Raw genomic sequence first — 57,671 nt, 5'->3', positions numbered from 1 at the left:
GTGGAACCCCGATTCTCATGCGGCCATCGTGGCGCACATCGGTGCCGGTTACCACGACCGTGGACGGCGATTCACCCCGTGCGGGCACGGGATTCGCGCACCCGGAACGGTTCGGGCGGACCGGCCGTTCAGAACGTCAGCGGCACACCGGCGGTGGGGATCCGGAGTTGCCCGGTGCGCCCGCCGTAGCCGAAGACGCGCGCGAGGTGCTCCAGGGTCTCGGAGAAATGCGCCCACCCCTCGGCGTGCACGGGGATGATCACCGCGTCGCCGAGCGCCTCGGCGGCCTGCAGCGCGGTCCGGGCGTTGAGGGTGACGTCGGTGTCGTCGAACCGGCCCACGTTGGCGGCGCCGACGTGCAGCACCGCGACATCGATGGATCCGATGCGCTCGACGATGCGTCGTACGTACGCCACCGACGCGTTGTCGCCGGAGAGGTAGACCGTGGGCAGCCCGTCCGCCCGCAGCACGAAACCCGTGACGGTACCGGAGAATTCCTCGGCGCCCTCGGGGCCGTGCAGCGCCGGAACCGCGGTGACGGTCACCTCGGCGATCCGGACTGTCTCCCATTCCTCCAGTCCCCGAACATCTTTCAGTCGTCCCGCGGCCTCCGGGGTGGACAGGGCGGTGCCGGCCGTGGTGAGGAACTCGCGGCCCGAGACATCCAAATTGTCGGCGTGCTGATCGTGGGACAGCAGCACCACGTCCACCGGCCCGACCTGTTCGGCCGGGATCGCCGGGCCGCTCAGTTTGTGCAGGGTGATCGGGCCCGGATAGTCGCGCGGCGCGTCGAAGGTCGGGTCGCTGAGCCAGGTGAGGCCGCCGTAGCGGATGCGGACCGTCGGGCCGCCGATGTGCAGCAGTTCGAACGCGGTGGTGGAGGTGTCGGTCATGTTGTCGATCCTGGTCGGCGGCCGGGAGTGCCGACAGTGGCCCGAAGGCCGCTGTCCGATAATATCGGGCCATGATCTCCGATCGCCCGCACGAGGTGGCCGTGCTCGCCTTCGAGGGCATCAGCCCGTTCCACCTGTCGGTGCCCGGCCTGGTGTTCGGCGGGATCGGCACCAGCGCCCAGCCGCAGTCCCGCTACCGGCTGCGCACCTGTGTCGAACGTCCCGGAATCCTGCGCACCCCCGGCGATTTCGACATCAGTGTGCGGCACGGGCTCGAGGCCATCGAGGCCGCCGACACCGTGGTGATCCCCAGCTGGAGCCCGGGAACCGAACTGTCCCAGCCGATTCGGGCGGCACTGTGCCGGGCGCACGAGCGCGGCGCGCGGCTGGTCGGACTGTGCCTGGGCGCCTGGGCGATCGCCGCCTCCGGGCTGGCCGACGGCCGGGAGGTCACCACCCACTGGTCGGCGGCCGCCGAGCTGGCTCGCGCGCACCCGGCGGTCCGGGTCCGCGCCGACCGGCTGTGGACCGACCTGGGCGACATCATGACCTCCGCCGGCGTCGCCGCGGCCCTGGACGGCTGCCTGCACCTGGTGCGATCCGACCACGGCAGCCGGGTCGCCGCCGACCTGGCCCGCACTCTGGTGCTCGCCCCGCATCGCGGCGGTTCGCAGGCGCAGTACATCCCGATCGCGGTCCCCGACGCCGCCGACGACGATCCGATCGAACACGCGATGCTCTGGGCCCGAACACGTCTCGACGATCGGATCGACCTCGACACCTGGGCACGCGTGGCATTGATGTCACGCCGCACCTTCACCCGCCACTTCCGCGCCCGCACCGGTTCCAGCCCCCAGCAGTGGCTGCTGCACCAGCGCATCGACCACGCCCGCCTGCTACTGGAATCCACCGACGACACCATGGATCGGATCGCCACCGACACCGGTTTCGGCACCGCCGTGAACCTCCGCCACCATTTCCACCGCACCCTCGGCCTGGCTCCGGCCGATCATCGGCGTCTCTTCCGGGCCGGGACGTGATCGGGGCCGGATCGTCGCCGGGACATGATCGGGGCCGGATCGCCGTGGTGCGTGACATCAAACGCGTCAACCGGTTTCGCCTATGGGCCGGTTGCGAGGAGTGTGGACGGATCGGTTGCCGAGGGATCCGGACTCCCGCCTCACCCTCGGCCTGTCCCGGCCGACTGTCGGCGGTTGTTGCGTGCCGGACATGATGGTCGGGCCGATCGACTGCCGAGGGCGATTCGGACTTCCGCTCAACGCTCGGCGTGTCTCGGCCGACTGTCGGCGGTTGTTGCATGCCGGGACATGATGGTTGGGCCGATCGACTGCCGAGGGCGATTCGGACTTCCGCTCAACGCTCGGCGTGTCTCGGCCAACTGTCGGCGGTTGTTGCATGCCGGGACATGATGGTTGGGCCGATCGGCTGCTGCCGAGGGCGATCCGGCCGCCGCCGAGTCGATCACCGCAGTATGCGGGGCCGCTTCCGGGCGCGGATTCGGCAACCGGAGTCTGGGCACTGGTGATCAGGTCACGGATCGCGGCGAGCGCCATGGTGCCGGTGGTCACCGGAGCCGGTCGCCAAGGTGGAGACGGCGGCGACCGCCACGGTGCCGGTGATCACCCGCGCCTGTTGCCACGGCGGAGACCGGCGAGGCCGTGGGTCGCGCGCCCCGACCTGTCCCGCGGCGTACCGGTCCGCTCGCCGGTAGTTTCGACAGCTTGCGTGCGGTGAGCAGGGTGAGAATGGGACGTTCGGCCGGGCGAGAAGTAGCAAGCGTCGCGAGGTGCCGATCAGGGGTGCGTTACTGTCGGCCGGTGCGAACGGGGATGGTGACGGCGGCCGGAGTGGGGCTCGGGTTCGTGCTGGACCGGGTCCTCGGCGATCCCCGGCGGGGACATCCGGTGGCCGGATTCGGGACCGTCGCGGCGCGGCTGGAGCCGCTGGTCTATCGGGATCGGCGCGCGGCGGGGGTGATCTACGAGGCAGTGCTGGTCGGCGGTGCGGTGGTCGCCGGTCGCGCCGTGCGGCGGCGGTGCCGGTCCGCGGGCGCCGGGATTCTCGTAACGGCGGCGGCGACCTGGGCGGTTCTCGGCGGCACGACCTTGGTGCGGACCGGACAGGAAATGGCGGATCTGCTCGAGGCGGGGGACATCGCCGGGGCGCGGGCTTTGCTGCCCTCGCTGTGCGGGCGCGATCCCGAACTGCTCGACGCCGACGGATTGGCCAGGGCCGCACTGGAATCCATCGCCGAGAACACCTCCGACGCCACGGTAGCGCCGCTGTTCTGGGGAGCCGTCGCCGGAGTGCCGGGGCTGGTGGGTTATCGGGCGATCAACACCCTGGACGCGATGGTCGGCTACCGCAACGATCGATACCACCGATTCGGTTGGGCAGCAGCACGTCTCGACGATCTGGTGAATCTGGTCCCGGCCCGGCTGACCGGGGTGCTGACCGTCGCGCTGGCGGGGGAACGCCGGGGCGACGCGGTGCGGGCCTGGCGGCGGGACGCCGGCCGGCATCCCAGCCCGAACGCGGGAGTCGCCGAGGCGAGTATGGCCGGGGCACTCGGTGTTCGACTCGGTGGCCGCACCGAATATCGGCACGGTGTGGAGATGCGTCCCACCCTCGGCGACGGACCCGCCCCCGGGGTCGGCGATCTGCGCCGGGCCGTGCGACTGTCCGAGGCCGTCCAACTCGCCGCGGCGGTCGTGGCGGTCGCACTCGCCGGGCTGCGAGGCCGCCGCCGCGCGCTGGTCTAGACGCGGTGCCGCCTGCATAGGTCGAGTGCGGGGCCCTGTGGGCTGCGTGGGGGTGCCGAGTCGCCACCTGCTGGTCCGAGGTACTGAGCGCCGTGGGCAGACTGGCGTGGTGGGCCGCCGACGTGGCTAGTCCGAGGTACAGGGACGCGGCCGTGAGCCTGGCCGGGGCACTGGACGCCGACCGTGAGTTGGGCGGCGTGCCGGGCGCTGTCGTGCGCCGGGTGAGTGCCGGGTGAGTGCCGGCTCGCTGGCGTGTGTCGGCCGGGGTGAGGGGCCGCCGCTGTGTATCAGCCGGATGCGGGCCGACGCGCGTATTCGCCGGGCACCGACCGGTGGGCGAAAATCTTTATGGTGCTATGGGTTTCGTGGTGAACAGGGCTTCGATGTCGGCGGCGGAGCCGGGGTCGGCGAGGATCAGCACTTCGTCGCCGCTGCGTAGCCTCGTGTCGGGGGTGACGACGACCAGTAGGCCGCGGCGGATGATCACGCTGATCCACAGGTCGGTGAACGGCAGGCCGGACACCGTTGTACCGTCGGCGGGTGATCCTGAGGCGACGGTGAATCGGTGCAGGCTGTCGGGTTCCTCCTCGAAGCGGGCGTTCATCGTCCAGGGGCGTGGATTGACGGTCTCCAGGGGCAGGCGCAACCGGCGGGCCACGGCGGGCACCGTGCCGCCCTGCACGACCACCGAGAACGCGACCACGACGAAGATGATCTCGTAGGCGCGGCGGGCGTCCGGTACGCCGGCGTTGAGGATGAAGGTGCCCAGCAGGATCGGGACCGCGCCCTTCAGGCCGGTCCACAGGACGAAGATCCGTTCGCCGCGGGTCAATCGGATCCGCAGGGTCGTCAGTCCGACCAGTAGTGGCCGGATCACCAGGGCCATCAGGATCGCGAGTCCCAGGCCGATCGGCAGCGCCTCGCCCTCCATCACCCCGTGCGGACCGGTCACCTGGATGGTCAACCCCAGCATCACGAAGGCCACGATCTCGCCGAGGCTCGCGAGCGCCGAATGGAATCGCTCGATCTCGGCGCGGAAGGGCGCCCGCTGGTCGCCGATGACGATGCCCGCCACCAGCACCGCCAGGAATCCCGAGCCGTGGACCAGGGTGGTGGCCGCGTAGATCGCGGGCACGCACACCAGCACCCGCAATGAATACAGTCCGGCCGCCGGCAACGGCACCGTTCGCATGAACCAGAGCAGCGCCCGGCCGCCGACCACACCGGTGACCGCGCCGACCAGCAGCTGGAGCGTGAACTCCCCGGCCACGGAACCGATTGCGTCCCAGTGGAATCGGCTCGTCTCCAGCAACACCACCAGCAGGGCGATGCCTACCGGGTCGTTGGCCCCGGACTCGCCCTGCAACAGGGTTCCGGCGCGCCCGCCGATCTGCCGCCGGCCCAGTACCGAGAACACCACCGCCGGATCGGTCGGCGACAGGGCGGTGCCCAGCAGCAGCGCGATCCGCCAGTCCAGGCCGAAGATCAGATGCGCGGCCAGCGTCAGCGCTCCCGCGGTGACCAGCGTCCCCACCACCCCGAGCCAGGTGATCGCGGCGGCGTTCGCCCGGAACCGGCGCCAGCCGATCTGCATGCCGCCGTCGAACAGGATCACCAGCAGCGCAATCGTGACCACTTGCTGCACCAGGGTCATCGGGATGCGGCCCAGCGCGGGCCAGATATCGGACGCGGCGGCCGCGCCGCCGAGGAACAGCGCGGGCGCGGGGACGGGCAGCCAGTCCCCGAGCCGGCTCGACAACACGCCGGCCAGCCCGGCCAGCGAGATGATCAGCAGGGCCGCGGCGAACGGGGACACGTCGGTCACCGCTGCTCCTCGCGGTTCGATTCACCTTGCAGTGCAATGGGATTCGGGCGGTTCACCGCTGACACGGGATGTCCTTTCGGCACGATCGACAGTGACTCGTCGACCAGACTTCCCGACACACCGCGTCCAACCCTAGCGGTTCGTCGACACCGGCAACCACGCGGCTTACTCGGCCGGCCGGTCGAAGTGGGTGTTCCGCCGGGGGGATCCGCGCTCGCTTCGGGCGCGGGCGGTCCGGGACCTCGGAAGCCGCCCGGCGGCAAGAGTCCCGAGGGCCGCGCGAGTTCCACCCGGCATGGTGAGCCGGTGCCGTCGGGTGCGGGTAGCGCGGCCGGGGAGGGCAGGTGTCGATTCGCCGAAGCGCCCCGCTCGGGTCGCCGGATCGGGCCGGTCAGTGACGGGTGCCGCCGTAGCGGTCGGCGAGTCGCTCGGTGTTGGATTTCGGCGGTGCCGCGGGGATCGTCACCGGATCGGCCGAGTTCGCCGGTGCTGCGGGAGCAGGTGCGGCGGCCGGGGCGGTGCCGCGCTCCCGGCGGCGCTCGCGGATCTCGGCGTACACGAAATAGCCCAGGCCGAGGGGGGCCATCACGCCGAAGGCGATCCATTGCAGGCCGTAGGACAGGTACGGCCCGGCGTCCAGTTGCGGGAGCGGTTCGGGGGTGAAGGCGCCCGGCTGGCCCTCGGACAGTTGCAGGTAACCGCCGCGATCGCCGGTCGGCACGGTGGTGAGCGCGGTACCCAGCACGGTCGACTCCTGGGCCGTGTCGATCGAGTACACCTGGCGATAACCGTCCTGGGTCATCGGTTCCTTGCCGGGGATGACGCCCTCGGACTTGCGGACCCGGCCCTCGATCCGCTGCGGACCGGCCGGTGGTTCGGCGATCGGCGGGAGATGGGTGCCGTCGGCGGCGCCGACCAGGCCGCGGTCGACCAGTAGTTCCCGGCCGTCGGCCAGCCGGAACGCGGCGAGCACCCCGTAGGCGGGCTTGTCGTCGAGCCGTTGCAGCCGCTCGAGCACCGTCGACCCGGGCACATAGCTGCCGGTGGCCACGACCCGCCGCCACTCGGTGTCCTTCGCGTCCGGTGTGGTGAGCAGGCCGGTGATATCGACGGGTGTCGCGTTCACCGAGGCGGCGATCAGGTCGTTGCGATGCGAGGTGCGGATGTTCTTGCCCAGCTGCCAGGGCGCGAGCACGGTGAAGCACAGGTATGCGAACGCGACCACGACGGCGGCGAAGATCACCCAGCTGGGTCGCAGCAGGAAGGTCAGGCGGCGGATCAGGCTCATCGGCGCTCGCCGAGCTGATCGCGGACCCAGCCGAGCAGTCCGGGTAGCGCGGCCTCGATCTGCTCCCGGACCAGTTCGAAGTCGGCGGCGTCGCCGTAGTACGGGTCCGGGACGTCGGGGCCGTCGGCGTCCGGATCGAAGGAACGCAGCAGTCGCCGGCGCGGCGCGGGTACCCCGAGCCGGGCCAGCTCGCGTTCGTGGGACGTGTCCAGCGCGATCAGCAGGTCGGCGGCCAGGTGATCGGCGTCGATCGCGGCGGCGACGTGCCCGGCGGAATGGCCGTACCGGCGCAGCAGCGCGGTGGTGCGACGGTCGGCGTCGTCGCCGGCATGCCAGCCGGTCGTACCCGCACTGGTCACCCGCACGCGGTCGGCGAGGCCGTCCTGTTCCACCGCCGTGGCGAAGATCTTCTCGGCCATCGGCGATCGACAGATGTTTCCCGTGCAGATGAAGGTCACATGCAACTCGCCCACAACAGCCATTCTGTCGGGTGGGTCCGCGCGGCGGGCACGTAGGGTGTGCTCTGTGCCCGATACCACTACAGACCGTCGTACAGCCCGAGTGCCGGGCTGGGGGTGTGGCGTCGATTCGCGGATGCGGTGCGGGTGAGGTGCGAGATGGTGGACGGTGACGGCGTGCCGTATGACTCGGCGTGGCCGGTGGACCGGGAGCGGCTGCGGCATCACGGCGATGTCGACGCGCAGCCCGGCATGCTGGATTTCGCGGTGAACGTCCAGGGCAGCGGCCCGCCCGCGTGGTTGCGTGACCGGTTGGCGGCGCGGCTGGGGGAACTCGGCCGGTATCCGTCGGCCGCCGAGGAGCAGGCGGCGCGGGCGGCGGTCGCGGCACGGCACGGGCGCGCGTCCGACGAGGTTCTGCTGCTGGCCGGCGCCGCCGAGGGCTTCGCGATGCTGCCGCGACTGGGGTCTGCCGGGGCCGCGGTGTTGCAGCCGTCGTTCACCGAGCCAGAATTCGTCCTGCGGGAGGCCGGGGTGCCGGTGACCCGGGTGCTGCTGCCGCCGCCCTACACCCTGGATCCGGCGCTGGTGCCGATGTCGGCGGACCTGGTGGTGCTGGGCAACCCGACCAATCCGACCTCGGTGCTGCATCCGGCCGAGCGGATTCTGGCGCTGCGCCGGCCGGGCCGGATCCTGGTGGTGGACGAGGCGTTCATCGATGCCGTGCCGGGTGAGACGGAATCGCTTGCTACGCAATCGCTTCCGGACGTACTGATCCTCCGCAGCCTCACCAAGACCTGGGCGCTGGCCGGGCTGCGCTGCGGATACCTGCTCGGCGCACCGGATCTGCTGGCCCGGCTGAACCACGGCCGCCCGCACTGGCCGCTGGGCGCGCTGCAACTGGAGGCGATCGCGGCCACCGCCGAACCGGCTGCCGTCGCCGAATCACGTTCTCGCGCTGAACGTCTCGCGGTGCACCGGCTCGCGATGAGCGCCCGGTTGCGGTCGGCCGGTGTGCACGTCCACGAACCCGCCGCCGGCCCGTTCCTGCTGATCCACGTCCCCGATGCCGAACTGCTGCGGAAACGACTGGCGGACAAGGGGATCGCGGTCCGCCGCGGTGACACCTTCCCCGGGCTCGGCCCCGGCCACCTCCGGCTCGCCGTACGCCCACCGGCCGCCGTCGACCGGCTGATCGCCGCCATCCACGACGTCGGGCTGTGAGACGCGGCATACCCGGACCGGATCAATGGTGGCGCGGTTGTGAGGTGCGCCCGTACCGGTCCGGAAATCGCCGGGGTCTTCGGTAGTGTCGGATATCCGGCAAGCGATGGCGCCGAGGACCGGCCGGGCGCGGCGCCCGGCGTGGCGGCTCCCGGTGCGGACGGTGAGGAGGCGCGGTGACGCGGGGCGATGCGGGTGTGACGGTGCGGGATCTGGTCGCTGTGCTGGATGCGGCCTACCCGCCCCGGCTGGCCGAGTCGTGGGATTCGGTGGGGCTGGTGTGTGGCGATCCGGGCGACGCGATCACCCGTGTGCTGTTCGCGGTGGATGCCACCGCCGCGGTGGTCGACGAGGCGATCGCTTGGGGCGCACAGGCTCTCGTGGTTCACCACCCGCTGCTGCTGCGCGGTGTCGACACCGTGGCCGCCGACACCCCGAAGGGGGCGCTGGTGCATCGGTTGATCCGGCACGGCTGCGCGCTGTTCACCGCGCACACCAACGCCGACTCCGCGGATCCCGGTGTGTCCGACGCCCTCGCGGCTGCGCTCGGTATCACGGTCTCCGGGCCGTTGGAGACCAAAACCGCTGCGGCCGTGGATGAATGGGTGGTGTATCCCTCGCCGGAGGAGGATGCCGCGGTGCGCGCCGCGCTGTCGGCGGCCGGTGCCACCGCCGGCGGGGCCGGGCACGCGTGCGGGCATGCCGAATCCGGCGAAGGCGGAGCGGCGGGCGAATCGGCCGTACCGGGCCGCATCGAGGTGGTGGCGCCGACCTCGGCCCGTGGTGCGCTGCTGGCGGCCCTGCGGACGACGCATCCGGCGGGGGATCCCGACTTCCGGGTCACCGAGCGTGCCGCGCTGCCGACCTCGCGAGGGCTGGGCCGGATGGGCACGCTGCCGAGCCCGGAGACGTTGCGCGCCTTCACTGCCCGGGTGCGGGCCGGGCTGCCCGGGACCGCGTGGGGAGTACGGGCCGCCGGTGACCCGGATCGGATCGTGCACACCGTCGCGGTATGTGGCGGTGCCGGAGATTCGTTGCTGCGCACCGTGTCCCGTCTCGGCGTCGACGTCTACGTGACCGCCGATCTGCGCCATCATCCCGCCGACGAGCACCTGCGGGCCGGCGGCCCGGCGCTCGTCGACGCCGCGCACTGGGCCACCGAATTTCCCTGGTGCGCACAGGCCGCCGCCGTCGTCCGCACCGAACTTCCCTCGGTGACGACCCGCGTCTCGGCCCTGCGGACCGATCCCTGGACGCTCGGCGCCGCCGACGAGTGAGAATCATTGCGGCCCAGCCGATCGGTGGCCCCGCCGGCCGCGCCGTAGTCCGCCGGGTCGATCTGGCGTTGTGCGAGCAGAGTCGGCGTAACGCGAGTCGTCTCAGCGCGAGACTTCACTCGAGCCCTGCTGATTCGCCGACCAGGGCGCGGAGTGCGAATTCGGCGAGAGGGCCCGGTCCACGATCTGCCGTCGTGTGATCGGCCGGTGCCGGTGCGCCGACTCCGGCGGCTCCTCACCCGGCGATGACGATCGGCTCGTGCGTCACCGGGAAGTTCATCGAGTTGGCGAGGAAGCAGCGGTGGTGGGCCTCGGTGTGGAGGGTGCGGGCGGCGTCGATCCGGGACGCGTCGGTGACGGTGACGTGGGGGTGCAGGGTGACCTGGAGGAAACGGTGGTCGTCCATGACGCCGGTGGCGGCGTCCTGATAGTCGGTCACCACGATGCCGGTGTCGGCGCACAGGTGGAGGTACCAGAGCATGTGGCATTCGACGAGGGCGGCGACCAGGAGTTGTTCCGGGTTCCAGCGGGTGGGGTCGCCGCGGAACTGGGGGTCGGCGCTGCCGGGGATCGACGGGCGGCCGGGGACGCGGGCCTCATGGTTGCGGGAGTAGGAGCGGTAGTCGGTCGTCGCGCCGCTCCAGACCACGTCGACGGCGTAGTGATGTTCACCCATACGGACAGCCTCGCACGCCGGTGCCCGCGGCCGCCTGCTCGTTTTCGCGGGCCGCACCGCCGGAAAGCGGCGGGCTCGAGCGGAATGCGCGGAGGGCGGAGTACCGTTGACACTCCGGTCCCGGCTGCCCCGAGGGGTGCCGTGCACCACCGAACCGTCCATAGTGTCGAGGAGTAAGTTCCGCGTTGAATGTCGAATCATCGATCCAGGCCAAACTGCTCGACCTCGCCGGAGTCGACGCCGAACTGACCCGCATCGAGCATCGCCGCAAGGTACTGCCCGAGGCGCAGGAGGTGCGGCGGCTGGAGACGGAACGCTCCACCCGCAAGGATGCGGCGGTGAAGGTGGAGATCCTGATCGACGACCTCGACCGCGACATCCGCAAGCTGGAGAGCGAGATCGACGGCGTGCGCAAACGCGAGGAACGCGACCGCGGGATGCTCGACAGCGGCAGCGTCGGCGCCAAGCAGCTGTCCGAACTACAGCACGAGCTGACCAGTCTGCAGCGCCGCCGATCGGTGCTCGAGGACGATCTGCTCGAGGTGATGGAGCAGCGGGAGGCCGCCGTCGCCGACCACCAGCACGCCGGCGCCAACCTGACCAAGGCCGAGTCCGATCTGGCCGATGCCGCGCGCCTGCGCGATCAGGCGGTGGCGGATCTCGACGTCGCCGCCCAGCGGTGCGCGGGCGACCGGGAGAAACTGATCGACGTGTTCCCGGCCGAGCTGCTCACCGTCTACGACAAGCAGCGGGCCCAGCACGGTGTCGGGGCCGCACTGCTCCAGGCCCGCCGGTGCGGCGCCTGCCGCATCGAATTGGACCGCGGTGAGATCGCGCGGATCGCGAAGACCGAACCGCAGGTCGTCGTGCGCTGCCCGGAGTGCGGGGCGGTGCTGGTCCGCACCCCACAGTCCGGGCTGTGAGCCGCCGGCCGCGCGGGGAGAGCCGATGACGAATGTGATCGTGGAGGCCGACGGTGGCTCCCGCGGCAATCCGGGGCCGGCCGGTTACGGCGCGGTGGTGTGGGATTCCGATCACGACCGGGTGCTGGCCGAGCGCAAGGAGTCGATCGGCGTCGCGACCAACAATGTCGCCGAATATCGGGGCCTGATCGCGGGTCTGGCGGCCGCCGCCGAACTCGGCGCCCGCGAGGTCGACGTGCGGATGGACTCCAAACTGGTCGTCGAGCAGATGTCCGGACGCTGGAAGGTCAAGCACACGGCCATGATTCCGCTCGCGGAGCGGGCCCGGCGGCTGGTGGCGGGTTTCGACATCGTCCGGTTCGAATGGATTCCGCGCGAACGCAACTCGCACGCCGACCGGCTGGCCAACGAGGCGATGGACGACGCGCCGCTGGTGGCGGCCGTCCGCTCGGCCGAAAGCACTGCGGCGCCGACGGTTTCGGACGATCCGGCGGATTCCGGGAGCGGCACCGTGCGCGCCGCGGTGGCCGCCTCGGGTGGTCCCGGCTGGTCCGGGGTGGTCGGCCGGCCGACCCGGCTTCTGCTGCTCCGGCACGGTCAGACCGAATTGTCGGTGGAGCGACGGTATTCCGGGCGCGGCAATCCGCCGCTGACCGCGCTCGGCCGGGAGCAGGCCGCGCGCGCGGCGAAACATCTGGCCGGCAAGGGGGATATCGCCGCGGTGGTGAGTTCGCCACTGGGCCGGGCACGGGAGACCGCCGAGGCCGCGGCGGGGGCGCTGGATCTACCGGTGCGGGTGCTCGGCGGATTGACCGAGACCGATTTCGGCGAGTGGGAGGGGCTCACGTTCGCCGAAGCGGCGCAACGGGATCCGCAGCTGCACGCGGCCTGGCTGGGCGACGCGTCGCTGCCGCCGCCCGGGGGCGAGAGTTTCGACCGGGTACGGGAGCGGGTGGAGGCGGTACGCCGGGATCTGGTCGCGCTGTATCCCGAGCGGAACGTGCTGGTGGTCAGCCATGTCACGCCGATCAAGACGCTGCTGCAACTGGCGCTGGGAGTCGGTCCGTCCCTGCTGTACCGGCTGCATCTGGATCTCGCCTCGCTGTCGATCGCCGAGTTCTATCCGGACGGCGGCTCGTCGGTGCGGCTGGTGAACGAGACCTCGTACCTGTAACGACGCGAGACGGGCCGGCTCCGGAGCTCGCGTTCCGGAACCGGCCCGAAAGTGGCGCCGCCCATGCTGTCTCGTGCCGGAGCGGTACCGCTGGAAACCCCGACGCGGGTGTGCGGACGCTCTTACTGCAGCGCCAGCATCGTGCCGTTGAGCTTGTCGAGCGGCCCGTAGACCGTGAATACCACACGGCCACTGGGGTATTGCGCGGACATATCGGCCGCCGAATCCAGCGCCTCACCGAAGGAGGACGCTGACGGATGCGGCAGGCCCGCCAGAACCTGTCCGAAATGAGTCTGGTGCACCCACTGGGTATCCCCCGGGGTGAGGTCGACCTGCACCCCGCCGGGCACCGGGGTGAATGCCACCGCGCCGGCCGAGCCGGCTCCCAGCGCGGTCGAAATCGAAGCGGCACCGGCGATCAGCGCGCCGATGGCCAGTGCGCGAACTACTCGCATATAGATGAACCCTGCTTTCCACGTCCGTTGACTGACACCCACAGTTCGCCGCCACCCCACGGCACAACTTTCCAACGCGAACACTCTATGACGCCGATCACGTCTCAGGCCAGTTCAGCACGGATATTCGGAAGAGACACGCGATGACCGGCGACCATATGGTGGGTCTGCGGCGTTTCGCAGGCCACGCTGCTACTGTGGCGCAGGTCAAGCCGCCAGTCGAGGTAGGAAGGAAGTTCAGCACCGTATGTCGTCGATTGTTTACGATCAACTGTTGCCGTTGCTCGGCCCGGAGCAGGCCGCCTATTGGGCGCAGATGCTCGTCATCAGCCCGGCCGGTTAGTCCACGACGGCGCCGCCGGATCCGGTGTCGCCGTTCATGTTCGCCGATCCGCCGTCCCCGGGGGCACGGCGCCGGTCGATTCTTCGCCGTCCGCTCGGTCGTCGGTTCCGGTCTCCGCCGGAATCGTGGCATCCGAGCCGATCGGCACCGATCCGGCGCCGCCGGGGGCGGATTGCGCGGTTGCCGCGGCGGGGTGTTCGGGGCTTCCCGGTGCGGAGCGTTGCGGATTTCCCGGCGTGGAGCGTTCCAGAAATCGCAACAGCTCCACCGGAAACGGCAGTACCAAGGTCGAATTCTTCTCCGCCGCAACCTCTACCACGGTTTGCAGCAGCCGCAGTTCCAGCGCGGCCGGCGCCGCCGACATTCGGGTGCCCGCCTCGGCCAGCATGTGAGAGGCCTGCAGTTCCCCCTCGGCGGTGATGATGCGGGCGCGCCGCTCCCGCTCGGCCTCCGCCTGACGCGACATGGACCGCTTCATCGATTCCGGCAGGGCCACATCCTTGATCTCCACCCGATCGATGTGCACACCCCACCCGAGCGCCGGACTGTCGATCATGACCTTGAGGCCCTTGTTGAGCTCCTCGCGATTGGACAGCAGGTTGTCCAGATCGCTCTTGCCGATGATCGACCGCAGCGAGGTCTGCGCCACCTGCGCGACCGCGAATATGTAGTCCTGCACCTCGACCACGGCTTGCACCGGATCGACGACCCGGAAATACACCACCGCGTCCACGCGCACGGTCACGTTGTCCCGGGTGATGCCCTCCTGTGCGGGCACCGGCAGGGTGACGATCCGCATCGGCACCTTGCGCATCCGGTCGACCATCGGAATCAGCAGGCGCAGACCGGGTTCCCGGACCGCGCGCACCCGGCCGAACCGGAACACCAGGCCTCGCTCGAACTGTTGCACGACCCGCACACCCGTGCTCGTCACCACGACGCCCGCCGCGACGACCATTGCGACGACGGTCGTGATCAATGCCGGAATATCCATATCCCCGCGCCACCTGAGCTTTCGCGCCGAGCATGCGCCGGGCCTGCCCGGCACCATCGATGATGGCACCGCGGCATGGGCGCCGCCACAGCCGTGATCCGGCCGGGCGATGAAGATTTGGGGACGAGTCGGTCTGTAAGCCGGATCCTGTCCCCGGCGAGTGCCGGGGGGCGACCATCCATCTGGGTGCACCGTCGCCGGGCACCTCGAGCGGCCCACCCGCAGGCTCGGGCGAGCAGCCCTCGAACGCCTGCGCAGTCGCACTCACGAGGAGTGCGACCTTCGACCTTGCTCCGGGCGGGGTTTACCGAGCCGCCCCGGTCACCCGGGGCGCTGGTGCGCTCTTACCGCACCGTTTCACCCTTACCGGCGCCCGGACCTGACGGACCGGGCACCGGCGGTCTGTTTTCTGTGGCACTGTCCCGCGGGTCACCCCGGGTTGCCGTTAACAACCGCCCTGCTCTGCGGAGTCCGGACTTTCCTCGGCGCGAGGCAGCGGCACCAGCGTGCCCGTTCCTCTCGCCGCAGTCGCCCGACCGACTCGTCTGCGGACACATTATGCCCGTCCCGTTTCACAGCGGATGCGCGGCCCCCGGGTGTGGGAATACCGCCTCCCCGGAATGAATGGAACCTGTTCGGCAGGCGGGGGTGCGACCCGTTACCGTTAGTGGTCATGGAGCGTGTCGAGGTGGGGTTCCCGTCGGGAAGCGATCAATGTGCAGCGTGGCTCTATCTTCCGGACGGCCCGCCGAAGCCGCGGCCCCTGGTGATCATGGGACACGGTCTGGGCGCTGATCGGGAAATGGGATTGGACCGGTACGCGCGGCGGTTCGCCCTCGCCGGAATGGGCGTGCTGGTTTTCGATTACCGCGGATTCGGGGCCAGCGGGGGCGGCTCGCGCCAGGTGATCCATATCCGGCGGCAGCGGGACGACTGGCGGGCCGCCATCGCCTACGCCCGTACCCTCAAGGGTTTCGACGCGACGCGAATCGCGCTGTGGGGCACCTCTTTCGGTGGGGGCCATGTGCTGTCGATCGCGCACGAGGACGATTATCTGGCGGCGGTGGTGGCGCAGTGCCCGTTCACCAGCGGCCGGGCGTCGGCGCGGGCGAAGGGGCCGATCGGGTTCGTCAAGACGGGCACGGTGGCGCTGACCGATGTGCTGTTCGGCCCGATCCGCCGCAAGCCGATCCGGGTGCGGCTGGCCGGTCGCCGGCATTCCGCCGCCCTGATGAGCGCCGCGGACGTGCCCGAGGGTTTCGGCCTGCTCGCCGAGGAGAGCAGCAAGTACCAGCCGAAGGTCGGCGCCCGGATCGCCCTGGCCACCATGTTCGATTCGCCGTGGCGGCGCACGAAGAACATCAAGGTGCCGGTGCTGTACTCGGTGTGCGACAACGATTCGCTGGTGCCGGTGGGCCCGGTGCTCGCGGCCGCCGCCCGCACCAAACACGCTGTGGTGAAGCGGTATCCGATCGGCCACTTCGACATCTATTTCGACGACTGGTTCGAGAAGGCGGTCTACGACCAGACCGATTTCCTGGTCTCGGTGCTGCGCCCGTGATCCCACCACGGGTACCGTGGAATCGGTTGCGGGCGAAGCGCTCGCCTCGGTGATGGCCCCGGTGCGCCGCGAAGCGCCGTTCGCATGACTCTGATCGAACCACGCGGGAAGGTCCTTCCCGCACCGCGATGAGCGGGGTGCGGGCGCGGACGCCCGCCGAGATCCATCGGCAGCGCCGCCCTCGCGGGCACGGCTGCTGGAACCATCTGATCGCCGCGCCGCTCTGGCCGAAACACGGCGTCAACCTCGGGACCCTGTTACGCAGCTGCGATGCGGTGGGCGCCTGCCTGGCGGTGCCGCGGCGGCCCTGGGTGCCCGAGGCGCTGGCTCAGGGCAACACGCTGCGGCACCCGTCCTGTGTGCACTGGATCGACGGCCGGGTCGACCGCTGGCTGGATCGGCAGCGCGGCGGCGGTTCGGCGATCGTCGGAGTGGAGTTGACCGACGAGTCGATCCGGCTCGGTGACCTGCCCACCGCGCGGCGGCGGACCGTGGTGGTGCTGGGCAACGAGGGCTCCGGCATCCCGGCGGAGGGACTGGACCGTCTCGATGTGGCGGTGGAGATCCCGATGGTGGGCTCGGGGCACAGCCTCAACGTCGCCGTCGCCGGCTCGCTGGTGTTGTACAAGCTGGCCGGACTGTGCTGAGGCCTATTTCTTCCCGGGCCGCCGGGACCTCTTGTGCCGCCCGGACTTCTTGTGTCGTTCGGACTTCTTGTGCCGTTCGGACTTCTTGTGCCGTTGGGTCTTCCGGAGCGCCTTGCTGCCGTACTCGTGCTTCAGGAACGCGGCCGCGGCCGGGTACTCGTCGAGGGCCTTCTGTGCGGCGTCGGCCTCGATCTCCGCGAGTTCGTCGTAGCCCGAGGTGTCGGCGCCGCGGGCGGCCGCCACGACGGCGCGGGACCGGATGGCCTCTTGGGCCTCGACCGCGTCGCGGTGGTCGCCGAGCACCGTCTGGAGGTGTTTGGCGCGATCGGCCAATTCCTCGGCGGGACCGTCGAGTACGCGGACCGCGGCCTCGGCGCAGTACCGCAATCGCTTGGCGCCCTTGCGGATCTCGTGCAGATGTTCGATGCGCTCGTCGCCGGTGAGCTCGGTGCCGGTGCGGGCCAGTCGTTGCAGGCGATGGAAATCGTCGCGCAGCACTCCCGAGAAGACGGTGCCCGCCTCGTCCTTCAGGTGCCGGCGGCGCAGCGGCGGGCGGTCGTGCCAGTCGGCGAGCCGGCCGTGCAGCGCCGCATAGCGGTCACCGTCGAGGGCGGCCAGCACTTCCTGATGCGCGGCAGCGTATTTCGCGCGCTCGTCGGTGACCAGGCGTTCGGCGGCGTCGCGGTGCTCGGGCGGCTGCTCCTCGAGCAGGGTCGCGAACCGGTCGGCGCGCACCTCGGCGTCGCGGGCGACGCCGAGCAATCCTGCCAGCCAATGCAATTCGGTGCGCATATCGTCGACGAGGCCACGCCGCAGCACCTTCCGATACGAACGCAGCACACTGCGCAGCCGGCGGGTGGCGACGCGCATCTGGTGCACCGAATCGGGGATGTCCTCGCGCACTTCGGGTTCGGCGGTCAACAGGCGGTCGATGTCGTCGTCGAGGGCGGCGATCAGCGCGGGCCCGGCCTTCGTGTTCATCAGCCCTCCCGGAACTTGTCGGTCGCTTCGATCAGATGATGGGTGATGCCCGGTTCGGCGGCGGCGTGCCCGGCGTCGGCGACCAGGTGCAGCTGGGAATTCGGCCAGGCCCGGTTCAGATCCCACGCGCTGACCGCCGGGCACACCACGTCGTAGCGGCCCTGCACGATCACCCCGGGGATATGCGCCATCCGGCCGACGTCGCGCAGCAGCGCACCCTCGTCGAAGAAGGCGCCGTGCACGAAGTAGTGGTTCTCGATCCGCGCGAACGCCAGCGCGAACCGCGGATCGGCCGATTCGGTGACCCGATCCGGTGCGGGCAGTAGCGAACTCGTCGCACCCTCCCAGGTCGACCACGCCACGGCGGCCGCCGTGGCGACCTCCGGATCGGGGGAGTGCAGCAGCCGGTGATAGGCGCTCACGAGGTCGCCTCCGCGCTCCGCCTCCGGCACCGGCGCCAGGAACTTCTCCCATTCGTCCGGGTAGACGTAGCCCGCGCTGCCGTTGTAGTACCAGTCGATCTCCTTGCGGCGCAGCAGGAAGATGCCGCGCAACACCAGTTCGGTGACCCGCTCGGGATGGGTCTGCGCGTAGGCCAGCGCCAGCGTCGACCCCCAGGATCCGCCGAACACCTGCCAGGCCGGCACCTCGAGGAATTCGCGCAGCCGCTCGATATCGGCCACGAGATGCCAGGTGGTGTTGGTCTCCAGGCTCGCGCCGTCGGCGACGTGCGGAACGGACTGCCCGCAACCCCGCTGGTCGAACAGCACGATCCGATACGCCTCCGGATCGAAGAACTGCCGGTGGAACGGTGACGTGCCGCCGCCGGGCCCGCCGTGCAGGAACACCGCGGGCTTACCGTCCGGGTTACCGCTCTCCTCCCAGTACAGCCGCTGCCCGTCCCCGACGTCGAGCAGTCCGCTGCGACGAGGTTCCAGGGGCGGGTACAGGAGCCGCATCAGAATGCGATCCCCGAGGCGAGGTCGGTCAGCTCCAGGGCCTGCAAGGCCTGGGTCCGGACATCCGGGCAGTTCTTGGTCATGAGCCGGTCGATGACCGCCTTGTCGCCGAGCACCTGCATGTTGATCCCGCCGTTGCGGAAGGACCAATCGTGCACCTCGATGTTGAGCGCGACCCGGCTCAGCGTCGGCCCCTGCACCCGCCAGTCGGACAGCTGCGGCTTGATGTCGTCGCACAACTGCTTCCCGACCGCGTCGGTGACCTGCACCTGACCCGGCCCGACCGGCGCGGCCGACCCGCTGGCATGCACGGAGGTGGAGGACGAGGTGGGCCCGCTGGACCCGGCCGGTGTCGGCGACCCACTGGTCCCGCACCCGGCGACCAGCACCGCCGCCGCTCCCGCAACCGCCACCGTCACGCCGGTCGCCCACCGCCTGTACACCATCAACCGTCCTCCGCTCATGATCCTGTCCGATCCGAGTCTGCCACCGATTGCCCGGTATGTGCCCCTGGACGGTGCGTCGCGAACGTAGGGGAGGGCGCGCGCACAACCCCCGTGCGGCGCCTGCCGCACGCCGCAATCCGTTACGGATTACCCGGCGATCACTTCGTCGACCGACGTGGCCGTGAACATGCGCCGCGCGAACTCGCGCAGCTCTGCAGAACTTGCGGCTCGTACCACCTGACGCACGCGATCGGATACTGCCCCGAACCGGAAAGACAGCTGTTCCAGCACGATCTCGGCCTGCCCTTTCACCAAGAACTCGTTCTCGGGCTGCGCGCGCAACTCCTCCATCAATTCGGCGCGAATCCCCTCAAAGTAAGCCACGGTAGTCTCCTTCGCGTTTGGCCCGACCCGGGCGAACAGACCGACCACCGCCTCCGCTTGCGACAGCTCGGCCCGGAAGTACGCATCGTGTGGGTTGCTCAGATTTTCCCCCATACCCGGCAAACTACCGGCGCGATCGATTCTGTGCCACAACTTCTCGCAGATTTCGGCGTGAAACCTTTGTGCTGCAATCATTTACGGCGTGTCGCGCGTCGTGTCGAGCGGTTTGGCGCTCTCGAGACCGTCAGCGCTCGAAACCGTTGCGCAACTGCGTCAGTAGGTCGTCGACGAAGTGGGCAAGGGGTGCGGCGGGGCTGCCAGGGGTGAGGTCGAGGGTGCGCCAGGGATGCAGGGCGGTGAGCGGGGCCAGGCGTTCGGCGAGCGCGATTTCGGTGGGGGTGACGGGGCCGAGGGTGCGCCAGGCGTCGAAGTAGGTCTCGCGGTTCGGGTCGTGGAGGGTGCGCATCGACAGGAAGGGATGGGTGAGGACCGCGTCACCCCAGTCGAAGAACCTTGTGCCGGTGGCGAATACGTGGCCGGGGTGCAAATCGTTGTGTTCCAGGGTGAGGCGGCCGTAGCGGTCCAGTTCGGCTGCGGCATCGGTGATCGCGGCGGTGAGACCCGGGGCGCGGTGTTCGTAGTGCTGGTACACCTCGAGCAGGCGGGCGGGGGGCAGGTCCGGGACGCCGGTGGCGCGGAGTTCGGTGATGTGTGGGGAAAGTTGTTGCTGGAGTTGGGCGTACGTGCGTAGGGCGGACTGCCAGCGGGCGGGGGCCGGGTGGGATCCGGTACCGGGCGGGATTCGTTGGGCGGGGTCGGCACGGAGTGTCTCGCCGCCGTCGGCGGTCAGGAACCAGCCGTTGTCACGGTGCAGCGCAAGGGGTTCGGGGACGCTGCCGGGTGCGAGGCGGTGCAGGGTGTGCAGCAGCGGGCCTTCGTGGGCGAAGGCGCGGGCGCAGGCCTTGGCCCAGAGCGGGCCGGCGGTGGTGGGGATGCGGGCGAGCAGGGTCCAGTCCCGGCGGCGCATTTCTTCGGCGGGGCCGGTGATGGTGATGCCCAGCGCGGTCGCGGCGTCGGTGGCCCACCGCGCCAGCGGGTGTAGTGGCGTCGCGGACAGCGAGACCGGCGCGGTCGGAAAGCAGTGGTGTCGCGGGGCGGCCCGTGCGTCCGGCGACCGGTGCTGTCGCGAGGGGACGTGCATGGCGGGAAAGTACCCGGTGCGGCCGGGCGGCCGCACCGGGTTTTCCGGGCTCACCGCGGGTGGGCGTCCCCGCGGATCAGAAGCTGTGTTCCGGCCCGGGGAAGACCCCGCGGCGGACCTCGTCGGCGTAGGTGGCCGCCGCGGTGCGGAGCTGGTCGCCGAGTTGGGTGAACTGCTTCACGAAACGGGCGGTCTTGCCGCTGGTGTAGCCGGCCATGTCCTGCCAGACCAGGACCTGGGCGTCGCATTCCGCGCCGGCGCCGATGCCGACGGTCGGGATGGTCAGCTTGCGGGTGACCTGCCCGGCGAGGTCGGCGGGCACCATCTCCATGACGACCGCGATCGCGCCGGCCTCCTGGACGGCGATGGCGTCCGCGATCAGCTGTTCGGCGCCGTCGCCGCGGCCCTGTACCCGGAAGCCGCCGAGGGTGTTGACGCTCTGCGGGGTGAAGCCGATGTGCGCGACCACGGGGATGCCGGACATCGTCAGGGTGGCGATGTGCTCCGAAACTCGTTCCCCGCCTTCAAGTTTCACGGCCTGGGCGCCACCCTCCTTCATGAACCGGGTGGCCGAGGCCAGTGCCAGGGTGGGGCTCGCCTCGTAGCTGCCGAACGGCAGGTCGGCGACGACCAGCGCGTGCGGGGCGCCGCGAACCACGCCGCGGACCAGGGGGATCAACTCGTCCGTGGTGATCGGCACCGTGGTGTCGTAGCCGTAGACGACGTTCGCCGCCGAATCGCCGACCAGTAGCACCGGGATGCCGGCCTCGTCGAACAGCCTCGCCGTCGAATAGTCATAGGCGGTGAGCATCGACCAGCGCTCACCGGACGCCTTCCACTGCTGCAGGTGGTGCACTCGCGTCTTCTTGGGGGAAGTCCGCGGCGCCCCGCCCGCGGGGGCCGGCGCCCCGCCGTAGACAGGCATTTCCGAAGTGGATTCGGACATCATCGTCCCTTTCGTCGGTCCTCGAGGCCCGTGCGGGTCCCCGGGTGTTGGTGACCTCACCAGTCTGCCCGGACCGACACGCCGTTCGGAGCCGTACGGCCATGGAATTCGTCACACGGCCGCGGATGGGAGGATCGTGCAATGACCTTGTCGCGATCCGGTCGAGTCGCTGGGCTGGCCGCCTCTCTGCTGATGGCTGCCGCGTGTTCGACGTCACAGGTGGTGCCGGGCTCGCCCGAGCCCGCCGTCCCCACCCCCGCCGGGCTGGAGAAGTTCTACAACCAGGCGCTGCAGTGGACCGGTTGCGACACCTTCGGCGGCGATCAGGGCAGCCGTTTCCCGGTCGACAGCCAGTGCGCCCACGTCACCGTGCCGATCGACTACGCGAAGCCGGACGGCGGCACCGCGCAGATCGCGATCTCCCGGATCAAGGCGAGCGGGAAGAAGGTCGGCTCGCTGCTGTTCAACCCGGGTGGGCCGGGGCAGGCCGGGCTGTGGATGGCCGCGCAGGGCCAGGACACGCCGCTGTCGCAGCGCTTCGACCGGATCGGTTTCGACCCGCGTGGCGTCGGCGCGTCCGTCCCGGCGATCGCCTGCCTCACGGGACAGGAATGGGACGCGGAACGGGCCGAACCGCCGAAGGACGGCTCACCGGCCGGGGTCGCGTCCGCCGAGGACGAGAACAAGCAGTTCGCCGCGCACTGCGCCGAGCGCACCGGCGACGAGTTCCTGGAACATGTCGGCACCCGCGAGGTGGTGCAGGACATGGATGTGATCCGGGCCGTGCTCGGCGATCAGAAGCTGACCTACGTCGGCTATTCCTACGGCACGCGGCTGGGCTACTCGTACGCGGAGCGTTTCCCGGACCGCGTGCGGGCGATGGTGCTCGACGGCGCGGTGGATCCCGACTCCGATCCGGTCGCGGAATCGGTGCAGCAGGCCGCCGGCTTCCAGAAGGCCTTCGACGCCTACGCCACCGACTGCGCCACCAAACCGGACTGTCCGCTGGGCCCGGACCCGGCCCAGGCGGTGACCCGGTTCCACGCCCTGCTCGCACCGCTGTGGGACCACCCGGTGCCGACCAAGGACGGCCGCGGGCTGTCGTTCGGCGACGCCGTCACCGGCGTGCAGAACACGCTGTACGCCGAGGACAACTGGAATGTGCTCTCCGCGGGGCTCGCCCAGGTGGCGAACGGATCCGGCGATCTGCTGCTGAAGCTGGCGGATCTGTACAACGGCCGCCGCAACGACGGCAGCTACGACAACTCGCAGGACGCGTTCCTGGCCATCCACTGCGTCGACGATCCGGCGGTCAAGGATCGGCAGGCGGTGGACAAACAGGACGCCGAATACCGGAAGGTCGCCCCGTTCCTGGACGACGGCCACGGCGGCGATCAGGCTCCCCTGGAGCTGTGCGCGTTCTGGCCCGTGCCCAACAGCGCCACGCCGCACAAGGTTTCGGTGCCGGGGCTGACCCGGACGGTGGTCATCTCCACCACGCAGGATCCGGCGACGCCCTATCAGGCTGGGGTGAACCTCGCTCAGCAACTGGGCGCGGCGTTGATCACCAACAAGGGCACCCGGCACACCGTGTTCCTGTCCGGTGGCGTGGCGTGTGTGGACAACGCCGTGTTCGACTATCTGACCGATCTGCGGGAGCCGCCGAACGGGCTCACCTGTGGCTAATTCAGCACTGTGTTCGCCATGTAACACGGATTTAACTCGGAATGCTTACGCTCGCGCGTATGGATCGCCAGAAAGAATTCGTGCTGCGCACGCTCGAGGAGCGTGACATCCGTTTCGTGCGGCTGTGGTTCACGGATGTCCTGGGCTATCTCAAATCGGTCGCCATCGCGCCGGCCGAACTGGAGGGCGCCTTCGAGGAGGGCATCGGTTTCGACGGTTCGGCGATCGAGGGTTTCGCCCGGGTGTCGGAGGCCGACATGGTCGCCAAACCGGACCCGTCCACCTTCCAGGTGCTGCCCTGGTCCACCAGCAAGGGGCATCAGCACTCGGCGCGGATGTTCTGCGACATCGCCATGCCCGACGGCTCGCCGTCCTGGGCCGACCCCCGCCACGTGCTGCGCCGGCAGCTGAACAGGGCCGGCGACCTCGGCTTCAGCTGCTATGTGCACCCGGAGATCGAGTTCTTCCTGCTGAAGGCGAGCAATACCAACCTGTCCCCGGTCCCGGTCGACAAGGGCGGCTTCTTCGACCAGGCGGTGCACGACGAGGCGCCGAACTTCCGCCGGCACGCCATCGACGCGCTGGAATCCATGGGCATCTCCGTCGAGTTCAGCCATCACGAGGGCGCCCCCGGCCAGCAGGAGATCGACCTGCGGTACGCCGACGCGCTCTCGATGGCGGACAACGTGATGACCTTCCGCTACCTCATCAAGGAGGTGGCGATCGACGAGGGCGTGCGGGCCTCGTTCATGCCGAAGCCGTTCGGGGAGCACCCGGGCTCGGCCATGCACACCCACATGAGCCTGTTCGAGGGTGAGCAGAACGCGTTCGCCGATCCGGACGACCCGAACAACCTGTCGGCGACCGCGCGGGCCTTCATCGCGGGCGTGCTGGAGCACGCCAACGAGATCAGCGCGGTCACCAACCAGTGGGTGAACTCCTACAAGCGGCTGGTGCACGGCGGCGAAGCGCCGACGGCCGCGTCGTGGGGCCGGTCCAACCGCTCGGCGCTGGTCCGGGTGCCGATGTACACGCCGAACAAGTCCTCCTCCCGGCGGGTCGAGATCCGCAGCCCCGATTCGGCCTGCAACCCGTACCTGGCGTTCGCGGTGCTGCTGGCCGCCGGCCTGCGCGGGATCGAGAAGGGTTACACCCTGCCGCCGGAGGCCGAGGACGACGTGTGGTCGCTGACCGCGGCCGAGCGCCGGGCCATGGGCTTCAAGGAACTCCCCACCAGCCTGGACGAGGCGTTGCAGGCGATGGAGCGGTCGGAGCTGGTCGCCGAGACACTCGGCGAGCACGTCTTCGATTTCTTCCTGCGCAACAAGCGCCGTGAGTGGGCGGGCTACCGCGCGCAGGTGACCCCCTGGGAACTGCAGGAGTATCTGGATCTGTGACCCGCACCATGTAACTTGAGAGCATGGTTCGGCCACCGACTGCCCGTCCCGCGGTTCCCGGAGCAGGCCGGCTCGGCCTGCTCGAGCCGACGGCTGCCGACTCGTTGCGAGAGTTGGCCTGGGACAACGTCGAAAGTATTCCGCTGCTGTGGGCGCTGTCCAGGTCGCCCGACGCCGACCTGGCCCTGCTGACCCTGGTCCGGTTGCGGGAGAAGCTCGGAACGGACTGGTCCGCACTGGATTCCGCGTTGCGGGCCGAAACCGCCCTGCGCGGACGGCTGTTCGCGCTGATCGGATCCTCCAAAGCGTTCGCCGACCATCTGGTGGCCGATCCGGCGGTGTGGCAGTCGCTGCGGCGTCGCGAGCTGCCGGACCGCGCGGAACTGATCGCGGATCTGCTCGCCGCGGTGGGCGCACGGCCGGAGCCCGGCGGCGGCCCGATGCTGCACCGCGCCGAGATCCACGGTCCGGAGTCCATCGCGTTGCTGCGCAAGCGGTATCGCGATCAGCTGATGCTGCTGGCGGCCATCGACCTGGCCGCCACCGTGGAGAACGAGCCGGTGCTGCCCTACCTGCAGGTCGGCCGGCACCTCTCCGATCTGGCCGACGCGGCGCTGACCGCGGCACTGGCGGTGGCGGTGGCGCGGGTGTGCCCGGATCGGCCGGTCACGTCGCGGCTCGGGGTGATCGCGATGGGCAAATGCGGTGCGCGGGAACTGAACTACGTCTCCGACGTGGATCTGGTGTTCGTCGCCGAACCGGCCGACACCGAGGCGACCCGGCTGGCCGCGGAGCTGATGTCGGTCGCCGGTAACGCCTTCTTCGAGGTGGACGCCGCGCTGCGGCCCGAAGGCAAGGCCGGTGCGCTGGTCCGCACGCTGGAATCCCATGTGGCGTACTACAAGCGGTGGTCCCGCACCTGGGAGTTCCAGGCGCTGTTGAAGATGCGGCCCGCCACCGGCGATCTGGAGCTCGGCGAGGAGTACCGCGCCGCACTGCTGCCGATGGTCTGGAACGCGGCGGAGCGTTCGGATTTCGTCACCGACGTGCAGGCGATGCGGCGGCGGGTGGAGGATCTGGTGCCCGCGGACATGCGCGAGCGCGAGCTGAAGCTCGGTCACGGCAGCCTGCGCGACGTCGAATTCGCCGTGCAGCTCCTGCAATTGGTGCACGGCAAGGCCGACGAGAAGCTGCACGTGCAGGGCACGGTGGAGGCGCTGGCGGCCCTGGCCGACGGCGGTTACGTCGGGCGCGACGACGCGGCGAACCTGACCGCCTCCTACGAATTCCTCCGGCTGCTCGAGCACCGGTTGCAGTTGCAGCGGCTCAAGCGCACCCACACCCTCCCGGCCGCCGACGACGAGGAGGGCATGCGGTGGCTCGCGCGCGCGGCCCATATGCGGCCGGACGGCCGGCAGGACGCGGTCGGCGTGCTGCAGAGCGAGATCAAGCGCAACGCGATGCGGGTCCGGCGGCTGCACGCGAAGCTGTTCTACCGGCCGCTGCTGGAATCGGTGGCACGGCTGGACGCCGACGCGCAGCGGCTGAGCCCGGAGGCGGCGGTACGGCAGCTCGCCGCGCTCGGCTACGTCGCTCCGGAGCACGCGCTGGGCCATCTCAAGGCGCTGACCGGTGAGGTGGGCCGCAAGGGCCGCATCCAGGCGCTATTGCTGCCGACCCTGCTGGAGTGGCTGGGCGACACCCCGAATCCGGACGCGGGGCTGCTGGCCTATCGCCGCGTCTCGGAGGGCCTCGACGACGAGATCTGGTTCCTGCGCGAGCTGCGCGACGAGAGCGCGGTCGCGCAGCGGCTGATGATCGTGCTCGGCTCGTCGGCGTATCTGCCCGACCTGCTGATCAACGCGCCGGAGACGATCCGGATGTTCGCCGACGGGCCGGACGGCCCGCTGCTCACGACCACCAAACCGGCCGAGGTCGGCAGCCGCATCGTGGCCGCCGTCGCCCGCTACGACGATCCGCGCCGCGCGGTCGCCACCGCGCGGTCGCTGCGCCGCCACGAACTGGCCCGGGTGGCCTCCGCGGACGTGCTGGGGATGCTGGACGTCCCGGCGGTGTGCCGGTCGCTGTCGCTGGTGTGGGTCGCGGTGCTGGAGGCCGCGGTGCAGGCGGTGATCCGGGCGAGTGAGCTGGAGCAGGGCGAGCCCGCGCCGGCGGATCTGGCGGTCATCGGCATGGGCCGGCTCGGCGGTTTCGAACTGGGCTACGGCTCCGACGCGGACGTGCTGTTCGTGTGCGACCCGCGGCCGGGCGCGGACGAGACGATCGCGGTGAAGTGGGCGATCGGGGTCGCCGATCAGGTACAGCGGCTACTCGGCGCGCCCAGCACCGATCCGCCGTTGCAAGTCGACGCGGGACTGCGGCCGGAGGGCCGCAACGGCGCGCTGGTCCGCACGCTGGCCGCCTATCAGGCCTACTACCAGCAGTGGGCGCAGCCCTGGGAGGTGCAGGCGCTGCTGCGGGCCCATCAGGTCGCCGGCGATCAGGATCTCGGCGTGCGGTTCCTGCGGATGATCGACGCGGTGCGCTACCCCGCGGGCGGCGTGTCGCCGGAGTCGGTGCGGGAGATCCGGCGGATCAAGGCCCGGGTCGACTCGGAGCGGCTGCCGCGCGGCGCCAATCCCGCCACCCACACCAAACTGGGCCGCGGCGGGCTGGCCGATATCGAGTGGACCGTGCAGCTGTTGCAGTTGCGGTACGCGGACGAGGTGCCGGAGCTGCACAACACGTCCACGCTGGAGTCGCTCGACGCGATCGAGCGGGCCGAACTGCTGGACGCCACCGACGTCGGCCTGCTGCGCGACGCCTGGCTGACGGCGACCAAGGCACGGAACGCGCTGGTCCTGGTCCGCGGCAAACCGGCCGATCAGCTGCCCGGTCCGGGCCGGTTGCTGTCGGCGGTCGCGCGGGTCGCGGGCTGGCCCAACGACGACGGCAGCGAGTTCCTCGATCACTACATGCGGGTCACCCGCCGGGCCAAGACGGTCGTCGAGCGGGTCTTCGGCGGCTGACGGGAGGAGGCCGAGGAGAACGGAAAACCCGGTTGCTGGGAACAGCCTCCGAGCGATATGGGTTGTACGACCCGCATACTGTGCCGCCGCGTTCCGACCGATCCGGTGGAAGACGGAACTAGCGTTCCGCATAGTGTGTGGTTGGAAAGACCATCGGGAGGACCACTATGCGACGGCACTCGAGCACGACCGGGGGGTTGTGACGTGGCTGATCTGAACTCCGGTCTGGGGTACGGGGTGGCGGGCTATCGAACCTATCGGCAAGCGGCGCTGTCGCCGACGCGTGCCGTACGACTGCCGCTCATCGCGATGTTGTTGCTGGTCGGGGTCGTCCTGCTGTACGTGGCCGACCGGGCGGCGCGCGAGGGCGTGAACCGCGGCTGGCTGGTGGCCGTATCGATCTCCGGGTTGTTCGTGGCCCGCGGGCTGCACCTGCGCCGGCCGATCACCCTGCCGCACGTCACGCTGGCCGTGATCGTGCTCGGCGTGTCCAATGTCTCGTATCGGGATCAGCACCCCGCCGTGGGTTTCGTCTGCCTGGCCGGCACCGGATTCCTGCTGATGCTGCCGCAGAACTCGCGGGCCCAGCCGGAGCAGCGGTTCCAGATCGCGGAGCTGGTCGAGGGCACGACCGACGACCCGCTGGCGCCGTTCGCGCTGCACTCCGCCAAGACCTACTTCTTCAACGAGACGTCCACCGCGGCGATCGGCTATCGGGCCCGGTTCGGCGTGGCGGTGGTGGGTGGCGACCCGGTCGGCGACCGGGAGCGGTTCGGCGCGCTGGTCGGCGAGTTCTCGGAGTTCGCGCACAACCAGGGCTGGCGCATCGCCGTGCTCGGCGCGAGCCCGGAGATGTCGGAGCTCTGGCGCACCCGCGCGATCGACCACCACGGGCTGCACGCCATCCCGATCGGCCGCGACGTGGTCGTCGATGTCGACGAATTCGACCTGGTCGGCCGGAAATTCCGCAACCTCCGGCAGGCGGTCAGCCGCACCCGCAACTTCGGGGTCACCACCGAGATCGTGCCGGAGCGCGAGCTCACCGACGCGATGCGCGACACGTTGTTCTCGATCGTCGACGAATGGAATCAGGGCCGGCAGACCCGCGGCTTCTCGATGATCCTGGATCATCTGCTGGACGGCCGGAATCCGGGCATGCTGCTGGTGATCGCGCGGGACGCCGACGGCCGGGTGGTGGGTTTCCAGCGCTACGGCAGCTCCAACCGGGGAAGTGAGCTCAGCCTCGACGTGCCGTGGCGGCGCAAGGACGCGCCCAACGGGCTGGACGAGCGCATGATCGTCGACCTGATCGACCATGGCAAGCGGCACGGGGTGCGGCGCATCTCGCTGGCCTTCGCGGCGTTCCCGGAGCTGTACTCGGACAAGCAGCGCTCCCGGGTGAAGCAGACGCTGTACGTCCTGGCCCGCACGCTGGATCCGATGATCCGGCTGGAGTCGCTGTACCGGTTCCTGCGCAAGTTCAACTCGTTCGGTGACCAGCGCTTCGTGCTGCTGCGCTGGCGCGAGATCGTGTTCACCGGTGCCGCGTTGTTCACGCTGGAGTTCGTGCCGCACCGCAAGCACAGCTGATCCGGCCGCCGTCGGCCGAAGTTGTTGCGCGAGGGTCGCTCCGCGCGATTACGATATGTGCGCTCGGGAACGGGGGTTTCGCACGCCATGATTGCGGCTCGTCGCCGTTTCGGGTGTGCGGCGGCGGTATTCGGGGAGGAAAGAGATCTGATGACGGGGACACGACGGCGGCTCGCGGTGCTGTCCGGACTGCTGGTGGTGGTACTCGCGCTGGCCGGATGCGGCGGCGGAACACCGAACGACGCTGCGCCGCAACAGGCTCAGGCCGCCGCGGCGGACGACGGAGCCTGGCCGGCCGCCGGTTCGACGCAGAACGGGCCCAGCGGCCCGCGAACCGGAGTGCCGGACACACCGCTGCGCGCCGACAACGGCGACGGCGGCGAGATGGATCGGCTGGCGCTGAACACCGTCGCCGATCTCGCCGACTTCTGGAAGACGGAGTACGGCAAGACATTCGACAAGGGCGCCTTCGTGCCGGTGGACCACTTCTTCTCCTGGGATGCCAGGGCGCCGAAGGAACAGCAGATCACCTTCTGCCGGGCCGACACGTATCACGTGGTGAACGCCGCTTACTGCTCGGTGGACCAGACCATCGGCTGGGATCGCGGGGTGCTGTTGCCGTTGATCGCCAAGAAGTACGGGAAGATGGCCGTGGTCATGGTGCTCGCGCACGAGTACGGCCACTCCATCCAGCATCTGGCGCGGCTCAACGGATTTCTCACCCCGGGCCTGGTGCTGGAGCAGCAGGCGGACTGCTTCGCCGGAGTGTTCCTGCGGCACGTCGCCGACGGCGGATCCACCCACTTCACGCTGAACACCACCGACGGCCTCAACGGCGTGCTGGGCGCGACCGTGGCTGTGCGCGACCAGGATCCGAACAATCCGCACAACGTGCACGGTTCCGCGTTCGAGCGGGTGACCGCGGTGCAGATGGGCTGGCAGGACGGCGCGATCGCGTGTAAGAACATCAACCGCAAGGAGATTCAGAAGCGCCGCGGCGAACTGCCCGTCACCTACAAGGCCGGCGACCAGGAGGGGCAGTTGCCGGTCGACAACAGCTCCCTGGGGCTGGTCGCGGGTGCGCTCGGCAAGCTCTACCCGTTGCCGCAGCCGCCCCGGTTCGATTACACGGGCATCGTGAAGAACTGCGCGCAGAGCACCGGCACGGAGCCGGCCTCCTACTGCCCGGCCACCGGCACCATCGGCACCGATGTCCCGGAGCTGGCGAAACGGGCCGGGCAGCAGACCGGCGACGACGAACCGCTCTCGGCGATGGTGGACGGCAACTACAACGCGTTCATCGTTTTCGTCTCGCGCTACATGCTGGCGGTCGAGCAGAGTCGCAAGCTGAGCCTGACCGGCGCCGAGAGCGCCGGACTGCGGACCATTTGCCTGTCCGGAGTGGTCTCCACGAAGTTCAGCGACCCCGGCAGCGAGGTGCAGCTCACCGCCGGTGACCTGGATGCCGCGGTGTCCGGACTGCTCGCCGACGGTCTCGCGGCCAGCGATGTGAACGGCAAGGTGGTCGCCAGCGGCTATCAGCGGATCGACGCGTTCCGCACCGGCGTCCTCGACGGTGAGGGCGCGTGCCTGACGAACTACAAGTAGGACGTGTGGCGGTCGCCGGAAACGGTCCATCTGCCCGACAACCGGGGTTCATCCGCGGTGCCCAGGATGTGGTCATGGTGTGTTCTCCGCCGATTCGCCCCGGACGGGTCCGATGAGTTCGGGGCTGCTCAGCGCGGTGCTGGCGCTGGTATCGGCGATGTTGTTCGCGACGTCGGCGTCGTTGCAGCAGAGCAGCGCACGCAAGGCCGCGCTCGCGGACCCCGACGCGACCCGGGTCCTGGCCGTCGCCGGGATCTTCCGCGCACTGCTCACCAGTCCCCGCTGGCTGGCCGGGCAGGTGGCGAGCGTCGCGGGATTCCTCTCGCACGCGGCGGCCCTGCGCTACGGCGCGCTGCCGATGGTGCAGGCCCTGTTGGTGGTGCAACTGCTGTTCGCGCTGCCGCTGGCGGCGCGCCGGCGCGGCAGGGCGCTACTGCGCCGGGACTGGGTGGGCACCCTCGCGGTGTGCGCCGGCCTGGCCCTGCTGATCGCCCAGGGGGTGCCGCACGGTCACGTGCGGACGTCGGCGCTGCCGGCGGCTGGCGGGTTGATCCTGGTCGCGATCGCGGTGGCGCTGATCGCCTCCCGCATGGTCGGATCGCCGCAGATGCGTTCCGCGCTGACCGCGGTCGCCGCCGGATGCTGTGTGTCGACCACGGCCGTGGTCACCGCGATCGCCGTTCCGGCCCTGCCGCACCTCACCTGGGCCCTGTTCGCCATCCCGGTGACCACCACGGTCGGCGCGGTGCTGACCCAGGAGGCGTTCGCCCGCGGTTCGCTGCCCACCGCGCTCACCACCATGACGATCACCGATCCGTCGCTGAGTTATCTGGCCGGTGTCACCCTGTTCGCCGTCGGCGCCCGGCCGCAACCGCTTCCGCTGGCCTTCGCCGCCGCGGTGGTGATCACCGGCATCGTGTTGCTGGCGAATTCGCCTACCCTGCACGACGAACGGGATCCCGGCGGGGTCGAGGTGCCGGTACCCGGCTGACCCCGGTCGGGCATTCGTGTCGTACCCCCGCCGTACCGTGAACCGGACAATCGGTGACGGAGGAGAGGTGATCTCATGGGCGACGCGCCGTCCCGGCCTACCGTGGCGCTGACCTCCCAGCAAGCCGCCGACCTGCTCGGGGTGAGCCGGCCGACGATCAAACGCTGGATCGAGAAGGGTGAGCTACCCGCCGAACTGGTCGGAAAGCGTTATCACCGTTTGCGTCTCGACGACGTACTCCGCTACCGGGAGGCCCGGCGGCGGCAGCAGTACGAGGCGCTGGCGGCCTCGGCGGTCGACATCGACGCCGACGGCGATCCCGCGGACGTGCTCGCCCGGTTGCGCGCCGTGCGGCAGGCCACCGCTCGGCGCGGGCGGCCGGCCGGACCTACGGTCGCGTCCGGAGGTGGTTCTGCGGCAGTGGAATCCGCCGCGGCGGATGCGGCCGGTTCTCGAAGACGCCGGGGTGCCTGACCGCGCGGTTCTCGGGTCATCTCCAAAAGCTTTGTGGCGCAATATGTTATGTCAAGTAGATCGTGCGCCTTGGGAAGTCGGGGACGGATGGGCCGAGGTGCTCTGATGCGAGAGGGTGGTCTTCGGAGCATTCGGAGAGTATCTGTCACAACCGATTCGGGTTGCGCCACTGCGGCTCTCGCTCTCGGGTTGGAGGTGACGAGTGGTGGCGGATGCGCCGCGTTTGATGATTGTGCGCGTGAGGTCGAGCGGCAGGAGACGGGCCGAGTCCGATGCGTGTGTGGTGTGTCGAGCGCCAGGATCCGGCTGCATCCCGTGCGTGAGTGTGGTCACGCGGTAGGCGCGGGCCACGGCTGGTGCGCGAGTAGGTCACGCGGCAGGGAGCCGGCCGAGTCCGATGATTGTGCGGGTGAGGTCGATTGGCAGGGACGGGGGTCGAGTTCGATGCGTGGGTGGTGTGGTCGAGCGGCAGGACCGGGCCACATCCCGTGCGCGAGTGTGGTCACGCGGTAGGCGCGGGCCGCGTCCGGTGTGCGTGAGTGTGGTCACGCGGTAGGGACAGGTCGCATCCCGTGCGTGAGTGTGGTCACGCGGTAGGCGCGGGCCGCGTCCGATGTGCGTGAGTGTGGTCACGTGGTAGGGACGGGCCGCGTCCGGTGACGTGAGTGTGGTCAGGTGGCGGGTGGCGGGCCGAGTCCGATCAGTGCGTTCGTGAGGGCGTCGAGCGCGGCGGGGTAGTCCCGGGCCGCAGGGGTGGCATAGCCGATGACCAGGGAGGGCGGGTAATGATCACGGTCGGTTCGGAGCAGGTCGGTGAGGGCGAAGGTGGTCACCGAGGCGGCAGTCAGTGCGGTGCGGGCCGCGGCCTCGGTGGATCCGGGCGGGAGCTCGAGAACCGCGTGCAGGCCCGCCTCGAGGCCGCGGATCGTGCTGTGCGGCAGGTTGTTCCGGATCGCGTCGGTGAGCAGGTCGCGGCGTCGTCGATAGCCGCGGCGCACGGTCCGCAAATGCCGGTCGTAGGCGCCGGTGTCGACGAGGCGGGCGAGGGCGAGCTGATCGAGGTGGCGCCAGTCGTGGGTGCGGCGTTTGGCTGCCAACAGGGGCTCCAGGAGGGCGGGTGGGCAGGCGATCCAGCCCAGTCGTACCGCCGGACCGATGGTCTTGCTGGTGGAGCCGACGTACACCACCCGCGCGGGGCGCCGCGATTGCAGGGCGGCGGTGGGGTGGCGGTCGTAGCGGAATTCGCCGTCGTAGTCGTCCTCGACGATCCAGCTGTCGCGATCGTCGGCCCACGCCAGCAGGGCGGTGCGCCGATCCGCGGACATGGCCACTCCGGCCGGGAACTGGTGCGCCGGGGTGCACACGGCGACGCGGGCACCGGACGCCGCCAGCGCGTCCACCCGAATTCCGTTGGCGTCCAACGGGATATCGGCCACGGGCAGCCGGGACGCGACCAGCCGGACGTGATCGTCGATCGAGGGGTCCTCCATTCCGACCCTATCGACGCCGAGCTCCGCGAACACCTCGGCGAGCAGGCCCAGCGCCTGGGTGTACCCGGAGCAGATCACCAGATACGCGGGATCGACCCGCACCCCGCGTACCCGTCCGAGGTAGGCGGCCAGGGTGGTGCGCAACTCCGGGCGTCCACGCGGATCACCGAAGCCGAAGGCCTCGGCGGGCGCGTCGCGCAGCGCGGCGCGCATCGCCCGGGCCCAGGCGTTGCGCGGGAACGCGCCGACATCCGGGCGGCCGGGGCGCAGGTCGAAGCGGTGCGTGGCATCCGGTCTCGGTGGCGCCGCAGTGTGCTGGTCCGGTGCGTTGGCACCGGCCGCGACCCGGGTTCCCGCGCCCTGCCGCGCCGTCAGCCACCCCTCGGCCACCAACTGCTCATAGACCGTGGTGACCGTGCCGCGCGACAGTCCGAGCTGGGCGGCGAGATCCCGGCTCGACGGCAGGCCGGTCCCCGCCGCGAGCCGCCCATCGCGGACGGCGGTGCGCAGCGCCTCCTCCAGTGCGTGCCGCCGGGTGCCGTGACGAGGCAGTTCGAGCAGCAACTCGGCGTTCGCCGGACCGCGACGCTTCGGCTGGGCTCGGTCCGCGTTTGTCGCGGGTGCGTTGTTCGCTGGTCCGCGACCTTTCGACTCGGCTTCGTCCGCCGTTGTCGTAGGTGCGTTGTTCGCCGGTCGGCGGTTCCCCGGCTCGGCGTGATCCGTAGTCGTCACAGGTGCGTTGTTCGTCTGATGTCGGCCTTTCGGCTTGGCGTGATCCGCCGTTGCCGCGGGTGCGTTGTTCGCCGGTCGGCGGATGCCCGGCTGGGCCTGGTCTGCGGTTGTCGTGGGTGCGTTGTTCGCCGGACCGCGACGCTTCGGCTGGGCCTGCTTCGCCGTTGTCGTCGGTATGTTGTTCGGCGGCCGGCGGTCGGTCGGCTGGGCCTGATTCGCACTCGTCGCGTGTCCGTTCGGGTAACTCATGTCAGTGGTCCACTTTATTGTGTCCGGAGTGGACCATTTCATTGGACCGCTGGATGCGTAGCGTGATCGTCGGGCGGACGGCTGCGGTCGGCCGCCGCTGTGGCAATGATGTGTGGCAGCAACGACATTCGTGGGTGAGGAGTGTGATGCGGATTTTCGTGGCGGGTGCCACCGGGGCGATCGGGCGGCCGTTGGTCGCGGCGCTGGTGACGGCCGGGCATCGGGTGATCGGTACCTCGCGCAGTGCGGCCTGGGTCGACGATGTGCGGGCGCTCGGTGCCGAGGGGGTTCGGTTGGACGTCTTCGACGCCGGGGCGGTGGAGCGAGCGGTGGCCGATGCGGCCCCGGAAGTGGTGATCCATCAGCTGACCGCGCTCAGTGGCGGGATCTCGGCCGAGAACAGCCGGATCCGGCAGGTCGGCACCCGGCATCTGGTCGATGCGGCCCGCCGCGCCGGTGTGGAAAGAATTGTCGCGCAGTCCATCTCGTGGGCCTACGCCCCGGGCGAAGGACCGGCGGACGAGGCCGTGCCGCTGGACGTGGACGCGCCGGAGCCGAGAGCCCGTATGGTCGCCGGGGTGCGTGCGCTGGAGGAGACGGTCGCGGAGTTGCCGCACCATGTCGTTCTGCGCTACGGGCTGCTGTACGGGCCGGGCACCTGGTATCGGCGAGGCGGGCTCGCCGACGCGGTGCTGCACGGCGACACCTCGGATCCGGCGGCGGGATTCATGGCGACTCTGGTGGCGAACGACGCGGTGGCGTCCTTCGTGCACGTCGAGGACGCGGCGCGCGCCGCCGTCGAGGCGCTGGAGTGGCCCAGCGGCACCGTGAACATCGTCGACGACGAACCCGCCCCCGGCCGGGAATGGGTGCCGGTGCTCGCGGCGGCATACGGTGCTCCTGCCCCCGAACCGGTTCCGGGTCGCGCCGGCTGGGAGCGCGGCGCGGTCGGCACCCTCGCCCGCGCGCTCGGATGGAAGCCGCAATTCCCCAGTTGGCGAACGGGTTTCGGCGCGTGAGTGGCGGGACGGGGCTCGGTTTCGGGCGGGACGCGCTGGGGTATCGGGTTCGGCAGGTGTGAAATCGGCTGATGGCGGGTGCTTTTCGCTGTGGTGGTCGCGGCGGAGGGTGAGTGTCACGGTCCTGGCGGTTGTTCATCGACAGAAGGAGTACGACAGATGAGTGCACGTGCCGAGACGGCGGTGGCGTTTCGTGAGTTGCATCGGCCGGGCGATCCGGTTGTGCTGCCTACGGTCTGGGACGCCTGGTCGGCGAATCTGGTGCAGCAGGCCGGGTTTCGGGCGCTGACGGTGGGGAGCCATCCGCTCGCCGCCTCGGTCGGCGCGCAGGACGGGGAGGGGATGGCTTTCGAACAAGTGCTGGAGCGGGTGCGAGAGATCACGGCCGCGGTGGACATTCCGGTGTCGGTCGATTCGGAATCGGGGTACGGGCTGGAGCCGGCGCGGCTGGTCGAGGGGTTGCTCGAGGCGGGTGCGGTGGGTCTGAACATCGAGGACACCGTGCACGGTGAGGGTGACCGGCTGCGGGAGCCGCAGGAACATGCCGATGTGGTGGCCGGGTTGCGGGCGGCGGCCGATGCGGCCGGGGTGCCGCTGGTGGTCAACGCGCGGACCGATCTGTTCCTGCGCGGGGACGGTGATCCGGCGGATCGGTTCGATCGCGCGGTCGCTCGACTGCTGCTGGCAGCGGAGGCGGGGGCCGATGTGCTGTATCCGATCGGGCGGCACGACCCGGCCACGCTGGCCCGGCTGACCGCGGCGTTGCCGTTGCCGGTCAACGCGATCACCTCGCCGGAGGCCGGGGATCGGGCACAATTCGCCGAATCAGGTGCTGCCCGAATCAGTTTCGGCCCGTTCCTGCAGTATCAGCTCGCGGCGGAGGCCGAGCGCCTGCTCCGGCGTTGGCAGGACGCCCCCGCGACATGAGTCCGGGTGTGATCCAGGCAACTCGGCGTCGCAACCTCACCGCGACAGCCGGGTGCTAACTTTGAAATCAATAATCTCAGTAGTGAGAACAGTACTTGCCGAATTGTAGAACGGCATTATCTACTGAGGGTCCCGCCGGTTCGGCCGTCGGGTGCGGAAGGTGAGGAGCGCGCAGTGACCGTCGAGACCAGGCTGGAGGACCGCCGGCACATTCTCCGCGAACTCGGATTCGCCACCCGCAAGGTCGGTGACGAGTTGCACGGCACCGCCGAGATCACGCCCGAGATGCACGTCCCGGGCACCGCGCACCTGCGTACCTCCATCCTCGCGACCTGGGCCGACACGGTGTCCGGTCTGCTCGCGGCCCTGATCATGGGGCCGCGGGTGCCGGTCACCCTCGAACTCGACGTCAACCTCTACCGGCCGCTGCCCGGCGAGGGCGAGGTGCGGATGATCGGCCGCACGGTGAAGGTGGGCCGCTCGGTGTTCGTCGCCGAGACCGAATGCACCGTCGACGGCGTGCCGGTGGCTTTCGGCGCGGCCTCGTTCATGGTGGCGCCGAATCCCGACGTCCAGTTCCACGGCGACCTCAGCATCGATATGCCCGCCGCGACCGAGCGACTCACGATGCCGCTCGCGGATCGCGCGGGGTGCGAACGCCGCAGCCCGGGAGTGGCGGTGCTCCCGCGCACCGAGGACGGGCTCAACGCCTCCAATACCGTCAACGGCGGTCTGATCGCCGTCGCCGCGGAGGAGGCGGTACTGTCGCTGGCCCCCGGCGACAGCCTGTCCTTCCTCGGCCTGCGCTACCTGCAGGCGGCCCGCGTCGGTCCGGTCGTCGCGACCGCCCGCCTCTACGACGGTGTGGGCCGCGTCGAACTGCGCGACTCGGGCAACGAGAACCGCCTCGCGACCTTGGCGACGGCTCGCACGTTCCGCGGCTGATTCGGCTCCCGGGCCGGACCGCCGCGGTCGTCCGGCTCGAGGACTTGACCGGAGCGGTCAGCCGGCGGGCCACGAAGCCATCGCCAGGGTGGCGACCGCGTCCAGCGCGGCCCTCTCGGCACCGTCGCGGGCGCGCTGGGACATGCCCTGTACCACCACCGCGAAATAGTCTGCGAGAGCGTCGGTATCGGTGTCGGCGGGTAGCTCGCCGTTGTGTTGTGCCGCGGCGAGGCGGGTACGGAAGGTGTCCAGGTTCGCCCGGCGCAGCCCCCGGAGATATTCCTCGACGGCGGCGTCCTGCGGGGTGATGTTGGTGGCGGCGGTGATCACCAGGCAGCCGGGGGGATGGGACGGGTCGCTGTAGAAGTGCGCGGCGTCGCGGAGCAGGCGCGCGAATGCGGCTCGGGCCGTGGGCTCCTCGGCGAGGGCGACGGTGACGAAATCTGCGCCGGGTACGGCGGAGTACGTGGCGACGGCCTCCCGGAACAGGGACTGTTTGTCGCCGAACGCCTGGTACAGGCTCGCGGAGCGGATGCCCATCGCGGCGGTGAGATCCGACAGCGCGGTGGCGTGATAGCCACGCTCCCAGAACAGGCGGGTCGCGGTCGCCAGTGCCGCATCGCGGTCGAAAGTGCGGGGACGTCCCCGGGCCGGCGTAGGCATACGGCAATTGTAGGTCGATCGTTCAAATATCTGCTACCTTATTTCTTGATTGATCGACCAAGAATTGAGTGAGGCTGTCATGGGAGTGCTGGACGGCAAGGTGGCGCTGGTGACCGGGGGAAGCCGGGGCATCGGCCGGGCGGTCGCGGAGCGGCTCGGGCGCGACGGCGCGGTGGTGGCCGTGGCGTACGGGTCGGATCGGGCCGCCGCCGACGAGGTCGTCGCCCGGATCGGCGCGGCCGGTGGGCGCGCGTTCGCGCTGCACGCCGCGTTCGGTGCGCATGGTGACGCGGCCGCGCTGTGGACGGCTTTCGACGCCGCCACGCCGGTACCCGGCGTCGACATCATCGTGAACAATGCCGGGACCAACAGCCCCGCCGACATCTTCGCGCTCACCGAGGACGAGTTCGACCGGGTCTTCGCGGTGAACGTGCGCGCGCCCTTCTTCGTCGTGCGAGAAGGGCTGGGCCGGTTGCGCGATGGAGGCCGGATCATCAACATCTCCAGCGGCGCAGCGCGTCTGGCGATGCCGTCGGGGATCGCCTACGGGTCGACCAAGGGAGCGCTGGACACCTTCACCGTGAATCTGGCCGCTCAGCTGGGTTCGCGTGGCATCACGGCGAATTCGGTCGCGCCGGGCATCATCGACACCGATATCAACGCGAGCTGGCTGCGCGGCAACCCGGAGGCGCAGGCGGGTGCCGCGGCGCTGGCGGCGCTGGGCCGGGTGGGTACGCCGGAGGACATCGCCGGGGTGGTCGCGTTTCTCGCGTCCGACGATGCGCGCTGGGTCACCGGCCGGGTGGTCGACGCCACGGGAGGAGCCGGATTGTGAACGGAGGCAATGGGTCCGGCCCCGGCGGCGCGGGATGTCCCCACGACCGCCGCCTGGACAGCGGTCATCGCGGCCGGCGTCAGCTCAGCTGTATCCATTGCCCGTGTGACGGAACGCCGTCGGTGTCGACGACGACCATCTGATACCAGCCCGGCGGGGCGAGGGCCGGATTCGCCGGCAGCGTGACGGTGAGGGTGCCGGAGCCGGTGAAGGAGAGGTCGATCAGGCGTTGGCTGTTGTCGCACGAATGGGTGCATGTGGTCGGGTGCAGCAGGCTGACCTCGCGCACGGCGGCGGTGGTGGTCACGGTGAGAGTGCCGCCGTATCCGGCGTTTTCGGTGTCCAGGCGCAGATCCGGCCTCGGGCCCCGGAACAGATAGGGCGGCCAGAACACCTCGATGCGGGTCTCCTCGGTCTTGCGGGCCGGATTGGAGCCCGCGGTGACCACCTTGCCGTCCGGGGTGAGTAGCGCCACCGAATGGTAGAGGCGCGGAACCCGTTGGGGCGCGGTCGGATTCCAGGTTTCGGTGGCCGGGTCGAGCAGTTCGGCGTGCGGCGGGGCCATCATGCCCATCTCCTCCATGGCGGCGCCGCCGCAGACCAGCACCGTGCGGTCCGGCAGGACGACCGCGCTCACGTGCATGCGCGCGAATTCCAGTGGCGGGCCCGGCCGGTACACCGGGGCCGCGGTGCTCAGGTCGGCGACGCGGGTGTCGGCGGTCGCGGGGGAGGGCTGGTGCGGGTCGTATCCGCCACCGCCGATCAGCATCACCGTCTGGTCCTGCGCGGGCGGCAGCAGAACGCTGGTGGACTGGTTGCGCGAATCGGGATCCGCCAGGCCGTTCACCACCGTCACCGCGCCGGTGGCGGGATCCCAGATCGACGGGTGCATACCGTTGTTGCCGCCGTACTGGCCGCCGGTGTAGAACAGCCGGCCGTCGGCGAGCAGCACCAGATGGCCGAACATCGGGATCGGGCCGGGTATCGGCAGCTGCGACCAGGTTTCGGTGGCCGGATCGAACATCTCGGGGGTCTCCGCGAGGAAGCCGTCCGTATCCAGTCCGGAGGTGGCCACCACCCGGCCGTCCGGCAGCGCGGCCAGGCTCGGGTACCAGCGTCCGAAGGCCATGTCCGCCAACGGGTTCCAGGCGAGAGTCGCGGGATCGAACAGCAGCGCGTCGCGCAGCCCGAAGAACGGGTCGTACTGCTCGGTGCCGCCCGCGGCCAGCAGCCGGCCGTCCGGCAGGAAAGCCTGTGCGGAGCAGAAGAGGTCGACGGTCAGCGGGGGAGCGGACAGGCCGGGGCGTGGGTAATGCCAGACGCGCGTGGCGAATTCGCGGGTCGGCTCGCGATCGGGATCGTTGCCGGAGCCGGCGTAGAACAGCACGTCGCCGGTGTGCAGCAGGGCGGCGTGCACCGGGTTGATCTCGGTGCCGAAGTCGAGGATCCGCCACGCCCCGAGTGTGGCGCCCTGTGCCACATCGAGATCCGGGTCGAGCACGCGCAGGTAGCCCTGGTTGCCGCCCGCCGGATTGTCGATGGCGAGGACGACCAGCTCCGGCAGCGCCGCGGCGGTGGGCAGTACCGCGACGGCGGCGCCCTGGTTCTGCGCGAACCCCCAGTCCGGCACGTGCGACCAGCGGCTCCAGCCGTCGACGCAGTGCCCGGTGCCGTCGAGACCCCAGCCGACCGTGTACAGCCCGGCGTTGCCGCCGGCGGGATGGTCGACGGTGAACACGATCAGTTCCGGGCGGCCGTCGCCGTCCAGGTCGGCCGCGGTGACGCCCGCGCCCTGGTTTTCCCAGCCCCACCAGTCCGGAATCGCCAGCCACGCGGTCCATTCCGTCACCGCGCCGTCGGCGGTGAGGCCCTTGCCGAGCCGGAACCGACCGGCGTTCTGACCCTCGGGGTTGTCGACGGTGAGGACGACGAGGACGTGTTCGCCGTCGATCTCGGTGAGGCAGATGTCGGCGCCCTGGTTCTGCCAGCCGTACCAGTCCGGAATGTCCAGCCAGGGTGTCCAGCCGCCGGTGACCGTGCCGTCGGCGGCGAGATCGCGGGCGATCCGATACTTTCCGTGATTGCCCCGTTCCGGATGGTCGACGGTGAGCACGACCATGTCGAGCCGGCCGCTGCCCGACAGGTCGGCCAGCGCGAGGCCCGCGCCCTGATTCTCCCAGCCCCACCAGTCGGGAACGGAAAGCCAAGGGCCCCACGCCGACACGGTGCCGTCGGCGGCGAGCCGGGTGCCGATCCGGTAGTTGCCGGTGTTCTGGCCCGCCGGGTTGTCGACCATCAGCACCACGACGTCGGGTTCGCCGTCGCCGTCGATGTCCGCCACCGCGATCCCGCCGTCCTGGTTCTCCCAGGAGAACCAATCCGGGATCGGAACGAATTGCCCTGCCACCCCACCATGGTGACCGCTCGCGGCCGGAAGTGCCGACCGGGAAGGGTGATTCGTCCGGTGCCCGCTACCGTCCCGCGGTCACATCGCGGTGTAGTCGGCGTACAGCGCGAGCATCCCGGCGACCGTGGTCGACCACGGGAAGCGTTCGGCGGCCAGCCGGGCCGCGTTGCGCCGATCCGGTGCGGGCACCGTGAGCAGGGTACGGACGCCGTCGGCCAGACCCGCGGGGGTGCCGTCGCATTCGATACCGGATCCGGCCGGGCCGAGCAGTTCGCGGGCGGCGCCGTCGTGCGGCACCACCACCGGCGTGCCGCAGGCCAGCGCCTCCAGTACCGCGAGGCCGAAGGTCTCGGCGGGCGAGGGGCAGATCGCGATGTCGGCGGCGGCCACCCACCCGGCGACCGCGTCCCGGTCGTTGACGTGTCCGAGGAACCGCACCGGCAGATCCGCGGCCCGGCGGTGCAGGCGATCGCGCAGCGGGCCGTCGCCGATCACGGTCAGCTCGGCGCGAACCCCGCTGTCGCGCAACAACTCCAGGGCATCGATCGCGCGCTCGGGCCGCTTCTCGCGGGACAGCCGGCTCACCGTGACCAGCCGCACCGTCGGCCCGGCGGGCGAGGTGCGGGCCGCGGTCTCGTCGCCGAGGCGGATCGGGCCGCCGTGCCGGGCCGGTAACAGCGGCCGGATTACGTTGTGCCGCACCCGATCGCCGCGCACGGTGATCGAGGCGGTACGCCGCAAGGCCGCATTGCGCCGGACCACCGCGTATTCCGGCCGGGCCAGTGGCAATCCGGCGCGCGGCCGGACCGGAAGCGGCCGGGTGGGCCGCTTCTCGGCGTCGCCGGGCGGCCGGATCGCCACCACGTCCGGATCCAGCCGCGCGACCGCCTGCGGGTGGAAGGTGTCCAGATCCACGCCCAGCGGCACCCGGTGCACGTTGCCCGCCCCGATCCGGGTGAATTCGGTGCGTGCGAAACCCGAAGTGACGACGATCTTCTCGGCCCGCGCGGCCAGCCGCCGGTTGGCCACGTCGGCCGCCGCCGACAGCGGGAATCCGCGCGGCACCCGGGCGCGCAGGATCGCGTCGATGCGCTCGTGCGAGAACAGCACCAGCGGCACCCCGGCGCGGCGGGCCCAGGGCGCGAGCCAGCGCACGCTCAGCTTGTCGCTGCACTCGATCACGTCCGGCGCCAGTTCCTCGAGCAACGGGCGGGTGCGGCGGGCGGTCAGCATGTGGTAGCCGGCGCCGCCGAATCGCGGGCCGCGCACGGTGATCCGGCGTCCGGACGGAGTCTGCTCGTCGTCGTCGGACAGGCCGGGCACCACCAGCACCCGCTCGTGGCCGGCGGCCAGATAGCCGCGGCCGATCTCGTCGACACAGGTGCGCAGCCCCCCGGAGGCTGGCGTGTAGAAATTGGCCAGCTGCACGATGCGCATCATTCGATCACTCCGGCGTAGGTGGTGGCCTCCGCGCCCGCCGACAGCGCGGATTCGATGGCGCGCAGCGCGGCGGTGCGCAGGCCGGGCCGGTGCAGATCGTCGGGATGCAATGCGATGCGGACGAATCCACCGCGCCGGGCCGATCGGCGCGCCAGCCGTTGCATCAGTCCGGCCGCCATCCGCTCCCCGGTGCCGCCGGGCCGCTGCGACAGCGCGAACCCGCGCCGGCGCTGACCGGTGCGCAGATCCAGCAGGCCGAAATGGTCTGTGGTGTGCGAAAATCCGGCGCGGGTCAGCACCTGCAGCGCGGCCGGCGAGGCGAGCCAGCCGGGCGGGGTGAATCCGGTTGTCGCCAGCCCCATCTCGTCCATCACCGCGATCGCCCGGCGTAACCGGTCGTCGGCGCCGGCGGTCTCCAGCGCGGCGAATTCGGCGGCGCCGCGCGCCACCGCCCGGGCCACCGCGCGGCGCAGCGGCGCGCCCTCGGCGGGCGCGCGATGTTCCCAGCCGTGCAACATGATCTCGTCGCCGTGCGCGCGCCGCTCCCGCAGGAACATCCCGTACTCCGGCGCCTCGGACAGGCGGGCCCCTCGCCACGGACCCGGAATCACCAACAGCGACACCGGAATACCGAACGAATCGGCATCGGCGCACCACCGCGCGGTCTCGGCGTCCGTCGCCGGAGCCACGTCATGGACACTCACCACCAACTGTGCGGACACGCGCGCACGCTAGCAGCGGCTGGTTGCCGTCAGCTGAACAGCAGGGTTGAGTTGCCGTACTTCTGATGTCGGTTCCCGGCCGCGAACAGCCTTGCTGACCCGGCGCTTTGCGGTTGTGCCGACCGGTCGGTCAGCCGCGGCCTGCGGCGGGTGCCGGGAGGGTGCGCAGCGAGCTCAACGTGGTGGCCAGCGCGCGCGCCGCCTCGGCGCCCTTGGTGCGGAAGTGGTCGGTGAAATAGTTCACGTGCTCGCTGTGCTCGTGGAAGTGGTGCGGGGTGAGCACGACCGAGAACACCGGCACATCGTGGTCGAGCTGGACGCGCATCAGGCCGTCGATCACCGCACCGGCGACGAACTCGTGCCGGTAGATGCCGCCGTCGACCACCAGAGCGGCGGCTACGATGGCCGAATAACCGCCGCTGCGGGCCAGCCGCTGGGCGTGCAGCGGGATCTCGAAGGCGCCCGGCACATCGAACACGTCGACCGTCTCCGGCTGGTAGCCGAGATCCCGGTACTCGGCCAGGAAGCCTTCGTAGGCCTGGTTCACGATCGCGCGATGCCAGTTCGCGCGGACGAATGCGATGCGGCCGGTGTCGGTACCCATGGCCGGATCCTACTGCGGGGGCAGATGCGCCTCCAGCCAGCCGACCAGGTCCCCGAGCACTGTCTCCTGCTCCGGCTCGTTGAAGACCTCGTGGAACAGGCCCGGGTAGCGGATCACCGTGAGGTCGGTCGCGGCCGCGCGCTGCTCGACCAGATCGGCGCCCGCGGGCGGGGCCAGCCGGTCGGCGCTGCCCTGCAACACCAGGGTGGGCAGGGTCAGCCGATCCAGGTGCGCCTGCACGAACGCGGCGCCGCGCAGGATCTCTGCCGCCGTCCGGGCGGGCAGCGCACCGTGGTGGACCAGCGGATCGGCGTGGTAGGCGGTGACCACCTCAGCGTCGCGGCTGATCGCCGACGTGTCCAACTTCACGACGCCCAGGCCGGGAGCGCGCCTGCTGAGCACCGGCGCCAGCCGGGTCAGGACCGGCCACGCGGCCCGTTCGACCGGGTTGGCGGGCTGCTGGATCAGCGGCGGCGCCGAGACCACCAGGCCGGTGAGGTCCAGTGGGCCGCGGGTCACGAGGTAGAGCGCGATCAGGCTGCCCATGCTGTGGCCGAGGACGAACCGCGGCAGGCCGGGATGCCGTTGCGTGGCGAGGTCGAGCATCGTGGCCTCGTTGTCGGCCGCCTCGTCCAGCGATTCGATGTTCGCGCCGCCGCCGGCGGATTGCCCGTGACCGATGTGGTCGTCGGCGTAGGTGGCGAATCCGTGCTCGGCCAGCCGCTGCCCGACATGTTCGTAGCGCCCGGAATGCTCACCGACGCCGTGTACGAGGGTCGCCACCGCGCGGACCTCGCCGTCGGGCAGCCAGGCGCGCCAGAAGATCCGGCCGCCCTTCCCGTCGAACCGGCTGGTTTCGGTACGCGGCACCACGGCCCGCCTTTCTCCCGATCTCCGCACGTCCGGCTGTCCCGCCGCGAGTGTTCCGGTCCCGGTCGCGAGCCCGCGCGGCTCCCCATGGTCGCACGAGACGCGCCGATCCGCCGCGGTTTCCGCCGCGGGACCTACAGCGTGCACAGGCGGTCGAGCAGCCGGTGGTTGAAGTCGATGAGCCGGCCGTAGTTGGTGCGGGACAGGCGTTCGTCGGCGCCGTGGATCCGGCCGAGATCGACCTCGTCGAGGACGATCGGGGCGAAGTTGCAGCGGGTGCCGGCCAGGCCGTCGTAGTGCCGGGAATCGGTTGCGCCCGGCACGATTCCGATGGTCGGCACGATCCCGGGGACCACCGCGCAGGCCACCTCGGCGACCAGATCGTAGGCCGGGCCGGGTGCGCCGATCCGCGACGGCTCGGCGACCGGTCCGTCGAGTTCCACCCGCACCTCGGGGTCGCGGACCACCCGGCGGCAGTGCTCGAGCACCCCGGCCACCGAATCACCGGGCAGGATACGGAAATTCACCAGCGCCTCGGCCCGTTGCGGCAGCACGTTGGCCTTCACGCCGCCGTGGATCACCGTCGCCGCGGCGGTGGTGCGGACCATCGCCTCGGTCTGCGGCCGGGTCGCCAGGATGCGGGTCACGACCGGCGAGACCACCGGGAGCAGCCGCAGCGCGCTGCGGCGCGGTTCGGCCATCGCCGGACGCGCCCGGCGCAGCATCTCGGCCACCACGGGGGTCATCCGCAGCGGCATCGGATGGTCCTGGATCCGCGCCACCGCGCGGGCGATCCGGCTCACGGCGGTGTCCCGGCCCGGCATCGACGAGTGACCGCCGGGCTCGACCACCGTCAATTTCACCGTGGCCCAGCCCTTTTCGCCGATGAAGATGTTGCCGAGCGGTCGCTCCACGCCGGCGGCGAGGCCGGTGGTGATCACGCCGCCCTCGTCCAGCAGCAGGTCGGCCCGTACGCCGAGCTCGCGCAGGCGGGTGGCCATCCGGGCCGCGCCGTCGGCGCCACTGAGCTCCTCGTCGTGGCCGAAGGCCAGATAGATCGTGCGGCGGGGGCGGCGGCCCGCGGCGAGCAGCGCCTCCACGGCCTCCAGCACGGCCAGCACCCGGCTCTTGTCGTCGATGGCGCCACGGCCCCAGACGAATTCGTCGTCGACGACCCCGGCGAACGGCGGATGGGTCCACAGCCTTTCGTCGTCGGCGGGCACCACGTCCAGATGTGCCAGCAGGATCGCGGCGGGCTGCCCCGGCTCCGCGCCGTCCCAGCGGTACAGGCGGCTGTGGCCGAATCGTTCGAGCGCCAGTTCGGCGTGCACGAGCGGATAGTCCCGGTCGAGTTGCTCGCCGAGCCGCCGGAATTCGGTGTCGTCCCGGTCACCGGTGTCGCGGGAGACGGTGATGCAGCGCAGGGCGGCCGCGAGCCGTTCGGCGGTGCGGTCGTCGACGCCGACGGCCGGGGCGATGCCGCTGGTCATCGGTCGCCGGTGCGGTCGGGAAACGGAACGGTCACCCCGTCATTGTTCAACACGTCGGGCCGGATCGCCGTGATCTTCTGCGCCCGCCATTTGACGATGCCGTCGGTGACGGCGCCGGTGAGGTCCGGATCGCGGATCCCGGTGAGCAGCGGCAGGTCGACGCGGGCGGCCCGTACCGATACCCGGGCGAAGGCCGGCGCGTGCGACCAGACGTCGTCCACGACATCGGTGATCCGGGCAGCGATCCGGTGCCCGGCCGGGATCGGCCAGTCCTGGGCCAGCAGGCGCACCGACCCGGCGCCGGCCGGGCCGATGCCGCGGGTGATCACGGTGCCCACCCCGTCCGGGGCCACGTCGTACAGCTCGACCGCGACGGTGGCGTCCGGCGGCCCGACGGCGGTCACGGTGGCGACCGGGATCCCGGACAGGTGCTGATCCCGGTCCAACGGCTGTGACACCGACCAGATCTCGCGATCCGGGCCGGGCGGGAAGCCACGGTCGGTGTAGTCGCCGGTGCGCAGCGGCATCGGGACGGGCCGTGAATCCCGTGGCGGCCAGGCGTCCTCCGCGCGCCAGCGGCCGTCGAACTGGCCGACGGTGATGTGCGGGCCGGGCACCTCGACGTCCCGGCCGGCCACGTGCCGATCGAAGAAGGCCAGCAACTCGGTGTCGAATTGTGGTGTGCCGCAGTCGATGTGACAGGTGCGGTGCCCCCACTGGCCGAACCAGGCGCGCTGCTCGCCGGGCCCGAGCCCGTTCCACAGCTCGAAGATCCGGTCCGGGCGGGTGTTGTAGTCGACGAAGCCCTGGCCGAGGAACAGCGGAATCGTGTTGCCGCGCAGCCGGTCCACCAGATCACGCTCGCGCCAGAAGTCGGTGGCGCCGTCGTGGTTCATGACGCCGGCCAGATACGGCGGGGCGCAGTCCAGCGGTGCCCGAGCCGCGTTCGCGCGGTACTCGGGTGAGTCGCCGGGGTGCGGCGGGGTCGCGGAGATCAGCAGATGTTCCAGGCCGGCCAGATCGGCGGGCCGGACTCCGTTCTCGGTCACCGGTTTTCCGGAGAACTTCCACGAGATGCCCTGCATGTACAGGTAGGAGTAGGGGTCGACGACCGGTTCGAACGCCGCCACCGCCGCGAGCCCCCGTGGCTGGGTGGCCAGGCCCATCAATCCGGTCCAGCCCTCGTAGGAGGTGCCGATCATGCCGACCCGGCCCGTCGACCAGGGTTGCGCGGCAGCCCATTCCACCGCGGTGTGCACATCGGTCCGTTCGCCCGGGCCGCCGAAGTCCGGGCAGCCGCTGGAGCCGCCGAAGCCGCGCAGGTCGGCGATCACGTACGTGTACCCCGCCGAAAGGAACAGATTCGCCGGCAGGTCGGTGGTGGACGGGCCGCCGCCGGGGCGCGGTTCGGTCAGATAGGCGAGGTGGGCGCGGTACGGGCTCACGGTCAGTACCACCGGGGTTCGCGCGTCGTCGGGTAATCCGCTCGGGCGCAGCACATCCGCGTGCAGCCTGATCCCGTCCGGGGTGGTGAGGAACTCCTCGTGCCATCGGTGGGGGACCAGTGGATCGGCTTCCGCGGGAAGGGGAATCGCCAGCACCGGCAGCAACAGGCCGAGCACGGCCGGCAGCCAGCGGCGCAGCGCGCGCGTCAGGAGGATACGGGCCACGTTTGTATTGTCGGTTGTGCCGGACTGCGGGTCCAGCCCGGGAAACTCGGGGCCACTGCGGAAGCCGGGAAGGTCGCGCCGAAATAGCTTGTGACCAGCTGCTTTACGTAGTCGATGCAGGTCGCGAGGCAATCTTCGTGAACTCTTCATGAATTTTTGACGACATCGAGGGTAATAACGTGCGAGAATAGACATTCCGCCCACCCAGGGGGGTTGACGATTTCACCACGAGGAGTTCCGCCATGTCCGCTGTTGATACCCCGTCGCGGGTCCGTTTGCTGGCCGCCCTGCGTGATCGGGCCCGCCGCATGTACTCCCGGCACGTGCTGACCCCGCAGGAGCGGGTCAACCTGGCCGCCGGTCGCCGTCCCGCCTCCGTGTTCAGCGCCTCCCTGGGGCACCATCCGCATCTCTGACGTCGTCCCACCTCCGACCCGTTCTCGTTGTACGGCAGTCTCTTTCGCATCGACTCAGGTGTGAGACCGCTGTGAATCCCGGCCGATCGGTTTCCCTCGACGGAAAAGAGGGGTACCCGGCACCCGCCGAGTGGCGTCGACTGCGCTGGAGCTGTTGTATTGCGCAGTGAGTGTTGCATGCCGGTGTGCCGTCCGAAGGGTCGATCGGACGAGTTCGTTTTCGTGAGCGTGGAGGTTGGTGCATGGTGGACGTGGGTTCGAGGCAGGATCGGCGCGCGACGGCCGCCCGGACCCGCCCCTTACGCCGACGTACCTCGTCCGTCACCACCCTGCCGCATCTGCTCGCCGCCGCCGTCGAACGCAATCCCGAGGGCGTCGCGGTGGCCGACGCGCGGCTGTCGCTGACCTACGCCGAACTCGACAGCTGGTCCTCGCGGGTGGCACGGCTGTTGATCGCCCGCGGTATCGGCCCCGAGGACGTTGTCGCGCTGGGCATTCCGCGTTCGGTGTGGTCGGTGGCCGCGATGTGGGCGGTGGCGAAATCGGGCGCCGCTTTCGTGCCGATCGACCCCGGCCTACCGGCCTCGCGGGTGCTTCGGACGGTCGAGGACTGCGGCGCCGTGCTCGGTCTCACGATCGCGGCCGCCCGCCCGGCGCTGCCGGCCGATCCGGCGTGGCTGATCCTCGACGATCCCGAGGTCGAGGCGGCGTGCCGCCGCTCTTCCGGCGATCTGGTCGTCAACGCCGACCGGGTACGGCCGCTGCGTGGCGACCACGCGGCCTGTTCGATCTACCCCGACGGTGCCACGGCCCTGCCGGCGGGCGTCGTCCTGAGTCATACCGGCCTGCTGGGCGTGTGCGTCGCGCAGCGCGAGCGCTGCGGCGTGACCGAGCATTCGCGGACCCTGCACGTCGCCTCGCCCGGCACCGGCGCCGCGCTGCTGGAGTTGTTGCTGGCATGCGGCGCGGGCGCGACCATGGTGATCGCGCCGACCGGCGTGCACGGCGGTGCGGAACTGGCGGAACTGCTGCGCGCCCGGCGGGTCACGCACGCGTACCTCACCCCCGCGGCGGTCGCCTCGATGGACCCGGCCGGGCTCGGCGAACTGGAGACCCTCGCGATCGGCGGCCAGGCTTGGGGACCGGATCTGATCACCCGGTGGGCGACGGGCGCCCGCCGGATCGTCAACGTGTACGGGCCCGCCGAGGCCACGATCATCGCGTCGATCGGCGAGCCGCCTGCGCCCGGCCGTCCGATCACCCTCGGCCCGGCCGTCCGGAACATGACGGCCCGGATCCTGGACGATCGCCTGCACCAGGCCGGTCCGGGCGGCATCGGCGAGCTGTATCTCGCCGGTGCGGGCGTGGCCCGCGGCTACCACCGTCGGCCCGGACCGACCGCGACCCGCTTCGTGGCCGACCCGTACGGACCGCCCGGCAGCCGGGCCTACCGCACCGGCGATCTGGCCCGGCAGACACCCTGGGGCCTCCAGCATTTGGGCCGCAACGACTTTCGAGTCGAGGTGCGCGGCGTCCGGTTCGGACTCGGCGAGATCGACGCAGTACTCGCCGCGCACCCCGGCGTCGACTTCGCCGCCACCGCCGCGCACACCGGCCCGACCGGCGCGACCGTTCTGGTGGCACACGTGCTGCCCGCCGCCGGTGCGTCCGTCGACCCCGCCGGCCTGCTCGCCCACGCCGGACGCATGCTCCCCGGGTACCCGGTGCCGGACTCGGTCACGGTGCTGGACCGCATCCCGCTCCCGGACACCCGCGGCCGCGCCGCGCCGGGTCTCACGACGGCCGCCTACCGCCCACCCCGCGACCCGGTGCAGCGCATCGTCGCGGAGGTCTACGCCGACCTGCTGCGGGTCACCCGCGTCGGCCTGGACGACGACTTCTTCGCTCTCGGCGGCAATTCGCTGTCGGCGACCCGGGCCGCCGCCCGGATCCGCGCGGCCACCGGCACCGACTTCCCGTCGCGAGTGCTGTTCGAGGCGCCGACGGTCGCGGCGCTGGCGGCCGCGGTCACCGTGCCGCGCCCCGGCGCCCGGCCCACCGGCGCGGCCCGGCCGCACCTCGTACCGCGGACCCGCCGGGAGCCGATCCCGTTGGCGCCCGCCCAGTATCGGATGTGGTTGCTGAACCGGTTCGACCCGGCCTCGGCGCTCTATCATGTGCCCGTTGCGATCCGGCTCACCGGCCTGCTCGATGTGGCCGCCCTCGGAGCGGCCGTCGCCGACGTGATCGCCCGGCACGAGGTGCTGCGCACGGTCTATCCGCGTGCCGAACACGATGCGGTGCAACGGATCCTGCCGCCGTGGGCTCCGCACCTCACTCCGGTGCCGGTCACCGGCGAACCCGACCTGCTCGCCCGCATCGCCGCCGACGCGACGGCGGGATTCGACGTCACCGCCGAGGTTCCGGTGCGGATCACGCTGTACGTGTTGCCGGACAACACCTCCGGCCCCGCGCCCGCCGGCTTCCGGGACCGGCTCACGGCGACTGCCGGCGGTCGTCCGGTCGTGCCGTCCGGCGCATCCGACGGGGTTCGCGAATCCACGCGGCCGCGGGTGGATCGCGGGCGAACCGCGGACAGGGAACATCCGGCGGTCGGGTCGGCCGAGGTGGGGCGGGGCCGGGTGTATGTGCTGTCACTGGTGGCGCATCACATCGCCGTGGACGGGTGGTCGCTCGGGCCGCTGATGCGGGATCTGATGACGGCATACGCGGCGCGCGGTGCGGGTGTGGCGCCGCGATGGGAGCCGTTGCCGGTGCAGTACGCGGATTACAGTGTGTGGCAGCGCGAGTTGCTGGGGAAGGCAGACAGACCGGATTCGCTTGCTGCGCAACAGGTTGCGTTTTGGGCCAGGGAATTGGCCGATGCTCCGCAGAGCATCGAATTGCCCCTCGACCGGCCGCGCCCGCCGACGGCTTCCGGTGTGGGACGGACGTTGTCGTGCACGGTGCCGGCGGAGGTGACCGCGCGGGTGGCGAGTCTGGCCGCGGCCGCCGAGGCCACCGAGTTCATGATCGTGCACGCCGCCTTCGCGGCGCTCCTCGCCCGGGTGACAGGCGCCGGCGATATGGTGATCGGTACCCCGGTCGCCGGTCGCGACGAGCCCGAAACCACCGATCTGGTCGGCATGTTCGTGAATACGGTCGCCCTGCGCAGCCGGGTCGATGCGGGAATGTCCTTCACCGATCTGGTCGCCCGGACCCGTGACCGCGACCTGGCCGCCTTCGCTCATGCCGATCTGCCCTTCGAGCAACTGGTGGAGGTGCTGGCGCCGGAGCGGTCGCCGGCCCGTCATCCGCTGTTCCAGGTGGCGTTGTTCTTCCAGAATCTGGCCGGTACGGCGCTCGAACTCGGCGACCTGCGGCTGACACAGGTCGAATTCGACAGTCCCGCGGCCAAATTCGATCTCCAGGTGACCGTGATGCCGGGACCGGCGGGTCGGCCGTGGCCGGTGCGATTCACCTACGCCGTGGATCTGTTCGAGGAGCAGACGGTGGCGCGGCTCGCCGAGTGGTTCGTCCGATTGCTCGACGACCTGGTGGCCGCCCCGGACCGGCCGATCGGTGATGCCGACCTGCTGACCGCGGCGGAACACGCGGAGTGGCGGTCGGCCGCCGATGGCGGGCTGCATCCGGCAGGGGACGGACTGCTGCTGGACGGTTATCGCCGGGCCGCGGCGACATATCCGAATGCGGTCGCGCTGATCGCGGGGGAGCGGACGCTGACCTACCGGGAATTCGACGCGCGGGTGAACCAGCTGGCGCGGTATCTGATCGGGCTCGGCATCGGACCGGAATCGGTTGTGGTGCTGAGCATGCCGCGGTCGATCGAGCTCGTGGTGGCGATGTATGCGGTGCTCGCCGCGGGTGGCGCCTACCTGCCGGTGGACCCGGAGCATCCGGCCGGCCGCATCGCCCACGTGGTCGACACCGCCGACCCGGTGTGCGTACTGACCATCGCCGGCAGTCTCTTCCCGGTGGCCGGGCCGCCGGTGCACACGGTCGACACGCTGGATCTGTCGGATTTCTCCGCCGAACCGATCGGTGCGGCGGAACTCGGAACCCCGCTGCTCCCCGATCATCCGGCGTATGTGCTGTTCACCTCCGGCTCCACCGGCCGGCCCAAAGGCGTGGTTGTGTCGCACCGCGCGATCCACAACCAGATGGCATGGATGGCCGCGCAGCACGAATTCGGGCCCGACGACGTCTATCTGCAGAAGACCGCGACCACCTTCGACGTCTCGCTGTGGGGCTGGTTCCTGCCGCTGCGGGCGGGTGCCCGGCTGGTGCTGGCCGAGCCGGGCGGGCAGCGTGATCCCGCGTACCTCGCGCAACTCGTTGCGGCGCGGGGAGTTACGGTCACGGACTTCGTTCCGTCGGTGTTGCAGGTGTTCCTGGCGTCGGCCGAACCGCGGCAGTTGGCCACGCTGCGTGACGTTTTCGTGATCGGCGAGGCGCTGCCCCCGGCCGCGGTCGCGAAATTCCATCGGGTGATGGCGGAATCGGGCCGCAGCCTGCGCGCCGACCGGCGCGGCACTGCGCCGGTCGACATGGGCGGGCCGGTGACCGGTGGCGTCGGGGCCGGGTCCGATGCGCGCCTGGAGGTGACCGGCCTGCACAATCTGTACGGGCCCACCGAGGCGGCGGTCTCGATCACATATCACCGGGCCGCGGCGATGGATACGCCGACCGTGCCGATCGGTGTGCCGCAATGGAATTCGCGTGCACAGGTGCTCGACGACCGGCTGCACCCGACGCCGGCCGGGGCGGTCGGGGAACTGTATCTGGCCGGGGATCAGCTGGCGCGCGGCTATGTTCGCCGTCCCGATCTGACCGCCGACCGGTTCGTCGCCGATCCGTACGGCCCGCCCGGCACCCGGATGTACCGCACCGGGGATCTCGTGCGACGCCGGGCCGACGGTGTCCTGGAATACCTGGGCCGCACCGACTTCCAGGCGAAGATCCGGGGCCACCGGATCGAACTCGGCGAGATCGAGGTGGCACTGCTGGCGGAGCCGTCGATCTCGCAGGCGGTCGCCATGGTCGCCTCGGCCGCGACCGGCGATCGACTGATCGCCTATGTAGTGCCCGCCGGGGGTACCCGGCCCGGCATCGCGGAACTGCGGCGCGGGCTGGGCCGGGTGCTGCCGTCGTACATGGTGCCGGCCGCGATCACGGTGCTGGACGCGTTCCCCACCAACGACAGCGGCAAACTGAACCGCGCGGCGCTGCCGGAGCCGGTGTTCGAACAGCGCGAATTCGTCGCTCCCGCAACGCTCGTCGAACAGGCCGTGGCCGAGGCGTATGCCGAGGTGCTCGGCCTGGACCGGGTCGGCGCCGAGGACGACTTCTTCGACCTCGGCGGCACCTCGCTGCTGGTGTTCACCCTGCAACGGGCACTGGCCGCGCGGCTGCGCATCGATGTCGCGGTGGCGACCTTGTTCACCGATCCGACCGTCCGGGGCCTGGCCGCGCGGCTGGAACACCGAGAGCGCTCCGCCGAGCCGGTGGATCCGGTTGAAACCCTCGCCGCCGACGCGGTACTCGACCCGGACATCGATCCGGCCGGGGCCGCCGCGGCGTATCCCGGCCCGCCGATGGATGTATTACTCACCGGCGCAACCGGTTTCGTCGGCGTGCATCTGCTGCGGGAACTGCTCGATCGCACCGAGGCCCGGGTGTGGTGCCCGGTGCGCGCCGAGTCGGTGCCGCAGGCGCGCGACCGGATCCGGGAAGCGCTGTCGCACTACCGAATCCGGTACGACGATTATCGCGGCCGGATCGTGCCGCTGCCCGCCGATCTGGCCGCGCCGCGACTGGGCCTGTCCGGCACCGACTACACCCGGCTCACCGAGCGCATCGACCTGATCGTGCACAACGGCGCCCGCGTCAACCATCTGGAGCCCTACCGGCGGCTGCGGGCGGCGAACGTCGAGGGCACCCGGGAGTTGCTGCGGATGGCGACCACCGGGCGGATCACCCCGTTCCAGTTCGTCTCCACCGTCAACACGGTGATTCCCGCTGCCCCCGCACCGGATTTCGTGGGCTGGGAGGACACCGTGCTGCCGCCGGAACAGGTCTCCGGCAACGGTTACGTGGCGAGCAAATGGGTGGCCGAACAGCTGGTCCGGCAGGCGGGCGAACGCGGTCTGCCGATCGGAATCCACCGTCCCGGAACGGTATCCGGTGATACCCGCACGGGTGTGAACAGCGCCGACGATTCATTCTGGAACATGATCCGCGCCGTCGCCGTCCTCGGCCTGGCCCCGGAGGTCGGTGACGCCGCGATCCCGCTGGTCCCCGTGAACTACGTGGCGAGCGCGGTGGTGACCCTGGCGCTGCACCCCGCCGTCGGTGTCCACCACCTGGTCAACACGGAGCCGGTGCCGGTCCGGGCGGTGTTCGACAGCCTGCGCCGCAACGGTTTACGCGTCGACACGGCCGACTTCGAGACGATCGCCGCCCGCCTCGCCGAAGAGGCCGCCGCCCGCGAGGCCGACGGCGACGACTCCCTCGTCCGCGCCGCCCTGCTCAGCGGCACCTACGGCACGACCACGGTCGTGATCGACGACACCGGAACCCGTGCCGCCCTCGCCGATCGGGGTATCCTCCGCCCGGCGATCGACGAGACGGTTCTGGACCGGTACGTCGAGGCGTTCATCGCTTCGGGATTCTTCCCGGCGCCGGACCGGGTCTGAATCCGATTCCGCTCGGAAATGTCGCCCGATGCCGGAAGCTGCTGGGCGGCAACGAGTTTCGTCGGTGACCGGCCGTCGGGTGCCGGTCACCGGGCACGGGTGCGAAGTTCAGGCGCCGATCCGATCCAGTTCGGTCAGGTCGTCCGCGGACAGCGACAGGCCCGCCCCCGCGACGTTCTCGCGCAGGTGCGTCACCGAGGAGGTCCCCGGGATCAGCAGGATGTTCGGCGAACGATGCAGCAGCCAGGCCAGCGCGACCGACATCGGCGTCGCACCCAGCCGGGCGGCGACGGCCGACAGGGCCGAGGACTGGAGCGGGTCGAATCCGCCGAGCGGGAAGAACGGCACGTAGGCGATGCCTTCCCCGGCGAGGCGGTCGATCAGCGCGTCGTCGTGCCGGTGCGCGAGGTTGTACATGTTCTGCACGCACACGATCGGCGCGATCGCCTGCGCCTCGGCGACCTGTTCGGCCGTCGCGTTGCTCACGCCGAGGTGCCGGATCAGGCCCTGCCGCTGAAGTTCGACCAGTGCCTCGAACGGCTCGGCGAGCGTCCCCGGCCGGGGTCCGCGCGCGTCGCCGAGCCGGAGGTTGACCACGTCGAGCACCTCGACGCCGAGTCCGTCGAGGTTGTCGCGCACCGCGCGGCGCAGGTCCTCGGGGCGCCGGGCCGGGGGCCAGCCACCTTCCGCGTCGCGGACCGCGCCTACCTTGGTCGCGATGCGCAGCCCGGCGGGATAGGGGTGCAGCGCCTCCCGGATCAGCCGGTTGGTCACCCACGGCCCGTAGGCCGCGCTGGTGTCGATATGGGTGATGCCGAGATCGGCCACCGCGCGCAGGACCGCGAGTGCGTCGTCGTGATCGGCGGGCGGGCCCATGACCCCGGGCCCTGCGAGTTGCATGGCGCCGTAGCCGAACCGGCCGACGGTCAGGCCGCCGAGAGACCAGGTGCCGCCGGGAAGCGAGGTGGACAGCATGGCGTGCCTTTCGTGGAGCCGAGGTGGTGCACAAGAGTTTGTTGCTCCACTATGGAGGGGTAACTTCCTGCCGGGAAGTACGCACTCCGGAGTGCGTAAGCCACCTTCAGGTCCGAGGAGCGGCGAATGGCAACGATGACGGCGGCCCAGCAGCGGGCCCAGAGCAAGGCGCAGTACGACGCGTTCGTGGCGGCCTGCCCGAGTCGCAAACTGCTCGACCGGATTTCGGACAAATGGGTGACGCTGATCCTGTCCGCGCTGGGCAGCGACGGCTCGCACCGGGAAGGAACCGGTTGCGCGGGGGAGCCCCGGGCGATGCGCTATTCGGAGTTGGCCAGGCTGTTGGCCGGCGTGAGCCAGAAGATGCTCACCCAGACGCTGCGCTCGCTCGAACGCGACGGTCTGGTCACCCGCACGGTGACGCCGACCGTGCCCGTCACGGTCTCCTACGAGCTGACCGAGCTCGGCCTGTCGCTGCATGTGATGTTGCGCGCCGTGAAGTCCTGGGCCGAGACCTATATGGACGAGGTACTCGACAACCGCACGACCTACGACAGCCGCATGCCCTGACTGCTATCGAGTCGATTGCCGGACAACGGATTCATCGGCGCGCGGTGAGCGCGCGGATCAATACTCCGAGTCCGGCCAGTGCGAGCAGCGTTCCGGCCGTCGGCGCCACCACCGTGCCGATCCCGGGATCGACGAGCCGGAACGGCAGGTGCAGCGGATTGTGCGCATTCGCCTCCGCGATGCGATGCCGCGCCCGGAGCCCCAGCAGCACGGCCAGGACCCCGGTCGCGATCGCGGTCGCGCCACCGGACCCGGCCACCCACCGCCCGCGCACCACGACCGCCGTCACGGCGAGCAGCACGGTCAGGCCCGCCGCGACCAGGACCGCGATCGGCCAGGTCCCGGACAGGGTCGCCAGCGAGCCGTGCCCGAAGGCGTTCGCCCGGTGGAGGCGGGTCACGATCCGCCGCACCCGTTCGGTGGGCTCCGTCCAGGGCAGGAAGATCGCGACCGCGACGGTCACGGCGAGCGCCGCGACGATCACCCACACCGGCCACGGCACCGCGCGCCGCCGCCCGGCGTCCGGATCGGATCCACCCGGCGCCCGCACGGCGAAACCCGTTGCGGGCGAATGATGTCTGCGCATCGGCACGGTGCGACCATCTGCCGCCGCCGAATTCGCGTCCGGGAGAGTCGTGATCCGGACCGTCGTCGCGTCGTATCCACCCGATTGTCCGGCGCGCCGCGAATCTCGGGGATCTGGAGTGGAACTCACCAC

The 57,671-nt window shown here is 70.6% G+C and carries 47 protein-coding genes and 1 other RNA gene (1 of these 48 running past the window's edge); 22 read left to right on the top strand and 26 right to left on the bottom strand.

Annotated features, from left to right (window positions below; translation table 11 throughout):
* Together ald and NRB56_RS06225 are read right to left on the bottom strand one after the other, a co-directional pair.
* Nucleotides 1-19 carry the start of an alanine dehydrogenase gene (gene ald, locus NRB56_RS06230; protein ID WP_153339464.1) on the bottom strand. Its footprint begins 1,106 nt before the window's first position, so only the first 19 of its 1,125 coding nucleotides appear in the window; it begins with the start codon at nt 17-19; its stop codon lies beyond the left edge, outside the window.
* A gap of 109 nt (nt 20-128) precedes the next feature.
* Nucleotides 129-893, bottom strand: coding sequence for an MBL fold metallo-hydrolase (locus NRB56_RS06225; RefSeq protein WP_153339463.1), 765 nt, complete (start codon nt 891-893; stop codon nt 129-131).
* 71 nt (nt 894-964) lie between these two features.
* On the opposite strand from NRB56_RS06225, the gene NRB56_RS06220 reads away from it, so the two are divergent.
* Entirely contained in the window at nt 965-1,933 is a 969-nt protein-coding gene (locus tag NRB56_RS06220) for a GlxA family transcriptional regulator (protein ID WP_153339462.1), read from the top strand.
* 810 nt (nt 1,934-2,743) lie between these two features.
* A complete protein-coding gene (locus tag NRB56_RS06215) occupies nt 2,744-3,676 on the top strand; it encodes a cobalamin biosynthesis protein (protein ID WP_153339639.1) in 933 nt (310 codons plus the stop codon).
* A gap of 346 nt (nt 3,677-4,022) precedes the next feature.
* On the opposite strand, the gene NRB56_RS06210 is transcribed toward NRB56_RS06215, so the two are convergent.
* The 3 genes from NRB56_RS06210 to NRB56_RS06200 all read right to left on the bottom strand — a co-directional run bounded on the left by NRB56_RS06210 (nt 4,023) and on the right by NRB56_RS06200 (nt 7,271).
* Nucleotides 4,023-5,501 (bottom strand): cation:proton antiporter domain-containing protein, encoded by a 1,479-nt coding sequence (locus NRB56_RS06210; protein WP_319942618.1) that lies wholly within the window; start codon nt 5,499-5,501, stop codon nt 4,023-4,025.
* A gap of 391 nt (nt 5,502-5,892) precedes the next feature.
* On the bottom strand, nt 5,893-6,780 hold the full coding sequence (locus NRB56_RS06205) for an SURF1 family cytochrome oxidase biogenesis protein (protein WP_406603443.1): 888 nt from the start codon (nt 6,778-6,780) through the stop codon (nt 5,893-5,895).
* 5 nt (nt 6,781-6,785) lie between these two features.
* Nucleotides 6,786-7,271: a low molecular weight protein-tyrosine-phosphatase gene (locus NRB56_RS06200; protein WP_153339460.1), complete on the bottom strand. Its 486-nt coding sequence runs from the start codon at nt 7,269-7,271 to the stop codon at nt 6,786-6,788.
* A 135-nt stretch (nt 7,272-7,406) separates the two neighbouring features.
* Here NRB56_RS06200 and cobC point away from each other — a divergent pair, with 135 nt between their 5' ends.
* Entirely contained in the window at nt 7,407-8,471 is a 1,065-nt protein-coding gene (gene cobC / locus NRB56_RS06195; protein WP_153339459.1) for an Rv2231c family pyridoxal phosphate-dependent protein CobC, read from the top strand.
* A gap of 176 nt (nt 8,472-8,647) precedes the next feature.
* A complete protein-coding gene (locus NRB56_RS06190; RefSeq protein ID WP_319942617.1) occupies nt 8,648-9,748 on the top strand; it encodes a Nif3-like dinuclear metal center hexameric protein in 1,101 nt (366 codons plus the stop codon).
* A gap of 235 nt (nt 9,749-9,983) precedes the next feature.
* On the opposite strand, the gene NRB56_RS06185 is transcribed toward NRB56_RS06190, so the two are convergent.
* Complete coding sequence (locus NRB56_RS06185; RefSeq protein WP_153339458.1) at nt 9,984-10,424, bottom strand: OsmC family protein; 441 nt, start codon at nt 10,422-10,424, stop codon at nt 9,984-9,986.
* 185 nt (nt 10,425-10,609) lie between these two features.
* On the opposite strand from NRB56_RS06185, the gene NRB56_RS06180 reads away from it, so the two are divergent.
* Both NRB56_RS06180 and NRB56_RS06175 read left to right on the top strand, forming a co-directional pair.
* Nucleotides 10,610-11,347, top strand: coding sequence for a zinc ribbon domain-containing protein (locus tag NRB56_RS06180; protein WP_153339457.1), 738 nt, complete (start codon nt 10,610-10,612; stop codon nt 11,345-11,347).
* A gap of 25 nt (nt 11,348-11,372) precedes the next feature.
* Nucleotides 11,373-12,521, top strand: a complete 1,149-nt coding sequence (locus NRB56_RS06175; RefSeq protein WP_153339456.1) for a bifunctional RNase H/acid phosphatase — start codon at nt 11,373-11,375, stop codon at nt 12,519-12,521.
* 122 nt (nt 12,522-12,643) lie between these two features.
* Here the strand turns inward: NRB56_RS06175 and NRB56_RS06170 are convergent, their stop codons facing one another.
* From NRB56_RS06170 to rnpB, 3 genes are all read right to left on the bottom strand, one after another.
* Complete coding sequence (locus NRB56_RS06170) at nt 12,644-12,976, bottom strand: hypothetical protein (RefSeq protein WP_153339455.1); 333 nt, start codon at nt 12,974-12,976, stop codon at nt 12,644-12,646.
* A 377-nt stretch (nt 12,977-13,353) separates the two neighbouring features.
* Nucleotides 13,354-14,277, bottom strand: a complete 924-nt coding sequence (locus NRB56_RS06165; RefSeq protein ID WP_406603442.1) for a slipin family protein — start codon at nt 14,275-14,277, stop codon at nt 13,354-13,356.
* A 156-nt stretch (nt 14,278-14,433) separates the two neighbouring features.
* Nucleotides 14,434-14,857, bottom strand: an RNA gene (rnpB, locus tag NRB56_RS06160) — RNase P RNA component class A.
* A gap of 129 nt (nt 14,858-14,986) precedes the next feature.
* Here rnpB and NRB56_RS06155 point away from each other — a divergent pair.
* Both NRB56_RS06155 and NRB56_RS06150 read left to right on the top strand, forming a co-directional pair.
* The gene (locus NRB56_RS06155) at nt 14,987-15,874 is read left to right on the top strand and encodes an alpha/beta hydrolase (protein WP_153339453.1); all 888 of its coding nucleotides are present in this window, start codon (nt 14,987-14,989) and stop codon (nt 15,872-15,874) included.
* A 128-nt stretch (nt 15,875-16,002) separates the two neighbouring features.
* Complete coding sequence (locus NRB56_RS06150) at nt 16,003-16,521, top strand: TrmH family RNA methyltransferase (protein ID WP_153339452.1); 519 nt, start codon at nt 16,003-16,005, stop codon at nt 16,519-16,521.
* 3 nt (nt 16,522-16,524) lie between these two features.
* Here the strand turns inward: NRB56_RS06150 and NRB56_RS06145 are convergent, their stop codons facing one another.
* The 6 genes from NRB56_RS06145 to panB form a co-directional block, all read right to left on the bottom strand.
* The gene (locus NRB56_RS06145; protein ID WP_153339451.1) at nt 16,525-17,502 is read right to left on the bottom strand and encodes a CHAD domain-containing protein; all 978 of its coding nucleotides are present in this window, start codon (nt 17,500-17,502) and stop codon (nt 16,525-16,527) included.
* Nucleotides 17,502-18,461 carry a prolyl aminopeptidase gene (gene pip / locus NRB56_RS06140; protein ID WP_153339450.1) on the bottom strand — a complete coding sequence of 320 codons (960 nt, stop codon included), beginning with the start codon at nt 18,459-18,461 and terminating at the stop codon, nt 17,502-17,504. The genes NRB56_RS06145 and pip overlap by 1 nt, the downstream gene beginning before the upstream one ends.
* Nucleotides 18,461-18,907 (bottom strand): hypothetical protein, encoded by a 447-nt coding sequence (locus NRB56_RS38755; protein WP_227837200.1) that lies wholly within the window; start codon nt 18,905-18,907, stop codon nt 18,461-18,463. The genes pip and NRB56_RS38755 overlap by 1 nt, the downstream gene beginning before the upstream one ends.
* Nucleotides 18,908-19,054: 147 nt before the next feature.
* Entirely contained in the window at nt 19,055-19,405 is a 351-nt protein-coding gene (locus tag NRB56_RS06130; protein ID WP_153339449.1) for a hypothetical protein, read from the bottom strand.
* Nucleotides 19,406-19,535: 130 nt separating this feature from the next.
* Nucleotides 19,536-20,492 carry an aminoglycoside phosphotransferase family protein gene (locus NRB56_RS06125; RefSeq protein ID WP_153339448.1) on the bottom strand — a complete coding sequence of 319 codons (957 nt, stop codon included), beginning with the start codon at nt 20,490-20,492 and terminating at the stop codon, nt 19,536-19,538.
* A gap of 76 nt (nt 20,493-20,568) precedes the next feature.
* Nucleotides 20,569-21,438, bottom strand: a complete 870-nt coding sequence (panB, locus tag NRB56_RS06120) for a 3-methyl-2-oxobutanoate hydroxymethyltransferase (protein ID WP_153339447.1) — start codon at nt 21,436-21,438, stop codon at nt 20,569-20,571.
* Between the two features lie 141 nt (nt 21,439-21,579).
* On the opposite strand from panB, the gene NRB56_RS06115 reads away from it, so the two are divergent.
* The 7 genes from NRB56_RS06115 to NRB56_RS06085 all read left to right on the top strand — a co-directional run bounded on the left by NRB56_RS06115 (nt 21,580) and on the right by NRB56_RS06085 (nt 32,213).
* Nucleotides 21,580-23,124 carry an alpha/beta hydrolase gene (locus NRB56_RS06115; protein WP_194290735.1) on the top strand — a complete coding sequence of 515 codons (1,545 nt, stop codon included), beginning with the start codon at nt 21,580-21,582 and terminating at the stop codon, nt 23,122-23,124.
* 59 nt (nt 23,125-23,183) lie between these two features.
* Complete coding sequence (gene glnA, locus NRB56_RS06110; protein WP_153339446.1) at nt 23,184-24,521, top strand: type I glutamate--ammonia ligase; 1,338 nt, start codon at nt 23,184-23,186, stop codon at nt 24,519-24,521.
* Between the two features lie 23 nt (nt 24,522-24,544).
* The gene (locus NRB56_RS06105; protein ID WP_153339445.1) at nt 24,545-27,550 is read left to right on the top strand and encodes a bifunctional [glutamine synthetase] adenylyltransferase/[glutamine synthetase]-adenylyl-L-tyrosine phosphorylase; all 3,006 of its coding nucleotides are present in this window, start codon (nt 24,545-24,547) and stop codon (nt 27,548-27,550) included.
* 204 nt (nt 27,551-27,754) lie between these two features.
* Nucleotides 27,755-29,140: a bifunctional lysylphosphatidylglycerol flippase/synthetase MprF gene (locus tag NRB56_RS06100; protein WP_319942616.1), complete on the top strand. Its 1,386-nt coding sequence runs from the start codon at nt 27,755-27,757 to the stop codon at nt 29,138-29,140.
* 150 nt (nt 29,141-29,290) lie between these two features.
* A complete protein-coding gene (locus NRB56_RS06095) occupies nt 29,291-30,748 on the top strand; it encodes a neutral zinc metallopeptidase (RefSeq protein ID WP_153339444.1) in 1,458 nt (485 codons plus the stop codon).
* 112 nt (nt 30,749-30,860) lie between these two features.
* Nucleotides 30,861-31,739 carry a DMT family transporter gene (locus tag NRB56_RS06090; RefSeq protein WP_153339443.1) on the top strand — a complete coding sequence of 293 codons (879 nt, stop codon included), beginning with the start codon at nt 30,861-30,863 and terminating at the stop codon, nt 31,737-31,739.
* A gap of 75 nt (nt 31,740-31,814) precedes the next feature.
* Entirely contained in the window at nt 31,815-32,213 is a 399-nt protein-coding gene (locus NRB56_RS06085; RefSeq protein WP_153339442.1) for a helix-turn-helix domain-containing protein, read from the top strand.
* Between the two features lie 671 nt (nt 32,214-32,884).
* Here NRB56_RS06085 and pdxR read toward each other — a convergent pair.
* Nucleotides 32,885-34,267 (bottom strand): MocR-like pyridoxine biosynthesis transcription factor PdxR, encoded by a 1,383-nt coding sequence (gene pdxR / locus NRB56_RS06080; RefSeq protein ID WP_227837198.1) that lies wholly within the window; start codon nt 34,265-34,267, stop codon nt 32,885-32,887.
* A gap of 563 nt (nt 34,268-34,830) precedes the next feature.
* Between pdxR and NRB56_RS06075 the strand changes: the two genes are divergently transcribed.
* The 3 genes from NRB56_RS06075 (at nt 34,831) to NRB56_RS06065 (ending at nt 37,575) form a co-directional block, all read left to right on the top strand.
* Nucleotides 34,831-35,703 (top strand): NAD-dependent epimerase/dehydratase family protein, encoded by an 873-nt coding sequence (locus tag NRB56_RS06075; RefSeq protein WP_153339440.1) that lies wholly within the window; start codon nt 34,831-34,833, stop codon nt 35,701-35,703.
* Nucleotides 35,704-35,862: 159 nt separating this feature from the next.
* On the top strand, nt 35,863-36,630 hold the full coding sequence (locus NRB56_RS06070) for an isocitrate lyase/PEP mutase family protein (RefSeq protein WP_153339439.1): 768 nt from the start codon (nt 35,863-35,865) through the stop codon (nt 36,628-36,630).
* Between the two features lie 174 nt (nt 36,631-36,804).
* Nucleotides 36,805-37,575, top strand: coding sequence for a PaaI family thioesterase (locus NRB56_RS06065; RefSeq protein ID WP_319942615.1), 771 nt, complete (start codon nt 36,805-36,807; stop codon nt 37,573-37,575).
* 57 nt (nt 37,576-37,632) lie between these two features.
* Here NRB56_RS06065 and NRB56_RS06060 read toward each other — a convergent pair whose 3' ends face one another.
* Nucleotides 37,633-38,238, bottom strand: coding sequence for a TetR/AcrR family transcriptional regulator (locus NRB56_RS06060; RefSeq protein WP_153339438.1), 606 nt, complete (start codon nt 38,236-38,238; stop codon nt 37,633-37,635).
* A 79-nt stretch (nt 38,239-38,317) separates the two neighbouring features.
* On the opposite strand from NRB56_RS06060, the gene NRB56_RS06055 reads away from it, so the two are divergent.
* On the top strand, nt 38,318-39,073 hold the full coding sequence (locus tag NRB56_RS06055) for an SDR family oxidoreductase (RefSeq protein WP_153339437.1): 756 nt from the start codon (nt 38,318-38,320) through the stop codon (nt 39,071-39,073).
* A 79-nt stretch (nt 39,074-39,152) separates the two neighbouring features.
* On the opposite strand, the gene NRB56_RS40045 is transcribed toward NRB56_RS06055, so the two are convergent.
* The 7 genes from NRB56_RS40045 to NRB56_RS06020 all read right to left on the bottom strand — a co-directional run bounded on the left by NRB56_RS40045 (nt 39,153) and on the right by NRB56_RS06020 (nt 48,276).
* Nucleotides 39,153-41,480, bottom strand: a complete 2,328-nt coding sequence (locus NRB56_RS40045; protein WP_319942614.1) for a galactose oxidase-like domain-containing protein — start codon at nt 41,478-41,480, stop codon at nt 39,153-39,155.
* Nucleotides 41,481-41,558: 78 nt separating this feature from the next.
* A complete protein-coding gene (locus NRB56_RS06045; RefSeq protein ID WP_227837197.1) occupies nt 41,559-42,920 on the bottom strand; it encodes a glycosyltransferase in 1,362 nt (453 codons plus the stop codon).
* Nucleotides 42,917-43,642, bottom strand: coding sequence for a polysaccharide deacetylase family protein (locus NRB56_RS06040; RefSeq protein ID WP_319942613.1), 726 nt, complete (start codon nt 43,640-43,642; stop codon nt 42,917-42,919). Before NRB56_RS06040 ends, NRB56_RS06045 begins: the two co-directional genes overlap by 4 nt.
* Nucleotides 43,643-43,772: 130 nt before the next feature.
* Nucleotides 43,773-44,246 (bottom strand): 6,7-dimethyl-8-ribityllumazine synthase, encoded by a 474-nt coding sequence (locus NRB56_RS06035; protein ID WP_153339436.1) that lies wholly within the window; start codon nt 44,244-44,246, stop codon nt 43,773-43,775.
* A 9-nt stretch (nt 44,247-44,255) separates the two neighbouring features.
* Nucleotides 44,256-45,116, bottom strand: a complete 861-nt coding sequence (locus tag NRB56_RS06030) for an alpha/beta hydrolase (protein WP_319942612.1) — start codon at nt 45,114-45,116, stop codon at nt 44,256-44,258.
* 134 nt (nt 45,117-45,250) lie between these two features.
* Nucleotides 45,251-46,606, bottom strand: coding sequence for a M20/M25/M40 family metallo-hydrolase (locus tag NRB56_RS06025; RefSeq protein WP_153339435.1), 1,356 nt, complete (start codon nt 46,604-46,606; stop codon nt 45,251-45,253).
* The gene (locus tag NRB56_RS06020) at nt 46,603-48,276 is read right to left on the bottom strand and encodes a CocE/NonD family hydrolase (RefSeq protein WP_319942611.1); all 1,674 of its coding nucleotides are present in this window, start codon (nt 48,274-48,276) and stop codon (nt 46,603-46,605) included. Before NRB56_RS06020 ends, NRB56_RS06025 begins: the two co-directional genes overlap by 4 nt.
* A gap of 242 nt (nt 48,277-48,518) precedes the next feature.
* Between NRB56_RS06020 and NRB56_RS06015 the strand changes: the two genes are divergently transcribed.
* Nucleotides 48,519-48,692, top strand: coding sequence for a hypothetical protein (locus NRB56_RS06015; RefSeq protein ID WP_153339434.1), 174 nt, complete (start codon nt 48,519-48,521; stop codon nt 48,690-48,692).
* A 242-nt stretch (nt 48,693-48,934) separates the two neighbouring features.
* Nucleotides 48,935-55,408 (top strand): non-ribosomal peptide synthetase, encoded by a 6,474-nt coding sequence (locus tag NRB56_RS06010; protein WP_153339433.1) that lies wholly within the window; start codon nt 48,935-48,937, stop codon nt 55,406-55,408.
* 108 nt (nt 55,409-55,516) lie between these two features.
* Here NRB56_RS06010 and NRB56_RS06005 read toward each other — a convergent pair whose 3' ends face one another.
* Nucleotides 55,517-56,383 carry an aldo/keto reductase family oxidoreductase gene (locus NRB56_RS06005; protein ID WP_153339432.1) on the bottom strand — a complete coding sequence of 289 codons (867 nt, stop codon included), beginning with the start codon at nt 56,381-56,383 and terminating at the stop codon, nt 55,517-55,519.
* Between the two features lie 126 nt (nt 56,384-56,509).
* Between NRB56_RS06005 and NRB56_RS06000 the strand changes: the two genes are divergently transcribed.
* A complete protein-coding gene (locus tag NRB56_RS06000) occupies nt 56,510-56,953 on the top strand; it encodes a winged helix-turn-helix transcriptional regulator (protein ID WP_153339431.1) in 444 nt (147 codons plus the stop codon).
* Between the two features lie 31 nt (nt 56,954-56,984).
* On the opposite strand, the gene NRB56_RS05995 is transcribed toward NRB56_RS06000, so the two are convergent.
* The gene (locus NRB56_RS05995; RefSeq protein ID WP_153339430.1) at nt 56,985-57,668 is read right to left on the bottom strand and encodes a hypothetical protein; all 684 of its coding nucleotides are present in this window, start codon (nt 57,666-57,668) and stop codon (nt 56,985-56,987) included.
* Between the last annotated feature and the right edge of the window lie 3 nt (nt 57,669-57,671).

It is taken from the genome of Nocardia aurantia, from assembly GCF_009604425.1.
GTDB lineage: Bacteria > Actinomycetota > Actinomycetes > Mycobacteriales > Mycobacteriaceae > Nocardia > Nocardia aurantia.
Note: the sequence above shows the minus strand (reverse complement) of the source record. Positions and strands in the feature narration are given on the sequence as shown.

Excerpts from the sequence above, each read along its gene's own strand:
- NRB56_RS06225 (WP_153339463.1), bottom strand. The coding sequence starts at position 893 with ATGACCGACACCTCCACCACCGCGTTCGAACTGCTGCACATCGGCGGC.
- NRB56_RS06220 (WP_153339462.1), top strand. The coding sequence starts at position 965 with ATGATCTCCGATCGCCCGCACGAGGTGGCCGTGCTCGCCTTCGAGGGC.
- NRB56_RS06215 (WP_153339639.1), top strand. The coding sequence starts at position 2,744 with ATGGTGACGGCGGCCGGAGTGGGGCTCGGGTTCGTGCTGGACCGGGTC.
- NRB56_RS06200 (WP_153339460.1), bottom strand. The coding sequence starts at position 7,271 with ATGGCTGTTGTGGGCGAGTTGCATGTGACCTTCATCTGCACGGGAAAC.
- cobC (WP_153339459.1), top strand. The coding sequence starts at position 7,407 with ATGGTGGACGGTGACGGCGTGCCGTATGACTCGGCGTGGCCGGTGGAC.
- NRB56_RS06185 (WP_153339458.1), bottom strand. The coding sequence starts at position 10,424 with ATGGGTGAACATCACTACGCCGTCGACGTGGTCTGGAGCGGCGCGACG.
- NRB56_RS06175 (WP_153339456.1), top strand. The coding sequence starts at position 11,373 with ATGACGAATGTGATCGTGGAGGCCGACGGTGGCTCCCGCGGCAATCCG.
- NRB56_RS06170 (WP_153339455.1), bottom strand. The coding sequence starts at position 12,976 with ATGCGAGTAGTTCGCGCACTGGCCATCGGCGCGCTGATCGCCGGTGCC.
- NRB56_RS06165 (WP_406603442.1), bottom strand. The coding sequence starts at position 14,277 with ATGGTCGTCGCGGCGGGCGTCGTGGTGACGAGCACGGGTGTGCGGGTC.
- NRB56_RS06155 (WP_153339453.1), top strand. The coding sequence starts at position 14,987 with ATGGAGCGTGTCGAGGTGGGGTTCCCGTCGGGAAGCGATCAATGTGCA.
- NRB56_RS06150 (WP_153339452.1), top strand. The coding sequence starts at position 16,003 with ATGAGCGGGGTGCGGGCGCGGACGCCCGCCGAGATCCATCGGCAGCGC.
- NRB56_RS06145 (WP_153339451.1), bottom strand. The coding sequence starts at position 17,502 with ATGAACACGAAGGCCGGGCCCGCGCTGATCGCCGCCCTCGACGACGAC.
- pip (WP_153339450.1), bottom strand. The coding sequence starts at position 18,461 with ATGCGGCTCCTGTACCCGCCCCTGGAACCTCGTCGCAGCGGACTGCTC.
- NRB56_RS38755 (WP_227837200.1), bottom strand. The coding sequence starts at position 18,907 with ATGGTGTACAGGCGGTGGGCGACCGGCGTGACGGTGGCGGTTGCGGGA.
- NRB56_RS06130 (WP_153339449.1), bottom strand. The coding sequence starts at position 19,405 with ATGGGGGAAAATCTGAGCAACCCACACGATGCGTACTTCCGGGCCGAG.
- NRB56_RS06125 (WP_153339448.1), bottom strand. The coding sequence starts at position 20,492 with ATGCACGTCCCCTCGCGACAGCACCGGTCGCCGGACGCACGGGCCGCC.
- panB (WP_153339447.1), bottom strand. The coding sequence starts at position 21,438 with ATGTCCGAATCCACTTCGGAAATGCCTGTCTACGGCGGGGCGCCGGCC.
- NRB56_RS06115 (WP_194290735.1), top strand. The coding sequence starts at position 21,580 with ATGACCTTGTCGCGATCCGGTCGAGTCGCTGGGCTGGCCGCCTCTCTG.
- glnA (WP_153339446.1), top strand. The coding sequence starts at position 23,184 with ATGGATCGCCAGAAAGAATTCGTGCTGCGCACGCTCGAGGAGCGTGAC.
- NRB56_RS06105 (WP_153339445.1), top strand. The coding sequence starts at position 24,545 with ATGGTTCGGCCACCGACTGCCCGTCCCGCGGTTCCCGGAGCAGGCCGG.
- NRB56_RS06095 (WP_153339444.1), top strand. The coding sequence starts at position 29,291 with ATGACGGGGACACGACGGCGGCTCGCGGTGCTGTCCGGACTGCTGGTG.
- NRB56_RS06090 (WP_153339443.1), top strand. The coding sequence starts at position 30,861 with ATGAGTTCGGGGCTGCTCAGCGCGGTGCTGGCGCTGGTATCGGCGATG.
- NRB56_RS06085 (WP_153339442.1), top strand. The coding sequence starts at position 31,815 with ATGGGCGACGCGCCGTCCCGGCCTACCGTGGCGCTGACCTCCCAGCAA.
- NRB56_RS06075 (WP_153339440.1), top strand. The coding sequence starts at position 34,831 with ATGCGGATTTTCGTGGCGGGTGCCACCGGGGCGATCGGGCGGCCGTTG.
- NRB56_RS06070 (WP_153339439.1), top strand. The coding sequence starts at position 35,863 with ATGAGTGCACGTGCCGAGACGGCGGTGGCGTTTCGTGAGTTGCATCGG.
- NRB56_RS06060 (WP_153339438.1), bottom strand. The coding sequence starts at position 38,238 with ATGCCTACGCCGGCCCGGGGACGTCCCCGCACTTTCGACCGCGATGCG.
- NRB56_RS06055 (WP_153339437.1), top strand. The coding sequence starts at position 38,318 with ATGGGAGTGCTGGACGGCAAGGTGGCGCTGGTGACCGGGGGAAGCCGG.
- NRB56_RS06045 (WP_227837197.1), bottom strand. The coding sequence starts at position 42,920 with ATGATGCGCATCGTGCAGCTGGCCAATTTCTACACGCCAGCCTCCGGG.
- NRB56_RS06035 (WP_153339436.1), bottom strand. The coding sequence starts at position 44,246 with ATGGGTACCGACACCGGCCGCATCGCATTCGTCCGCGCGAACTGGCAT.
- NRB56_RS06025 (WP_153339435.1), bottom strand. The coding sequence starts at position 46,606 with ATGACCAGCGGCATCGCCCCGGCCGTCGGCGTCGACGACCGCACCGCC.
- NRB56_RS06015 (WP_153339434.1), top strand. The coding sequence starts at position 48,519 with ATGTCCGCTGTTGATACCCCGTCGCGGGTCCGTTTGCTGGCCGCCCTG.
- NRB56_RS06010 (WP_153339433.1), top strand. The coding sequence starts at position 48,935 with ATGGTGGACGTGGGTTCGAGGCAGGATCGGCGCGCGACGGCCGCCCGG.
- NRB56_RS06005 (WP_153339432.1), bottom strand. The coding sequence starts at position 56,383 with ATGCTGTCCACCTCGCTTCCCGGCGGCACCTGGTCTCTCGGCGGCCTG.
- NRB56_RS06000 (WP_153339431.1), top strand. The coding sequence starts at position 56,510 with ATGGCAACGATGACGGCGGCCCAGCAGCGGGCCCAGAGCAAGGCGCAG.